The organism is Frigoribacterium sp. RIT-PI-h, from assembly GCF_001297205.1.
GTDB lineage: Bacteria > Actinomycetota > Actinomycetes > Actinomycetales > Microbacteriaceae > Frigoribacterium.
The window spans coordinates 53968-109468 of record NZ_LHOZ01000072.1; the positions used below are offsets into that span (position 1 = coordinate 53968).

Here is a 55501-nt window from a genome sequence, read left to right on the forward strand (position 1 = left end):
CGATCTGCTTGGGCGTTGTCTTCATCGGCATCGGCCTCTTCATGAGGTTCACGAGTCACGACCTCGGTGAGCCGATGGGCCGGGTAGGACTTCCGGGCTGGGCTCTTGTCGGACTGCTGTGGATCAGCGGTGCCGGTGCAATTGGGGTGGGCACCATCCGGCTCCTCAGAGGCGCTCGTCCCTGAATCAGGCGCCCGGTAGGGGATCGTCCACCGAGACCTCAGAGGGCACGCGTGGGGGCTCAGATCGAGGATGCTGCGCGCTGCAGGTCGATCTGCCGTGTCTAGAGCGAGCCAGGCCCGAACCAGAGGGCCGGCAGGGATGCAGTGAGCAATAGCGCCGCCACGGCCAGGCTCACGACTGCCAGAGACCGCCGTGCTTCGTGTCGCACCCAACCGGCGATCGCAAGGCCGAGGGACGTGGCGGACATGATCCCGACGGGCACCCAGGCCGCGAGAAAAACCGGGTAGAGGAACAACCAGCCTTCGTTGTCCCAAAGAACGACCGGGGCCCACATCGTGGCGTACAGAGTGACGTAGGAGACAAGGGCCACAAGGGCCACGATGCGTGACGCCACGGCGAAGGGACTGGCCGCAACTACGGAAGCGGTGCTGTTGCGCGGTTCATTCGTTTGGCCAGGCCGCGCCGGGATGGTCGTCACGTTCGAAAGCTAGCAGTCCCCGATGCGGCGTCAACCGCCCGTGCGACACCTCGAGCGTAGTTTCCTCATGCCCGGTAGGGAATCCCTTTGTGGGTCTCAGGTCGTGGGTCGGTTGATGGTGTCGCCGTCCCAGGAGAGGTCAGAGTCCTAGTCGACGGGGAAGGCCTCGAAACGGTCGTCGTCGAGGATCGCGTCGACGAGCGCTTTCGAGCCGGCAACGATCGTGGAGTCCCAGTCGATCTCGGTGGCGAGCACCCAGGCATGGTCCTCGGGCCAGAGCAGCTGCAGCGGCTCATCGAAGCGATGACCGATGCTCCGGCCCCAGCCTGGTTCGGCGAGCTCTGCCGTGCTCGTCTGGGCGAGGACGTAGTCGTATCGGTCGATGAACGCCGTCGCACCGGCCCTGAGGCCCTGACCTGAGCCGCCGACCCAGTACGCCGCAACGGCGTCGTCGGGCGTGGTGGTCGCGGCGCCGAGTAGCGGCGCGAGGGCGGCGAGGACCTGCGGGTCGAGATAACCGACATCACTCGTCCCACCGCGTGGCTCGTCGTGGCCGAGTAGTCGTTCCCACTGAACGAGGGGGTGCATGACCTTGCCGGCGGTGGCCGCGATATCCGCCCACCGGCGTCGTTCCCAAGCGCCGTTCCCTGTTAGTCGGGGGTGACGGATGCGCGTAGTCGGGGGTGAAGGATGCGTGCGTAGGCCTCAAAGTCGTACCCAGCGACCCCGCCGACCCGTGCCCAGCTGTGCTCCCGCCGCATTCGTCGTCCCAGCCACACGGCCCGCTCGACATCGTCGATGATCTTCATAATCGCGACCATGTCACGTCGGGGGAGCCCTGCCAAAGAGTAGAACCGGCTACCTGTATCGCCGAGCCGTCTCACTAGGGGATCGTTCAACGGCAGCCTTGGAGGTCATGAACGCGGGAGCTACGGTCGCTCCATGAAAGCTGTCCCGATTGATCCGCGAGATCAGACCTCGCAACTGGATGACCCGACTTATCGCGTGTACTTCTGGTCGGCAGATGGCTCGGCGAAAGAGGAGTGGGAGCTTGCGGAGGCTGACCTGGGAGAGGTGTTGGCCTGGGTCACAACAAGCTCAGATGGCCGCCGACACAGCCTGTGGGCCGTGGTAAGCGACCTCGACGGCGTCACTCTTATTCGCCTCGAAGGTATCGACCTAGATGCGGACGCTGCTGCCTGGCCAGCATGGGCGCAGGAGGTGCGCCGCTAGTGCCCGCTAGGGGATCGGCCACCGGACGACCTCGGCTTCGTTCACACGTCGGACGTGCTCGTAGTGGGTCAGGTGTTGGCGGTCAGATATGACGTGAGGGAGGCATCGATCATCTCGAAGCGAGTGGCGCGCCTCCGTACGTCGTCTCGCAAGGTGGCGACCTGGCGTAGGAGATCGGGGCACGCCGCTTCGGATCGTTCTCCGACCGTGCAGGGCAAGACGTCTTTGATCAAGGAAGAAGGCATGCCCATGTCGAGGAGGGAGCGGATCGTCTCAACCATCGCGACCGCGTTCGGGGCGTATTCGCGGTAGCCGTTTGACTGACGCTCCGCGCCGAGGAGGCCCTGCTCCTCGTAGTACCGCAGAGCGCGCGGAGTCGCACCTGTCTTCCTGCTCAGCTCACCGATCCGCATGGTGCCCTTCCTGGGTCTTGACCTTCACGCCGACGTCAGACTCTACGCTCCGAGCATGACCCCTTTGACGCACCCGACTCGCATCCGACTGTCCGATCCTCTCGCCTCCGCTCCCGATCTGACCGGGCGGCGGGCAGTCGTCACGGGTGGGTCCAGCGGGCTGGGGCTGATCACCACCCGCGCGCTCGTCCAGCGCGGTGCACAGGTCGTCATCGGAGCCCGCGACACGACGCGGGCTGAGCGCACACGGGACCACTTGATCGCTGAGTTGATCCTGCCGGCCGACCGCCTGATCGTCGCGCCTCTCGATCTCATCGACCCGTACTCGGTCCGCGAATTCGCCAAGACCGTGAGCGACGCGCCCCTCGACCTGCTGGTGCTCAATGCCGGGATCAGTAGCGTCCCCCTCCGCCACGACCACGCCGGCATCGAGAGCCAGTTCGCAACGAACCACCTCGGTCACTTCGCCCTCACAGGGCATCTACTCCCGGCCCTCGAACCTGGAGTCGACCCCCGGATCGTCACCGTGTCCTCGGCTCTCTACACCGGGGCCACGCTCGACCTCGACGACCTGTCGAGCCGCACCACGTACTCACCAGGGCGCGCCTACAGCCGATCCAAGCTGGCGAACGTGATCTTCGCCATCGAGCTGCAACGACGCCTCACCGCCCGGGGCAGCACGATCCGGAGCTTCGCGGCACACCCCGGAATGGCGCGCACGCCCCTCCATGCGACATACGCCTCCGCGGCCACGAGGGTCTTGACCAAGGCTGTTTCAAGAGTCATCGGACGCGACCCAGAACCCGCCGATATCGGAGTTCTCACCGCCGCCCTGAACCACGAAGCCACGCCCACGCTGTTCTGGGGCCCTACCGGCTCCAAGACCGCCCCCGACGCACTCGGGCAGCCCTTTGCCGCCGTGGCCTCCGACCCGGCTGCAGCCGCCGCCCTCTGGTCGAAGTCGGAGCAACTATCTGGTGTTGGAATCCTGAGCTGACAACACAGACGGTGGCCTTCGACCATTGAGTGTCGGGCGTCCCGATAGACGATTGTCTAACGGACGCTTTGACGGTCGCCCGCAAACTGGTCAGATGAACCGACTTCGACTCATAGCGCCAGCCGACAGCGTCGTCCTCTCTGAGCTGCAGGTCCAGAACCGCACCTACCTGTCGCCGTGGGAGCCAACTCGTTCCAAGGAGTTCTTCACGGACGCCGGACAACGAGCCGATATCGGCGCGGCGCTCGAACGACACGACCGTGGCGACGCAGCACCCTTCGTCATCCTTGATGACGACGGGGCAGTGGTGGGCCGCCTGACGCTTAGTGGTATCGTCCGCGGGCCCTTCCAGTCATGCGCCATGGGTTACTGGGTTGCCCAGGAGCGCACAGGGAGAGGGCTCGCGACGGACGCCGTGGCGACGGCCCTGACATACGCGTTCACAACGCTCGGCCTACACCGAGTTCAAGCCGAAACGCTGCTGGACAACAAGCCGTCGCAGCGAGTTCTTTAACGCAACGGTTTCCAGCAGTTCGGGCTCGCACCGAGGTACTTAAGAATCGCTGGCACTTGGCAGGACCACCTCATGTTCCAACAATTGACCGACGAGGCTTAGTTCCGCCCGGACAACGATCGGCGGCCGGACGGTCACACTCGCGACTGCCGTCGAACGAGCAAGCCCATGAGGAGGGCGAACAATCCTCAGGTTGCTCAATATCGATTGCTAGAGCGCGTCCGGTAGGGGATAGCTCAAAGGAGTTCGCGTCAGCCTCCCACCCCACGGGTGATGCTCGGCGCCGGAGGCCTTTCAGTGGTTCACCTGACCGAGTTCGAGAAGATGCCGTTCGAGAAGCACCAGGAGCGCTTCAGCTGATCGAGCGGTGGGGTCCCAGGTGTGCTCGATCGCGAGGCCGTCGATCAGCGCGTGGAGTCTGTCGGTTTCGAAGGCCAGGTCACGATCGGTGTCGAGGTCTCCGGCTCCGGCCAGGATGTCCAGGGCGTGGGCGCAGACTCGGCCGACCCCGGCGTTGAGGCGGCGTGCGCTGGGAGTGAGGTTCTCGTCGGTGCGTGCGAGCATTCCGAGCTGCACCTGTGCTGAGATCTCGGTCGTGCGTTCCGGGTCGAGGGGAAGCATCTGGGCCAGGACATCGAGGGCGAGCGTGCGGCCGGTCGAGCTCAGGGCCATGAGTCGTGCAGCGACCCGCTCCTCGATAATCACCAGGCAGTGTTCGCGTAGGTCATGCTGACTCGGGAAGAGTCGCCGGAGCGATGCTGCGGCGATGCCGGCCTCGTCTGCCACGTTGCGCACCGAAAGGGCAGTCAGACCATCGCGCTCGAGGATGCGCAGGCATGCCGCGGTGACGAGCGCGCCCCGTTCCTTGAGGTCGACACGGCGGGGCACTCGGTCAGCCCCCGGCCGGCCCAGTGGGCGACATGGCAGGCTTTCGCGGCCACACGGTGTAGCTGATCGCCCAGAGGACCTCGATGGCGAGGACCACCCCGAGCACAGGGAACGCCCCCCGCAACTCGGCGGTACGCGCCGGGTCGTCCACAAGGGCCACAAGACCCCCGAGAATCCCGCCGGCGATCAGGACCGCGACCCCCGTCCGCAGCACGTCGCCCCAGCAGCGTGCTGTGTGACGCCGTCCCGAGAGTCGCTCCGGTGCAGGGCCACCGGCGAACCGGTGGTCGAAACGCTTGTCAGCCCACGCGATCATCCTGTGCCCGTAGACGACGGATGCCCCGATGTAGATCGCCGCGAGCCCGTGATGCCAGGACGCAGCCCCGCCACCGAGCAGGTCGAGTGCGACCAGGATGAGCAGGACAAGGTCGATGAGCGGTGCAGCGACCAGCATCGCGGCGCCGAATCGCGGACGACGCAGAACGTAGCGTGCGGTGAGCCCGCCAAGGATCGCGACCCAGAACGCGACCTCGCAGACGACGATCGCGAGAAGCGTCACGAGGCCCCCCTTTCGTTTGAGTACAGGTGTACTCAATAGTCTGACACCAGTTCCGCGTGGTGTCGATGGGCGGTTCCTCGGTGCTTCGCTGGCTCATGCAGCCAGGCGAGCGAACCTGGACACGAGGCAGCCAAAGCCTCATTGGGGGCAGAAGCGGTCTCGGTTCTTCAATACGTGGAGTAGTCCCGATAGCCGATCGGTGGCCGGCCGCTTGAGCGCGAGTGAAAGACCGGATCGAATGGATTCCCGCCTGTCAGGATGACGCATGGGAAAAATCGTCGTCTTGCCCCTGGACGATCCGCGTCGTGCCGTCCTCGAGGCGGAAGGCTGGAGCATCGCGGCCCGGTCGTTCGGGGCGCAGCTGGATGCGCCGCGTGTCGACCGGCAGCGATTGCAGCAACTGGTGGCCGAGGTGGAGCGCTCCGATTCCCTTCGCGAGCTGACGGTGGCTGACGTCAATGCCGTACTGAGTCTGGACGCGGCGACCTTCGACGACTATCCCGGGAGCGTTGCGACACGTCATGAACGACTCGGCAGGCTCCGAGCGACTCCTTCCGTCTTTCGACGCGCCTATGGGGTGTTCCTGCCGGCCGGGGAGCTGGTCGCCATGACCTTCGTCGATGTCGAGGGGGTCACCGCCGAGACCGATTTCACAGTCGTCCGTCGCGATCAGCGCGGGCGGAGGCTCGGTTTCGCAGTGAAGGCGTGCTCAGTCCTCGCGCTCCTCTCGTACGGCGTGACCCGGTTCCGAACGGGAGGGTCGGCCGACAACGCGGCCATCCTGCGAGCGAACGATGCCATGGGCTACATCCGCGACGAGGAGTGGGTCACCCTCGAACAGGACGCCCGATAGGGGATCGGTCACCGGTCGAGACGGCCCCAGGCATTATTGGGGCATGAGAGCGTGGACAGTCACGTACAGGAAGACCCTTGCTGGTGTCTTGGCTGTTCTCAGCGATGTGGACCCGTACAGTCTCGAGCCTGGTTCGCCGGACGGTGCCCCGTCGGATGAGTATGAGATGGAGGCAATCGACCTGGTTCGCATTCTTCTCAAGGCCGGCGCCGTCACTACCCATGATGTCGAGGCGGTCTGGATGCGCTGGTTCTCTGAGTCGCTCGTCCTTCGACTCGGGCCGCCTCGAATGGCACAGCTCGTTGATCGCTTGAACGGGCTCGTAGACGGCGTCCGATAAGGGATCATCCATCGAACACAACAGCGCTAGGCCGGTCAGGGTGTCAGAACACTTTGATGCGGAACCGTTCGCTTGCCCGGGCGAGATGTTCGTTGGTGACAAGGATTGGTTCCCCGCTCGTGGCGATGAAATCGGCCGTCCAAGAGTCGTCTGGGCCCGGCAGCCACGCCGCGCGGCACCACCCGCCACCGTGTTTGCTTCCGAACTGCAAACCGCGCGCCGGTGATCCACCGAGGACCGGAAGGTGTCGAAGGTGCGCACCGATGGCTGTGGTCACAATTCGGTTCTCACCTCGCAGGACAGCGGTAGTCAGGCTCTTGATGCCTTGCCGAATGAGGACGGGTTCGAGCTGCTCCTCGAGAACTGCGAGCGAATCGGGGTGCTCTACGTCGATCCACCAGCCGTCTCCCTCGCCGTTGACCTGGTAGATGCACCGATCGACGCGCCACTGCTGGGGGACGGCGCCCATGCCCATGAACTGTTCTTCGTTCCATTCTGCGGATACGATCTCGAGGAAATCGCTCCGAGTGAGACCGAGCTCGGCAGCATCCTTTTCCAGTGGATCTGTTGATGCAAGCTGGCGCTTGAACGGCGACAGGACCTCGGCAAAGGCCGTCTCTGCTTCCCGAGCCAAGTACAGAGTTTTTCCTCCAGAGTCGTATCGCCCCCAGCGCTTTCGCGCTGTTCGGATGGTCCGTTCTGGTGCGGACAGGGGCCCGAACTTAGGTTTGCGATGCGGAAGGTTGTTTCCCCTAGCTCGGGCACCAAGTGCAATCCAGTTACCGAACATGTCGTTCCCCCGCCCACGCTTAAGCGTCCGGCTCATCACTTAAGAACGCCGCGACAGCCTCAATGACTTCTCTTCCTCTGTCCTCGCGGATCGCAGTGAGGGGGGTGTCCTCGCCAAGAAGAGGGTTGCCGCCAATGAACCATTGGCGAGCGATATGCGCGCTTTCATCTGTGACAAGGGTGGCCCAAGCTCGATGCCCTAGCTGCAGGCGCTGAGTGAATGCCACCGTCGGGGTGGGGCCATCGGGCTTTGCCCACTTCGCTGGCAGTTTGCGATCTCTGGAGCCTGTCAGTGCGGCAACGAGAGTGGGACCCAGCCCGCGGACAAGTTCATCGGCCACTTGATGGATATCCATTCGAGCGGTTCTCGTGTGCTGACCAGTGACTGTGCTTGTAGGCATGGCCCGATCATAGACACATCACCTCCGAGATTGCCCTCGGATTACCCCCGGATTACCCCGCCGGCTCAGAAGGGGCGGGCTTGCCGTCCAGTCTGGCCAGACCGCCGGGCAATGTGCCTCGTCGGGTGAATACACGTTCATAGTCCTCGAGCCAGGCTGCGGCACGGGCCCTTTCCGGTCGGCCTTGAGAGAGTCCTAGATGGTGAGGAGAGTAACGGTCAGGAACGAAGAGCCACCGGCTACTGCGCGTGGCCGGCTAATTCAAGCGTGCGCTCCGGGGAGAAGCGAACCTCGCCCGATTCGAGCTCGCCCGAGAGCGGTGGAGTGCCCGATAGCCGATTGGAGAGCGGGCAGTCAGGCGAAGGAACGAACGCTGACCCCCGCGATAGACACAGGCATACTCATGAGATGAGGCCTCGCCCGCACCCGAACCAAGTCCGCATGCGACTGCGCTTGGGGTTAATCGGTGTCGCAATCGGCGTCCTCGAGGTGGTCTCTTTCGCGGTCGTTAGTGCCACGCCAGACCTCGGTGGTTTCGCCGGCATCGGAATTGGGACCGTGACGATCATCGTTTTTGGTGGCCAAGCAATCTGGGCTTTGGCGCAGCGGCGACATATGGACAAGTCCTAAAGCTGCGCCGTCGTCCTGTCCTGAGGTTGGACAACCGTCCCCATAGACGATCGGTCACCGGCCGCGACGGGACGCAATGATGCCGTAGATGAGGCAGCCGAGCCCACCCAGGGAACACGCTCCGACGACAAGCCATCCGGCGTAGCCCCTGCTTACGACGGTGAGATCGGCTGACATGAAAAAGAGGGTGGCGGCGACGGCGAGAGCTCCAAGGCCCAGGACGATCATGATGGGGGCTTCGCTGCGCTTCATGAGGTCATCCAACCTGTATGCGCGAAGGCGCGGCGACGGGATGCGTCTCTGCCCCGTCTCATTAGCCGATCGGTCAGCGGTCACGCAGGAGGTCCCATCCTACGGGCGGTCCGTCGGTTCAACTGCTAACAGAGAGAGGGGCAGGGGAGGCTGGCTGTGAGCAGGAACATGCTTACGTGGAAGGCCACAGCAGCAGCCCCAATCAGTGAGAGAGCCGGAACGAGTGCGCGGCGGCCGCGCAGCATGCGACGACAGGAGAGGGCGATCGCCAAGAGCCACAGTGACAATTGCATGCTCACCAGCGCGGGCCTGGCCCACAGGAAGTTGCCGCCCATGATGTCGCGCCAGAGAACTGCGACGAGGATGACGACCAGGGTCGCAGCAAAGCCGACGATCAGCACCACGATCGCGCCCGCGTCGACCCTGGTCGAGGGGTGCGAAGGCACCAGCGCCTCGGCGGTGATCATGACCGGAGCATAAACGGGTTTACAGCGTCGCCGATAGGCCCGCGTAGCTTGAGGAGAAAATGCCCGATTGCCGATCGCTGACCGGTGCTGGCTACGTCCCCTCTAGGTTCGCACCAGCGCGTAGGCCGGTCCTTGCGGGCGCCCCGCGGTTCTTGTCTCATTCCTTGCTCATACCCGTCGCCGGCGGTCTAGTGCCGGCGACGTCTGCGAGCCCGCGGAGGTACTGCCCGTTTCGCTCGATGACTGCGATGCGTCGTAGCCGGTAACCAAGTGGCTGGTCCTTCCAGTCGCCGGTGGGGCGGACTTCCTGCAAGTACACCCAGTGGCGGCGGATCTCGTCGACGACGCCGACCCACATCAGGTCGGGGCGGCGGTCTTTCTGCACCGCGATGATGGAGCCGTCGGCGCCGAACGCTTTGAGCACGTTCCGAGTCCGATCAAGGTCGACGTTGAGAAGCCCTGTAGGAATCCGCGGTGGCCATTCTGGACGGAGCTGCGCCGCCCGCGACTCGAACGACGTGTCGTTCCGCACGTCGTGCAGGTCGGTGAGCCGGAACGCAATGTGACCGTCGAAGAATCCACCATCGGCAGTCCTCGCCAGCAGGACCCACTTCGAGCCGACGGCTAGGACGTAACCGCTGTACCGTGCGCCGAGCTCCGAACGGCGTCTAAGCACCAGCAGTTGATCTGTGGCCGTGGATCGGAGACGGGCGCGAAGACGAGACTGACGCATGCAAGAAGGGTGCCACACCGCCGTGTTGGGAAAGCTCGCGAGGCAGCTCTCACGGCCGGGTTGCACGTTATCGACTTACAACCACGCCCACGTTTGGACTCAACGTCCCAATAGGCGATCGGTGATCAGCCGACCGCAAGGGGAAACGCTGGCCAACTTTGGCAGGTAGTGCCCTTGGGCAGCCCGGCGCAACTGTCCATGACAATATTCGTCCATGCGGCTCTGGCCTAAGCGCTCTCGACTCACACCTCCGCGAGAAGAGGTCGATCCCAGGGTTCCCAAGCTGGTGGACTGGGATCAGCACGGCATTGTCGGCACAATTGGCTCCGGACCTGCTGCGGGAACGACCGTGGTCGCCCACAGCTATAGGACAGAGACCGGCGGCCTCGACTTCTACGAGCTGGAGTTCTGGGACGGCCCCGACCAGGTCTTCGACGCGGCCGGCCGGTTCGTCATGAGCGATTGGGTCACCGACAATCGAGTGCCCGGCGAAGAGGGTGGCCTTATCGACGCGCTGACCCGTGATGTCGATGTCACATGGTGGACCGACCGGGAACGGATCGACGCGTTTTGGTCGACGCACTGGGACCCACGTTAGGGACCCGCCTGACCAGCTTCAGCGTCTCACTTGCCGATGGAGTAGCGGGCGCGAGTCGACTAGGTCAGTGGGTCCGGAGCTGATCTGACTAGTTTCGAGTCATGCCCGATCGCCCGCTACCGCCCGCCCCAAGTGAGCAGCATCAACTGCGGCGGTACCTGGAGGCTGCCGTCCAGGAGTGGGGCGTGACGTACTGGCACGAAGACCGAAACTGGACCTCGGCTAATGGTCGCGAAGTCGTCTGCGGATGGGGGACCTACATCGACCGGGGGTCCCAGCGGGTGCCGATCAAGGTCTGGTTTGACGGACTCGACCATGACATCGCGATCTACGGTGAGCATCGGCGCAAGGACGAGTACGCCGAGTGGCAAGACCTCGCGGTCATGTCCACCGTGCTTGACGAAGTGATCAATGTCCTCGCTCGGATGCGCCAGCCCGTCCGATAGGGGATCGCTTTCTTAGTCGACCGCGGATTCGTCGAGGAGTTATGCGCCGTGCGTGACAATGGCGTCATGAGCAAATCGGGCCCCGGCTTTTTCGTTGTCGGCAGCATCATCCTCGCGCTCTCCGGGCTCGTGAGTGGCGGCGGCGTTGCCTTCAACTTCTTGTCCGGTACTGATGGGGGAGCGAACATCGGCGCGGGCCTTCTCATCTTCGCCGGCATACCCGTCGCCCTCGTGGGCTTGGTCCTGCTGCTCGTCGACCTAGCCCTCTACGTCGGATCGAAGAACAGCGAGAGAAGACTGTCCCGATAGCCCATCGGGAAATGAGACGCTTGGCCAAGGCGCGGGGCAAGGGCACACTGAGGCGGTGATCTACTACATCGCACCTCTAGTGCTCGGGGCATCGTTCGTGGGGCTATGTTTCGTTCTCCGAGCAGAGCAGCGGGCTCGCCGACGCAAGTAGCCCCGTGGCATAGCGTCCGATAGACGACCGTCTTCTGGCCCTCTTGATGGCTTGACCGTGGTCCCATCTCGTGAGCGTGTGTGCTGGATGATTGACGCATGACGGGCCCCGAGGAATTGCTCCCGCTGCGGAGATCGACATCCCGTAGCAGGGACGAGATGGCGGCGGCTGTCGAACGGAGCGTGCTTTCGGAGCACCCGGTTCTGTTCCAGCGTGTTGTCGGGGTCATCGACGAGTACAGGACAACGACGTCGAGGATCATCGAGCAGCGGCTCCAACGAGGGGATGCGGACAAAGTCAGAGACGTTCGCTCGGTCCGCTGGTTGAACGTGCGAGGTATTCCCGGTGCCGTCACTTTCATCGCAACGTTCTTGGTGTTCGAAAATCTGAGTGGTGGCAGGTATCAGCCGCGGGCTGTCCCGTTCTCGAACATCACGGCCGCCGTCCCGGACCGTCTCGATGTCCTGGCTGCTGTGTGGGCTGGGGTGGCCCTGCTCGGTGCTGTCGTCGGGGTCATGTCGGCGGATCGGTCGTGGCCGCCGTACCTGGTCGGAGGGGCCGCGGCGCTGTCGCTGCCGTCTGCGGTCCTCGCTGTGTTCGACGAAGGAACGGCCGTCAACGAGCACATCGCGCCGTGGCTCGGCACGTGGTCATTGATGCTTCTCGTGCTGGCCGGATTGGCCTTGGCTGTCTGGTCACGGGGTCACCGGCGTCGCCTCGAGGTGTCAGGGGGAGCCACAGCCCGGGTTGCCGCCGCGCGGGCGGGCATAGAGGTGGAGCATGAACGTGCCCTCTACCGCCTCGCGGAACTGATGCCACCCCGCTCGCCAGAGGGGCGTGAGCTGCTCGGGGACCGTGACCGGGCGGTGGTCGCATCCCGTCGTGCGGTCGGCGCCTCTGCGTGGGACTTGGCGAAGTCCGAGGGGCCCGCGCCCGTTGGCTGCTTCATATTGGCAGCAGAACACTCGGTCAGATGTGCCCAGCTCGGACCGGCAGGATGACGGTGTCCCATCAGCTGATGGGCCACAGGGCGCGGCTCGCCTCGGGGGCGTCGTGACGGCTGAAGCGGGCCGGCCAGTTCGATAGTCACGACCATCCCGTCGACGAGGCACTTCCGCGGCTCGGCTTCGGTAGATGATTACGCGTGGCGCTATGGGCGCAGGGTCAGCTCCGCTCGGATGCTTGAGACCTGCTTGTTGAACGGGTGCGGAGAGAGGTGCTGGGGGCATGTGGAAGTGGCGCGTATCGGGTGGCTGCGTCGTCGTTCTGGGGATCGCCACGCTGGTGATGGGCCTTTGGCTTACGGATACTTGGCTCTCAGGTGATCTCGTATCCACTGGCCGAGGTCACCCACTCTTAGTCGTCACGACTGGTGGGCTGTTCGCGTGGTTAGGTGTTGGTCTTTTCACTCACCCGACGCGGGCTGCAGCACGGCTGACTCGTGGCGATGAAATCATGGCTCGAGCTCGACGAGCTCATGCAACGGCACAGCAGGACGCGGCTCGACGCGCGCGGCGGAGGGCTCGCTCAGCTCGGTGGCCATTCAGGTGGTTCGTTCGCCATTGAGGCGCGCTGCCCGGCAAGGGATCGTTGGCCGGGCCCTCGCAGTGGGGCGTCGCGACGAAGTGCGCTTCAGGGCCGCGGCGTCTCACTAGGGGATTCTTCACCGAGATGCGTTTCGGACTGACCCATCAAGACGGTCAGGTCAGCGCAGCTCGAGAAAACGGTCGACGTGCGGCAGCGCCCGATGGTTGATCGGCTACTGCAGTTCAGGATCTTGCCGGACCGCTTTCCTGTAGCTAACGACGCCCAACACCGTATTGACCAGGCCTGTAGCAACGAGAAGCCAACCGTAGGCCTGGCCAGCGGCCACGACCCCCAAGCCTGCGAAGAGGGTGACTAAGGCGCTCACCGCCACGATGAACGACCAGCGTCTACTCATGCACTGATTATGAGCCCTGCCCCGTGTCTCGCTAGGCGATCGGTCACCGAAGCAGGGCAGTCAGGGGTGGATCGGTGCCAGAAGTCACGATGTCTCTAGTTGCGTGCATCAGCTCGACGAAAGTCGTCTTGACCGCTAAACAGGCTGCATGTGGGCAAACATGCGTAAGAGCGACGTGGCTCGCATATTCCTGTCGAAAGCCGACCTGATCATCCTCTCGAACAGTCTTTCGGAGGTGTGTTACCCCTCGCCACGATGGCCGCCTCGACCTATCACCCCCGTCCAACTCGAACATGCCGCCGGCCTTCGCATCCGAGTGAGACGTCATTTGCATCCCCAAGGCTGGAACTTTTGGCGACGGCGATTTTCCGGAACGGAGGAGCTTTTTCCTGTTCGGGTCAGCGAGGTAGACCTTGCCGTCCTCATCCTCTGCGTCCGCGCCACCCTCGATGAATTCGGCGAGGACTTCGACTTCGAGAGTCGCATTGGTTACAGATCGGGTCAGACCAGAAAACTCCGCAACAGGTTGCAGAAGCACTACGACGCTCTTGTCCTGGAACGACGGCGTCTTAGGTCCTCGCGATGGGACTCATTCGGTAAGAAGTTCTTCAATGAGCGCCTCCGTGGACGTGTCCGATAGACGATCGCTTTTCGGGAACAGAAAGCCTCAGCTAGGGGCCTATCAAAGATCGTGGAGCCGCCCCCGTCGAGTGCTTTCACGTCGATGCAGAGATGGATGACGCACCCTTACCCTGCGACATCCACAACGCCCAGCTCGCGCCCAACGCTCCCGCGGCCGCGCCTACGGCAACACAGGTCGCCCACAGGGCTCCGACCGATGGATCGAGATCGAACGCCACCAGCACGGCCGCAGCCGAGGCGGCTCCGAGGAGGCTGGCAGCCACGATGACGACGACCGCCCGGGTCCACGACTCTGACCGTCGTGGGGATACGCAGCGGGCGACACCCCACGCCAGAAGCGACGAGACAAGGCCCACCACGCTCCCGGCCACAGCGAAGCAGGCCATGAAGAAGGCTGCCGACCACAGGGTGTACGAGTAGTAGCTGGCACTGCCCGGGTCTCCCGGGGGAAGAAGAGCAGCGGGCCCACCCATGAGGACGACAGCGATGACGACGGCGGAACCGCATCCCGCCAGGACCCCGCCCCAGATCGCGTGTCTCATCAATAGCGGTCGCAGTGCCCGGCCCACGTCTTCCTCCAGCTCGGTCCTCAGCAACACATCATGCCGTCTTGATGTCTAGTCGCAGACGATGTGACCCATATCGAGGGTGCAGATATTGGGGCGGTCGCTCATCGCGTGCTCCTTGGCGTGGCGCCAGCTATCTCCCAAAAGTGCCCGATAGACCATCCGTGTCCGTACGCGCGTGGCGGTCCGGCTTCGAGGCGGTCACGAGGAGTCGATCTAGGGAAGGGTATGAGCTAACCCGAAGGAGTACCCATGATGGCGCGTTTCCGCTCTCTACCGCTTCGAGCACTCCTGCCCTTGCTCTTCATCTTTCTGGCTGCCATGTGGCTGGGCATCGGTGTCCTCGTCATGCCGGGCGAACAGTCAGTAATTGCGCGTCTGCTTGGAACGATCTTCTACGCGGGTGCGATGACGGCTTTCTTCGGTGTGGTCATTAGCCGTGCCCGGCGTGGTGCCGGCGGCATCGATGAGTTGTCTCGGATGCAAGCGGCGGTGAAGGCAGGCGCAGTTCCTCCGGACGTCGACTCATCGACATGGATTCCGATGCTGGAGAAGTGGCATGACCAGAACCGCAGGTGGAGGTGGCTGGCGCCTGTCCTGTTTACGGGCTTTCTTACGCTCAGCCTCTGGATCGCCTCGACATCGGGTCCGGTCTGGTTCGTCCTTGCTCTCGTTTTCCTCGTGTTGCTCATTGTGTCGACGGTCAGCGCCTCGCGGGGCCACGACAGGCTCGCCCGCATGCTCGACGAGCTACGAGGCAGTGAGCTGCACGCACGGTAGGGGATGGCCTAGCGAACTCACCCTGGCATGCTTGTTCCATGAAGACGCATTCGGTGGTGTTTTGGTTCAGATGCTGCCGGCGCTCTGCTTCGGAGGCGCTTGCATCATGGTCGGAGCATTCAAGGGCGTCCGAGATGGCCTAGCGGGCGAACCTTTTCTCTTCACGCCGCTCTACAGGAAGTGGGGCCTGGCCGGCATGTTCCTCATGGTTCTTGATTCCATGGCAATCGTCGTCTGGCTAGTGACGCTGCCGGGCTGACTAGCCGGTAGATCGCGGGTGTCCGGAAGGGGATCGGTCGTAGGGCGACGTCTTGTGTTTTCTCCGCGCGCGTCCTGCCGCCCTCGGAGTACGAGCGGAGACGGGGGCGAGCTGCTGGTGCGGCCCGTCCTTCCGCCTTCCCACTCAGCCCTGGTCGGCGGCCCGCTGCTCGGCGGCGATCACGTCGACTTGGTCGGTGGGCACCGTGGTCGTGCCGGCGGGGGTGTCGACTTGCAGGGTGGCCGGGCCGTACTCGTCGGTTGAGTCGTCGGCCGTCCAGACCGCTCCCCAGATGCCGTTGGCGAGGGTCGCCGGCGTCGTGATACCGGATGCGCTCACGATGCGGACCGCGGTGACGTCGGCCCCGGCCTGTCCGCTGAGCTGCGCGTGCTGCGCCCCGGTGTCGGGGTCGCCGAAGCCGGCCACGTACCCGAACGAGACGACCTCGTCGGCCGCCAGGCCGTTCCGCAGGCTCGTCGTGCCGGTGGAGACGACGACACCGTCCTGTTCGAACGACTCCTCGAGGGTGTCGCCCTCGATGGCCCACTTCCCTTGGTAGCCGTCGGCCTGCTGCGACAGGAGGGGCGTGGCGACGGCGGTGAGCTGGTCCTCGGCCGAGGCGGTGGAGCCCGACGAGACGGTGGACGGGGCGGCCGCAGCGGTCGTGACGGCGGCAAGGCCCGTCGCGACCAGCAGGGCTGAGACGGCGACGGCGGTGCGGGGCTTGTTCATGGGGTTGCTCCTCGAGTCGGGGTGTCGGACGGGAACGGTCGTCCCGTCGCGTTCTCAGCCTCGCTGTTGTGCCGGGCCCTGACGTGGGCCTTGGGTCGCCAGGCGCTACGCCTGAGGGACCATGTTGGGTCCTCTTCTAGACGCCCGGCCGTGTGGGTTGGGGTGGGTTGGGTCTTCTTGGTGTGGGCACTGCTTTTGGTGGGACTGGCGTTGCTGCGCTAGCGCGGGTCTCGTGGTGGGTGGTGGTGCCAGGGAAGAGACGAGTCGTCTGGCACCACCACGGGTCCGTCCATGCGAGAAGACGAACCGCTACTCAGGAGGCATGCTCAACTGAATAAGAACGAACCTAAGCCAAAAGAGCGTTTGAGGCGAGTAGCTGTGCGTAACGGTGCTGCGCAGCTGAGGTGGCCTGCTCATCGATGAGCTCATTCATCAGTAGGAAACACCCGACGCACCTCAGGCCAGCTCGTAAATACAAGGGCTGGCTGGCCTTCGCGGCTTCTAAATCGGCCGATGAAGATTGGCTTTGCAGCTCTGGCGCGAGTGCCCACCGGCGGATGCGGTCAAAAGTCCGCGAATTGCGTGCGCCCAGTAATTGATTGTCCGCAGGGCGCCCGATGGTCGATGGAGAGTGAATATGAGGAGCGTCGAAATGACATGCCGGGCATTGTCTTGCCCGGTCGCTTGCGTTTGGAGGAGCGGCGTACCTGTCGAATTGCGCCCCTAGGGCGCTGTTTCTGTGATCTCGTACGTGCAGGTGAATGCAGGGCCGTAGATACGGTAGATGTCTTGAGGGTCAGCTTGATTTTGGACTAAGGCATCGCCAGGTCGGACCACCATCGCCTCTCCCCAGGGGGCCTCGATCGAGAAAGCGCCATCGTCGTTGGTAACGACGACATAGTTCATTGGCTCGCCTGAAGGAAGGTAGCGCTGGTATCCCTCTGCATCGGGAGAGTCCTGCGGGGCCCCGTAGCGAGTAGGGAACTTCTCGGAAGAAACTAGAATCTCAGTCTCGGTGTTCTCCCCGCAGTCACTTCGAACCACCATGTCACCGTCCTCCGCCGCGGAAGAGACAGTCTCAATGCCGTCACCTTCTAGGCGCGACACGACAACCTCACCAACCGTTGCCGGCCGAGCAGTAACCGGGGCAGTCTTCTTAGCGGTCCCTCCTCGTCCCGCAGCCATAGCATCCGCAAAAAAATCGACGCGATCTTTCTTTGGAAGATCCTCGATCTCATTCGCAAGCTCTCCTGCGGCTGATGCCGACGAAGCCGGGGTGAAGGTCGGGGAGGACACTTCTTCCGGAGCGGAAGTAGTGGAACACCCAACGAGGTTCACGGCGAAGGCAACGAGGACAGCTCCGCTAAGGGAGGCACGCATATGCCTGCGATTAATCAACATGTATTTCTAATCCTAAGGGTTTAGATTTGTCGTGAGGGGATAGCGGAGTCCGAGGCCTCGCAATTGTTGTTCGCCTCCACAGTGGGTTCGACGACCTCTGTCTTGGGCTGTGTCGGCGCTTATCCCGACTGCACCGCGAGTCCACCTCCGTGCCCTTCTGGACAGGTACTCATAAACCTACGGACATGCGATGCGGAAACTTGGCGAAGACACATAGTGTTTACCTGGATGCAACGTAGGAGTGGGTGCGGCCTCAGGGGCCGATTCCGTTGCAGGGACCGGGGGTTAGAGGGGTCTCGGTAAACGATCGGTGGCCGGAGGCCTGTGGTTCAGGGGCCTGGTGCCCGCCGGTCAGAGCCCCAGCTCGGGCAACGGGGCTAGGTTCCTAGGCTGGCGGACGGCGGAGTGACGTGAGGTCGGGGCCTTGAGGTGTCGTGCCTCGAGGGACGCCGCCATGAGGCTCCGGCTCCAAAGGGCATGGGTGCGTGCTCCCACTTCGGGCAATTCTGCATAGTCACTTAGGGAAGTTACGGCGGGCACGTTGTGCGAGCAGGCTGAGTGCCGGCGGTTGGCATTGTCCGGGGTGGCTACTGAGGTGTAGGAGAGCTGGCCCGAATGAGAGTCTGTTGCCCGATAGCGATGGGTGCGTCGGTATCACCGTCGACGGCTCGGACCTCGATCTGGCACATAGTGAGCGTGCAACCTGCTCGGACCACAGTGCCGACAGGGCAGAGGTACTCGCCGCGGGCTGGGGCGATGAGGTTGAGCTTGTACCCCACGGTCAACACCTCGGACCCTTCCTCCATGCGGGTAAGAGCTGCATAGCCGTCGGCGCTGACACCGATTGCACTAGTTGCGCCGGCGTGAACGTAACCGTGCTGCTGAGACACTTCCGGCCTTCTTGGAAGGATGACCGACACCATGCCGTCGTCGACGCGATCGAGTGTCGCGCCGAGGTGCGTCAGAAGGCCTTGACGGTCAAAGCTTGCTTTCACTCGGGCGCGGATCGAGGCGATGGCTAAGCCTGGGACGTGCGCCATGAAAACCTCCGTCAGCGGATGATCTTCTCGACAACCAGGATGACTCCGATCACGATCATGGCGATGCCTGACAGGCGGGTCACCACCCGTGCCGCCGCGGGCCGCGACGACAGCACTCGCCGGGCACCGAAGCCGACGACCAGGTAGACCACGGCGCAGTTGGCGACGTGCAGCAGGCCCAGCGTGCCCATCTGCACACCCACAGGCCAGGGGGCGGTGGTGTCGGTGAACTGAGGGAGGAGGGCCAGGAACAGCAGGAACACCTTTGGGTTCAGCCCGCTGATACCGAGGCCCTTGGCCGCCTGCCGCAGCGGGGAGGAGGCGGCCGTTACTGCCTCAGCTCCCGGCACGGTCGCGGGGTGTCGGAGCAGGCCTACTCCGAGCCAAATCAGGTAAAGGGCGCCGAGAACCGTCATCACGGTCAGGACGACAGGAACGCGGCTGACGAGCGCTCCGACTCCCGCCGCGACGATCAGGGTCGCTAGGAGGTGGCCGGCGAGCATGCCGAGGACAGCGGGGACGGGCGATCGGTGCCGGAGGCCGGCCGTGATGGCGTAGGCCCAGTCTGCCCCGGGGGTGATGACGAACAGCACCGACACCGCCCAGAACGCCGCGAGCGAGCCCCACGTCATGTCAGTTCCTTCCGTCGTGTCACGAGTTACCGGAAGACTATGAGGCATTAAGTGGCAGGTGGTTCGAACTTATGGCGGTTTAGACCTCCAGGGTGGGAGGATCGATCCCATGGATGCGATTGACCGGAAGATTCTCTGGGAGCTGCAACGAGACGCCCGTCTTACGGTCACGGCCTTGGCTGACCGTGTTCAGGTCAGCCTCTCGGCCGGGCACCGCCGATTGCGTGAACTTGAGCACTCCGGGGTCATCGTCGACTACAGGGCAAAGATCGACCCCGCCATGGTTGGGCTTGGCTTCCAGGCGGTCTTGTTCGTCACGATGCGTGACGGGGGCAGCCAGGTGCTCGACGAGTTCGAGAGTGCGGTCGCTGCGGTGCCCGATGTCATCGACGCCCAACGCCTTTTCGGGGAGCCGGACTACGTGCTCCGCGTCGTCACCCGCGATCTGACGTCGTATCAGCGGCTTTACGACACGCGCCTATCGGCCCTGCCCGGTGTCCTCCGCCTGAGTAGCACTCTCGTCATGAAGGAAGTCATCCGAGATCGGCCCCTACCTCTCGGATGATGATGCGACAAGGCGGTCTTTCGGTGACCAACGCCTGGGCGGTCATAGCTGACTGAGTCAGGATCGAAGGGGGCTTTTGGGCGTAGGGCAACGACCGAGACCCGGCCGGGCCGGGCCCGGCCGGTGCGAGGCCTCTACAGCCTCGCCCGGGGTGGGGAGTGTTGCTGTTGTCCCAGTTGTGGAGATGCAATGGGTGACGACCCTGCTCGACGGCGTGAGCGTCGGAATGAGGACCTGCTCGGGGGCCGTGTGGTCCAAATGTCGACCTCTCGCCAGGCGCCGTCGAGGAGCGTGTGACCGGCCGTGATTGCCATGTTTGGGCGAAGGCAACGTTGATCGACAGTCGACATGGCCTCGCCCTCTCGTGGCTCTCTGCGACATGAACGAGACAACGCGGTTAAGTGGTCAACCACTCTGGTCCGTTCTAGGATCGAGGAAATGACCGGAGGAACCATGAAGCCCACTGCTGATCTCTACGACGACCGCGGCGAGGACTTTCAGTCGCTGCCCCTGCAGATGTTGAACCTGGGGGGCGTGGCGCACTTCAGTGGCCCGATCCGCACGGTCAAATGCTTCGAGGACAATGCTGTCCTCAAGGCGACCGTCTCCGAGGCGGGCGGTGGCGCCGTTCTCGTCGTCGACGGTGGCGGGTCCGTTCGGCGGGCACTCATGGGGGACATGATCGCCGAGATCGCGGCATCGAACGGCTGGGCGGGAGTCGTCATCCACGGGGCGGTGCGGGACCGAATCGCTCTTGCCGGCATCGAGCTCGGAGTCAAGGCCATCGGGTCCAACCCCAGGAAGAGCACCAAGCTGGGTCACGGTGTCGTCGACGAGATCGTCGAGTTTGGCGGCGTGACATTCCGCCCTGGCGCGACCTTGTTCAGCGACGAGGACGGCATCCTTGTCGAACGCTAAAGCCTCCACGGAGCCGCGACCTCGTGCCGGACGGCCGCCCCGCGCACACGGCAGCACCATTCAAGGCCTCGGTCCGGTTCAGATTGCCAGCCATGAGCCCGCCTCCAACGAAATCGCGCGCGCTCTCCTCGACTACATCCTCTCCGGCCAAGTCGGGCCGGGGGAGAAGCTGCCCTCAGAGCGCCAGCTCAGTGAATCGTTCGGCGTTGGACGATCAGTGATCCGCGAAGCACTTAAGTCCCTGGGACTCCTTGGTCTTGTCGAGTTCCGCCACGGTGGCGGGACGTACTTCCGAGGCGCCGAATCCGACTTGCTGCCCAGGGTCATCGAGTGGGGGCTGCTTCTGGGAGAGCGGCACACCACGGACCTCGTCGAGGCACGCCAGCATCTGGAGAAAATCACCACGACCCTGGCTGCTGCTCGTCGTTCAGACGACGACCTCGCCGCGATCGAGGTCGCTCTCGAGTCGATGCGGGCTGCCCGAACCACCGAGGAGTTCGTCACGGCCGACGTGGCCTTCCATCTCGCCGTCGCCGACGCCTCCGGTAACACGGTTCTGGCGAACATGCTCAAGAGCATCTCGTCGCTTCTTCGCGTGTGGATTCACCGGGTCATGGAGGCCGAGCCCACCTTCGACGTCTCGTTCCACGAGCATGAACCCGTCTTCGACGCGATCAGACGACGAGACCCGGACGCGGCCGGAGGGCACATGGAAAAGCACATGGCCAAGGCCAGCGCCAGACTCATCGCCACTCTGGGCGACTCGACCTCGATCGACGCCAACACGTGACAAGGGCCCCCACGGGGGCCCTTTTTTCGTCTTCCGGAAGCGCCCTGGAAAAGTCCATCCGAACTGGTTGACTGGTCGACCACTTATTGTGTAGCGTCGTCCACGTTCCTCGCGGAGGAACATCTGGCTCCCACTTGGGGAGTACGTCAACGTCGCCGTCTGGGAGAGATCCCTAACCCTTAAGAGGAGCAACGATGCTCGCAATCTTCGGATTCGCAACGCTCGCCACATTTATGGTCGCGGTCATGCGCAAGTACGCGACAGCGTTCGTCGCGATTATCGCAGCCCCGGTCATCTTCGCCGTCATCGCCGGCTTCGGTCCGCAGCTGGGCGACATGGTCCTCTCGGGCCTTGAGACCGTCGCACCGACCGCCGTCCTGCTGCTGTTCGCAATCCTGTACTTCGGGATCATGATGGACGCCAAGCTATTCGACCCGGTCACCAACTTGATCCTGCGAATCTCCAAGGGTGACCCGGTCAAGATCGTCGTCGGCACCGCCGTCCTCGCGCTCCTCGTCGCCCTCGACGGCGACGGCACGACCAGCTACATGATCATCTGCTCGGCGTTCATCCCCATCTACCGCCGCCTGGGCCTAAACCCGCTGATCATCGCCGTCATCGCGACGATGTCCCTCGGACTCATCTCCGGCTCCACCCCCTGGGGCGGCGCCGCCACCCGCGCCATCAGCGTCCTCAACCTCGACGCTGGTGAGTACTTCGTCAGCCTCATCCCGTCCCTGGCCCTAACGTCCCTTTTCATCATCGGCATGGCATTCGTCCTCGGCATCCGGGCACGCCGCACGGTCACGCCGGAATCGATTGCCGAGCTCTCCGCTGAGATCAAGGCCCGCAAGGCTGAGGGCGGCGAGAAGCCGACCTGGCGCACCTTCGTCAACGCCGGCCTGACTGTTCTGCTGCTGGTGCTCCTCGTCGCCGACATCGCGCCCCTGGTTGTGCTGTTCATCGGCGGCTTCGTGATCGCACTGCTGGTCAACTACCCCAAGCTGTCCACCCAGGGCGAGCTCATCCAGCGCCACGCCGCCAGCGCCGTCCCCGTCGTCATGCTCGTCCTCGCTGCTGGCGTCTTCACCGGCATCCTGTCCGAGTCCGGCATGATCGAAGCGATGGCCGACACGCTCCTGAGCGTCGTGCCTGACTCCCTCGGGAATTTGATCCCGCTCTTTACTGCGATCATTGCGATCCCGCTCGGGTTCTTCATGTCCAACGATGCGTTCTTCTTCGGCATCCTCCCTGTCCTGGCAGAGTCCGCTGGGCAGTACGGAGTCCACGCCAACGAGATCGCCCGCGCCGGCGTCGTCGGCCAGATCAGCCACATGATCGGCCCGGCCTCGGCTCCGCTGTGGGTCCTCCTGGGCCTGCTGAAGAAGGAACTCGGCGAGTTCCAGCGCTTCTCCATCCTTTGGGTCGTTGCCGGTTGCTTCGCGTTCCTGGGCTTCCAGCTCCTCACCGGCGCCATCTCCCTCGCTTAGCCTCTCCCCTCCAGACCCCGGTCCGTCAATGAGACCGAGAGAAGAAAGAAGGACACACCATGACCACCGACAAGACCTACCGCCTCGCAGTCCTGAACGGCGACGGAATCGGCCCGGAGATCGTCCCGGCCTCCGTCAAGATCCTCGATGCCGCCGTCGCCGCAGCAGGCGCCCCCGCCATCGCCTGGCAGGAGCTGCCCCTCGGCCGTGCCGCGATCGACACCCACGGCACCGCCGTCCCCGACGAGACCCTCGAGGCGCTCGACAACGTCGACGGCTGGCTCCTCGGCCCCCACGACAGCGCCGCCTACCCCGAACCCCACAAGTCCCTCCTGAACCCTTCAGGGACCATCCGCAAGCACTTCGGCCTTTTCGCCAACATTCGCCCCGCAAAGGCATTCCGCGGAGGCAACGCGATCGTCGAGGGCACGGACCTGGTCATCGTCCGGGAAAACACCGAAGGCTTCTACGCCGACCGCAACACCTTCGCCGGCACCGGCGAAATGATGCCCACCCCTGACGTTGCGATCATGCACGGCATCATCACCCGCGCCGCCACCACACGCATCGCCCACGAAGCCTTCAAGCTCGCCATGACCCGCGACAAGCGCGTCACGATCGTCCACAAGGCCAACGTCCTCAAGATGACCACGGGCCTGTTCCGTGACGTCTGCCGCGACGTCGCCAAGGAGTACCCCGAAGTCAGCGTCAACGACTTCCACATCGACGCCGCCACCGTGCACCTGGTCCGCCGTGCCAACAAGTTCGACGTCATCGTCACCGAGAACATGTTCGGCGACATCCTGTCCGACCTCGCCGGAGAAGTTGCCGGATCGCTCGGTATCGCCCCGTCGATCAACTCCTCCGACACCCACGCCATGGCCCAGGCATCCCACGGCAGTGCCCCGGACATCGCCGGCAAGAACATCGCCAATCCCATCGCAATGATCCTGTCCTCGGCCATGCTCCTCCGCTGGCTCGGTGCCAAGTTCGACGACGCCCAGATTCTGGCTGCCGCCGACAAGGTCGAGGCTGCCGTGGACCTCGCCGTCCTCGAGGGCACCGTCACCCCCGACATGGGCGGCACCACCGGCACGAGCGAATTTGCGGACGCCGTCGTCGCCGCAGTCGCCCGCGTCTAGTTCTCCCTCGGAGCGCGCGATGTACACCGTCTTCGTCACCCTCGACATCAGGACAGGACACGACCAGGAGTTCCTAAAAGCCATCACGGAGAACGCTGCAGACTCACTGCGGCTCGAACCGGGATGTCAGGTGTTCGAGGTCCTTCGCTCCACCGAGACTCCAGGTCGGATACACCTTTACGAGGTCTACGCCGACGAGGAAGCGTTTTTGATCGGGCACAAAAGCTCTGATCACTTCCGCAAGTACACCGCGCGCTCCACCCACCTCATCGTCCCAGGCTCCAAATTCGAGCTACACGCCGTGCCCGCCACGGCAGGAACATCGGAACCAGCCCATGACCACTGACCAGCCCCTGATTGCCCTCATTAGCGCCGTCACCGCAGCGATCCGCCCCGCTGCCACGGCCATGATCGACGCCCTCCCTGAGGCCCGCATCTGGAATATTCTTGATGACCAACTGCTACAGGATGCTGACAACGCTGGAGGGGTCACCCCCGAGCTTGCCGACCGCATGACACGACTGATCGAGCACGCCCGTTGTGAAGGCGTCGACGGAATTCTTTTGACCTGCTCCATGTATGGTCCCGTCGCGGAACGCCTCGCGGCGGAGGCCACCGTGCCCCTTTTCGCCCCGGACCAGGCAGCCTTCGCGGCAGTCTTCACCGGTGAGTACACCAACGTTCTCGTCCTTTCTTCCGGGGCTGGCCCATTGATCGACTCAGTCGATCGCCTTCGCGCAGTGCTTGCTGACGCAGGCTCTGACACGACGGTCAGTGGTGCCGTGGTCCAGGACGCTGCTGCTGCCGCTCGAGCCGGTGACATCGCAGTCCTTGCCGCAGCCCTTCGACAGGCAGTAGAGGGCGCTGAGTCCACACCAGACGCCATCCTCCTAGGGCAATATTCCCTCTCGCCCGCCGCAACCGCGCTCGAGGAGGCCCTGCACATCCCCGTCATCGCCGGACCCCAACGAGCAGCCGCCGCCATGCGTCAGGCGCTTGAGAGTGGTGGCCCCGCATGATCGGCGCCATCGCTGACGACTTCACAGGCGGCACCGACGTCGCCGTGGCGTTCCGTCGCGCCGGCCTCCGCACCGTCATCCTCTTCGGGGGAACTGCCGATGCCCACGAGCTTCCCGACCACGATGCCGTCGTCGTCGCTCTGAAGACCAGGACGATTCCGGTCCAGGACGCCGTCGCCCAGTCGATCGCGGCCGTGGCATGGCTACGCCAACACGGCGCTGACCAAATCTTCTTTAAGTACTGCTCCACCTTCGACTCACGTCCCGATGGCAACATCGGGCCCGTCGCAGATGCCCTCGCGTTGATGCTCGACGCTCCCCGCGCAGTCGTCGTTCCCAGTTCGCCCGAGCACGGGCGCACCCAGTACATGGGACACCTCTTCGTCGGGGACCAGCTGCTGTCGGACTCGCCCATGCGGCACCATCCGCTGACTCCCATGACGGACTCGTTCATCCCCCGCGTCCTCGAACCTCAGACCAGCCGCACCGTCACCCTCGTCGACCACGCGACTGTGTGCGATGGCCGAGGCGCAGTCACACGAGCCCTCGACGCCGCCCAGGCCGATGGTGCCGGCTACATCGTCGTCGACGCCATCACACCGGCCGACCTGGTGGAGATCGGTCATGCATGCCTCGACGACGTCCTCGTCACCGGCGCAGCGGGCCTGGCCGGTGGCCTCGGCGCCGCCCGCGTGGCACGAACCGCCGGCAGCGACAGCGACCTCCGCAGCGTCCAGCAGAGCGACCCGGTCGGGCATGTCCCCGCTGCCGTCCTCGCGGGGAGCTGCTCTGCCCGAACGCTCGAGCAGGTCGCGGACATGCGCCAAACCCACGATGCCTTCCAGCTCGACGCTGTCGCGACACCTGATGCACAGGCCCTGGCCGCGAAAGCCCTGACCTGGTACGACGCCCTCGCGCCAGCGAAGGCACCGCTCATCTACTCGTCGCTGCCGCCGGACGAACTTCGCAGGTCGCAAGAGACCCTCGGCATCGACCGCGCCTCAGAGATCAATGAAACCGCTATGGGCCTCATCGCCCGAGGCCTCATCGACCGGGGTGTGCGGCGAGTCGTCGTCGCTGGGGGCGAGACCTCCGGCGCCGTCGTCACCGCACTCAAGGTCGACGGCGGACTCATCGGCGACGAAGCAGCACCCGGGGTTCCCTGGATCTACACCAACACGCACGAACCAGTGGCGCTGCTGCTGAAGTCGGGTAACTTCGGCGACCGCACCCTCCTTACCCGCTCCGTCGACAACTACGCGCACCAGGAGGCCCACGCATGAGTCGCTCCCTAGAAGAACAGACCGCCCGAGCTGCCCTCGTCACCGCCGCCCGATCGCTCTTCATGAGATCTCTCACCCACGGCAGCACCGGCAACCTCAGCGTCCGAGTCGGCGACCGAATCCTGGTCACTCCCACCGGGAGCAGCCTCGGTACGGTGACAGCCGAGGACATGTCCGTCATCGACGACGAGGGCGCACACGTCGACGGGGCGAAACCTTCTAAGGAAGCGTTCCTCCACGCGGCGGTCTACCGGGCCCGGCCTCAGGCGCAGGCTGTGGTGCACACCCACTCGACCTACTCCGCCGCAGTGTCTTGCCTTGCCGGACTCGACCCGGCCAACGCTTTGCCGCCCCTGACGGCGTACTTCGCCATGCGCATCGGGACGTTGCCGCTCCTGCCCTACCACGCACCCGGCGACGACACTCTCGAAGGCCTGGCTGAAGCAACCGCGCGCGAGAACCTGGCGATGCTCCTCAGTAATCACGGTCCCGTCGTGAGCGGAACGAACCTGGGTGCTGCGATGGATGCCCTAGAAGAACTCGAGGAGACAGCGAAACTGTTCCTTCTGCTCGACGGTCACCCCACTCGTCCCCTCACGCCGGAACAGGCATCAGCGCTACGTCCCCGGTGACACGTTCGGCTAGGGGCCCATGGCAGTGACAGGAGTTCTGACCGGCTTCGCCGTCATCGGCTTCGTCATCGTCGTCGGCTACGTCGTGGCTCGCTTCGGGGTCGTCGGCGAGAACGCACGGCCGGTATATTCGCGGACGGCGTTGATGGTCACGAACCCCGCGCTACTGTTCACCATCCTGTCCGGCTCCGACGTCACTGAGATTTTCACCGGTTCTGTCGCCGTCGCCGCTACCAGCGCCCTCGTCGTAGCTGCACTCTTCGTCGGACTCAGCGTGGTCCTGTTCCGCCGAGACGCGGCGACAATGACAATCGGAGCGATGTCCAGCGGCTACGTCAACGCCAACAACATCGGAATTCCGGTCGCTGTCTACGTCGTTGGCGACTCAGCACTCGTTGCCCCGGTCATCCTGCTGCAACTGGTCGTCCTGACCCCCCTCGTGCTCGTCATCCTTGATGCGGCGTCCGGGCGAGAAGGATCATGGCTGCGTATCCTCATCCGAACCGTCACGAACCCCGTCACTTTGGCCTCCTTGCTCGGTGTGCTCGTCGCCGCCTCCGGAATGACGGTGCCGGACGCCGTCCTCGCACCGCTCACGTTGCTCGGTGGCGCGGCCGTCCCGCTGGTGCTCATGGCGTTCGGCATGTCCCTACACGGCATGCGACCTCTGCAGCCAGGACCGGAACGGGTCGACGTCATCGTGTCTGCCACCCTAAAGTCACTCGTCATGCCCGTAGTCGCGTGGGGCTTGGCTCGCTTCGCTTTCCACCTCGACGACGAAGCCGTGTTCGGGGCCGTGGTCATGGCCGCACTGCCCACGGCGCAGAACGTTTTCCTCTACGCCAGCAGGTATGACCGAGGGGTCATGCTCTCCCGAGACACAATCTTGGTCACATCTGCCGCTTCAGTGCCGGTGTTGGTGGCCGTCTCAGTGCTTCTGCATCCTTAGTGGTTGACTGGTCGACCACTAATTACCCATACTGACTACAGGCCCTGCGCCTCTCAACGACGAGGAGTGACATGCACGACACGATCGACCGTTTAACCGACGGATCTCGACCCTCCGAGAGCTTTGTCTACGTCGGCTCACGGACAAGCCGTCACCGCGAAGGGAAGGGCGCAGGCATTGAGGTGTTCCGTGTCAGCGGTGACCTCGAGGATTGGAGCCGCGTCCAGTCTTTCTCTCTAAGCAACCCGAGCTGGCTCGTTGCGAGTCCAACCGGCTCGGTCATCTACGCCGTCCATGGCGACGGCAACACCGTTCGAGTCCTTCGGCGGGATCGTCGCACGGGTCTCCTCGGCTTTATCGACGAGGTCGACTCCGGTGGCACCAATCCCGTACACGCCGCACTCACCCCGGACGGACGTTTTCTGGTGGTGGCGAACCACAATTCTGGAACGGTGGCTGTGCTCCCCCTCCGCGGGGACGAGACCCTCGGCGACCCTGTCAGCGTCCTCGAGCTGGTCGGTGAGCTCGGTCCGCACCGGAGAGACCAGAACGGCGCCAAGCCTCACCAGGTCGTGTTCGACCCGTCGGGCGCGTTCCTGCTCGTTCCCGACAAGGGAATGGACTCGGTCTTCATCTTGGAGATCGACGACGACGGGACGCTCACAATGGATCCAGGGCGCACGGTGCGCCTGCGTGAGATGTCTGGTCCGCGGCACATCATCTTCAGCCCCAACGGCAGGCACGCCTGGTCTGTCGAAGAGTTCCGCTCAACCGTGACGTCCTACGATTGGGACCCGGAGCGCGGCAGGCTCGCTGTCCGCCAGGTCTTGTCCGCCCTCCCGGAGACGATGACCGGCGACAGCCGAGGCGCCGAGATCGCGTGCCACCCAGATGGACGGCACGTCTACGTCTCCAACCGGGGCGGTCCGGGGGACGCGTCACCCGGCGGTTTCTACCCCGACACGATCGCGACGTTCGACGTCGAGGACGGTCTCCTCCTTCGCCCTCGATGGGTCACGACTGCAGGAATCAGGCCCCGTTTCTTCAAGATCGACCCCAGCGGACGCGCTTTGGTCGTCGCCCACGAACGCGGGCACTCCATCGGTGTCCATCCGCTCACGCCGAGCACAGGCTCTCCTGGCGACCCGGTCACAGCCGCCACGACCGGCAGCCCGGTCGCCCTGCTGTTCATTCCAGTTGGCACGGCGCGACAGCTGATCTGACCTCTCGCGGTCACCGACGATCACGAGTCACCAATTCTGAGAAATGAGGTCCGGCATGGGCATCAGTGTGTGGGCGCTCATCGTCTACCTAGCGGTAATCGTCGTGTGGGCGGTCCTGCTTAAACGAGGCATCGGCGAGGCAATGATCATCGGGTTTATTGCCCTCTGCGGTTTCGGGGGGCCGCGGTTCTTCGAGCTATTCGCGACCGGCCTCGGCGAGGCGTTCGCCCAACCTGTCGTGTTCGCTGCGCTCTCGTTCACGTTCATCGGATTCGTCCTCACGCAGACCGGCATCATCGAGCAGCAAGTGGCGATCTTGAATTCGATGCTCGGTCGGCTCCGAGGAGGAGCGGGGTACGTCTCGACGATCGCCTCCGCGGGATTCGGCGCCCTCACTCACTCCGCGTCGGCCAACGCTGCGACGATCGGTAGCGTGACCATCCCGTGGATGGCCCGGTCGAACTGGAAGAAAGACACTGCAGCGGCCGTCGTCGCAGGCAACAGCGGCAACGGAACCGTCATCCCGCCGAGTGCCGCCTTCCTCATCATCATCGGCCTCGCCACCGTGTCGCCAAATATCGACCAAGACACGACCCTCGTGGCGATGTTCGCCGTGGCCGGCTATTGCATCCTCTGGCGACTCCTCGTGGTCTTCTACTTTGTTCGTCGATACCGCATCGCTCGTGTCGCGGGGGAGGACCTGCTGCCGCTTCGACGCAGCCTGCGCGCAGGCTGGCTATCGCTGGTGGTCTACGTCGGGATTGCAGCCCCGGTCGTCATTACCGTCGGTGTCGGTGGCGAGCTACTGGCTTCTTGGCTCGGTTCCCTCGGTGAGGACGCTGTATCAGCCATCAATATCCTGCTGTGGATTCCCGTCTTGCTCGGTCTGATTGCCATTGTCATCGGGCACAAGAAGCTGCCCAAGACGTTTAGCGACTGGTACTCGTTCATCGCCAGCACGGGACCGCGATACAAAGACATCGGCGCCACGCTCGTTTTTTCGTTCGCCGGGAGTGCCGTGCTACTCGGCCTGGGGCTGAACGAACAGCTGCAGACCGCACTCAATAGCCTCGAGGCGCCCGCGGTCGTAACTGTCTTCCTCGTCGTTCTCATCATCGCCGTCGTCGGGGGTCCCCTGTCGGCCACTGCAACGGCTGCCACCCTCGGAGGCGTCGCCTTCACCGTTCTGACTGCCGCCGGCATCGACCCGACCCTGGCTGTATGTGCTGTCCTCGTCGCCATCTCTACCGAAGGAGCGTCTCCTCCCGGCGGCCCGTCAATCTTCATCGCGGCCGGCATCGCCGAGGTCAACCCGGCCAAGACGTTCGCGCCCCTGGTGATCTGGTATGTCGTCCCCTTCCTCGTGATCGCGGTCGTGGTCGCCTTCGGCCTGATCCCCATTCCCCACTGAGCGAGAGAACTTGATCATGACCACAAATTCACCTGACTCCCCGACGCGGTTCGGTCCCGCACGCACGCGGCTCGTTGGCATTGTGACTGCTTTGTTTGTGACCGGACTCGTCGCGATGCTTCTGTTGGGCGCGGTCATCGTGTTCTTGCAAATCGCAGGCCTCATCGTCAATGACGCCCAGTTCGTCATCGACGCCGAGCGCGTCCTCGGGCCAGCAACTTACGCCGTCGCCGCGGCATTCGGCATCACCACGCTCGCCTTGGCACTGGCCCAGGGCTGGAAATCGCACGACTGAGCACGAAGGCCTCAAAAAGATGAATCCTGAGAACTACACCCACCCCGACCGCAACCTGGGCATGGAGCTGGTGAGGGCGACCGAGGCCGCGGCGATCCGCAGCGCCCCGTTCATCGGCAAGGGCGACAAGAACGCTGCCGACGGCGCCGCGGTCGACGCCATGCGCAAGTTCCTCGGCACCGTCGCCTTCGACGGCGTGGTCGTGATCGGCGAGGGCGAGAAGGACGAAGCCCCGATGCTCTTTAACGGCGAGCACGTCGGCAACGGCTTCGGCCCGGCCTGCGACATCGCCGTCGACCCGATCGACGGCACCAGCCTCACCGCGGCGGGACGCATGAACGCCCTCTCGGTCATCGCCGTCAGCGACCGGGGCAGTATGTTCGACCCCAGCGCCGTGTTTTACATGGACAAGATCGTCACCGGCCCCGAGGGCCGCGGCATCATCGACCTCGACCGTCCGATCGGCGAGAACATCACCGCCCTGGCGGCGGCCAAGGGCATCGCCGTCGAGGACATGCAGATCGCCGTCCTCGACCGTCCCCGTCACGCGGACCTGATCGCCGAGATCCGTGCCGTGGGCGCCTCGACCCGGCTGCTGCTCGACGGTGACGTCGCCGGCGGCATCAACGCAGCCCGTCCCGACTCGCGCATCGACATGTGCGTCGGTGTCGGAGGCACCCCCGAGGGCATCATCACGGCCTGCGCGGTGAAGGCCCTGGACGGCCTGATCCTCGCCCGTCTCGCTCCGAAGGACGACGCCGAGCGCCAGAAGGCGATCGACGCCGGTCACGACCTCGACCGCGTGCTCGACCAGGACGACCTCGTCACGGGCGACAACGCGTACTTCGTCGCCACCGGCGTCACCGACGGCGCCCTCGTCGCGGGCGTCACGCGCAAGCAGGGCATGATCCGCACGTCGAGCATCGTGTTGCGCTCGCACTCGGGCACCATCCGTCGCGTCGAAGCCGACCACCTCGTCTCGAAGTGGTACGGCGAATCAGTCTGACTCACTAGAGGACGACGGACCAGGGAGCTTGGCTCGCCCGGCCAGCCGCGAAACTGACCCGCGCTTCGCAGACCACGACAATGAGCCATGGCTAAAAAGGAAAACAGAGCCCTCCCCGTAGAGCGTCAGGAACACATCACCTCGAGGCTACGCGACCATGCCTCAGTTGCTTTTCGAGAGCTAGCGGACGAACTTTCTGTCTCCATCATGACCATCCGACGGGACGCTGCGACGCTCGAGCGCAAGGGTGTTTTGACCCTCACGGCGGGCGGGGTGGCGCGTCGACAGAGGCTCGCCGTGGCAAGGCCTACACCTCCACACGATGGTGTCGGGGTTGCCTCGGCAACGCTGAGGGCGCTGCGCCAAGGGGCCCTGATCTATCTCGATAGTGGTGCCCAAGCAGTGAGCTTCATGCAGATCACCGCCAGTCGGACCGACCTCTCTGTCGTGACTCCAAGTCTTGACGCCGCAGAGGTTTTGCAGCACCACACGTGCGAAGTGATCATCACCGGCGGGCGGCTCGACAGGAGAACGAAAAAGTTCGGGGGACCTGTGGCGACGGCAGTCGTTGCTCAGCTCGCGATTGACTTCGCCATCCTGACTGATCCGTCGGCGACGGAGGGAGACGCTGGACACGAGCTAGGCGGTGTGATCAACAATGCAGCCGCGGAGGTCCTGATCGTGGGACCTCCTAGCCATGGGCGGCCGTAGGCGAGGGGTACTACGCGCGGAAATGCGCAGCTCAGCGACGATGAGCGCACCCACCAAAGCACATAGTCGCCGAGACCCGGGCGTCGACCGCATTTGAGGGCGGTCGAGCCTTGGACCGCACCCATGCGGCGCAGAACCAGCGGGTCCGCCGCGAGCTGAACCGCGACGAGTTGTGGCGGAGATCCGCCGTGCCCACCCAGCGACCGTTGACTGTGAAGGCCACAGGCCACCTCCTCAAGCTGTCGTGAGTGTCGAATGAAGGTCCCCTCATCGAGACGCGTTCCGGACGCATCTATCGAGACGATCAAATGGCTGCGTCGGCGGGGAAGTGCTCGGCGGCGACGACTGTCCGGTGTCCGATCGTCTAACGAGACACCAATGAGCGCGCGTGCGGGCTCGGATTGTGGACCGCTCGAAAGCTGGCAGCCCCGGAAGCGACGTCAATTGCCCCCGTTGCTGCGATGAGGGCGCCTATGCCCGTGTGAAGCGATTCCATGTCACACGTTCCGAACAGGGTCGCTTTTGAAACGCGCAAGTTCGGCTAGCCACGGTTGAACCGTCTCTGCGGTCGGCTCTTGCTCGTAAGTCGCGAGACGATCCTGCGTCTGGGCCACCCAAGCGTTGAATCGCTGCACGATCGTGGCGCGCATGCGGGTATCCGCAGCGGTTCCCTTGCCCTGCTGCTCGTGGTTCCAGTTGACCTTGCCTGCCGCGTAGAGCACGCCGGCCTTGTAGTGCTCAGCGTCCAACCATTCCGCTAGCCACGGCTCCGAGGACGTGTCGAGAGAGCGGGCCGCGGTGGCGAGGCTTCCGATCTGGGTAACCACGGCGTCGCCGGCAGGGAAGTCATTCTCCGCAAGGGTGAGCCCGGAGAGGAACCTGCGGATAGTGCTGAGGTCGGGTGAAGTCATGGGGTTACCTGTCTGTCGGTGGGTAGTGGTCGGACAATACAGGTCACAAGCGACATTTCCTCGGGTCAGCCACCAAACCCAGCTCGATGCTTCCCCAGCCATGCCTACTAGTTGAGACGCCGGGATCGGCCTAGCTCCAGGGGGTGATCGAGGCCGGCGGCCGTCTGGTGATAGATCGATCAATGAGACGGGATATTTTGCGGCCGTGCCGGGTGCGCTGGCGTAGCTCGGCCCATACCGTAAGAGCGTGATGGTCATCTTTCTTGACGCCAATGTCCTCGTGGACGATCCCCAGTTGTCTAACCCGATCTGGGCCCGAATGCAGACGGCTATCTCCGCGCGCAGGCTGCGAGTGGTTGTGCCGCGCCTAGCCGTTGAGGAGGCAGAAGGTGCGTACAGGCGCAACAGGCACTCCGTCGCCTCGAACATTTTGCGGCAAGGGGGCACAGTCCCAGAGGTTCGGGAAGAAGTGCGGGCTTTGGCGGAAGCCATACGAGCCAGCGGCGACGCGTACGCATTGGCTCCGCAGCTCGAAGCCGGCGGCGTGATCATCAAGCCCACCCCCGACGTATCTCATGACGTCGTTTCAAGGCGAGCGATCGCGCGCCTGAGGCCCTTCAACGAGCACGGGAACGGTTATAGAGACACCCTTCACTGGTTGTCGTTTCTTGACGAGCTCGTTGAAGGGCCAGCGCACACATACACATTTGTGACGAATGACGGCGCATTCTTCGTCGGCGCCAAAGGGGAGCAGAAGGAGGAACCACACAGCGCGCTCGTTGCGGAAGTAAGCCAGCGCCTCGGGTTGACCGGCGATGAGGCACCAAACTTTCAACTGCGGAGACAGATCAACGGCTTGACTGTGCCAGGCCAATACGTCGGAGAGCCGTTCTCTCCTGGCTACGGCGATGATTTTGCTCTCCTGGTTCTACAGCGAGAGCTAAGCCTTGGTGGGGCACTGGGGCTTCCAGTCTCCGCATTCGGTTGGTTGAGCTATGACTGGATGGAACCAAGCTCGGTCACGAATGCACAGCTTCTCCGGGCCACCGCGCAGCGCCTCGATGGGTCAACTGACATCGAAGTCGAGTTCGAAGTACGCGGTGACGTGACATTCGACATGACCACCATCGTTCCCAACGACGGCAACGACTTTCCCGACCTGAGGAGTTCGCAGGAGAGGAAAGGCGTTCGGCTTACGGGCCGAGCTCTGGTGCCGACGGCTGGTGCGCAGCACCTCACACTCGCCGACGCCGAGGCGCGGCCCGAAGACCTCTTTCACACCGTGGTGTCGCGAATCTTGAACCGAGAGTCTGATCCGATTCGCCACCTGCGAACCTCAACCGCTCGTAACGCCCTGTTTCACCAAATTCTTAAAGACGTACGCGGCGGGACCGCGGGGGATTTCTTCCTCCGGTACATCCAAGCGAACACAGGTCTGCTTGCAGAAGCGATGGAGGACGTGGACTCCGAGACGCGCCTAAAAGCTCTTAGTGACGCTGGTGTCCTCAATCTTGACGAACTTGGGTGGGACAGCTTCACTGGCCGCGCCACTGAGTAGTAGCCCGCCCGCCCTAATATCCGAGCTATGCACAATGTTTTGGTTCACGGAGAAACCCGGACGGGACTCTTGGGTGACAGACAGAACCCAGGCGCAGTTGGAGCGTCCTTGACGCTTGAAGACCGCGGTCCCATCGTGTCAGTTGCACACGATGGGACATCCGCCTCCTCGGCTCTCGTGAATCGCTGGCTGAGCGCAAGTGGCGGCTATACCGATCTCCTATTCCAAGACGACCGCGGCCCCGTGATGCTCCTCAACGTGAGGTGGGTGGGGCAGTCAGGCTCAGGCCCGCTCGTGACCCGAGGCGTGGCGGCTTCGGCCATCTGCCAGGCCCCCAAAACCTCAGGGCGACCTGTGGGTACTCGAGACGGGGACGAAGAGGAGCAGGACCGAGAGGAACACACCGTCGAACGTCTCGCGTCGTCTCTTGACGGTCTTCTTCGTTTCATCGGCGCACCTCATATCGACGTCGACGACAGCCGCCCGGATCAGATCACAATCCATCGGGGACACCATGAGCCCTTGTCGTGGACGGTCGCATTCGACGACCTCGAAGCAGACCTTAGCTTTGAGCTTCGCCGTACGACCCCGTGGCACGCATCGTATGGGCAAGCCTCAGTCGAACAGCGGGCCGAGATGATCGTCGGGTATGCCCTCAGCGAGGGGGAGCCTGACGCGCTTTTCATCTACGCGCAGCCTCTCCGAGCGCTGCTGGTGCTCGTTTACGGCAAGGACGCCAAGTGGCGCACGCATCAGGTCAACGGGCCGAACTACGTGAAGTGGGTGCAGCGAGGGGACCTTGCAAAGCGCTGGCGGGAACCGGTCCAGCAATGGGAACCGGCCTACCTAGAAGTGACCGCGCGGTCATCCACAGTCCTACCGCAGGACTTAGGTGTGCCAATGCTAGGCGCGTCTGATTTCGGTGAAGAAGGGCTACAAAAGTGGTTCGACAGATGGACCGCCGACGAGGACTTCCGCACACCCATGCAACCGGCCATCGAGGCACTTGCAGGCATGACCCGGTTCCTGGAACCGCGTCTGCTCTCATACGTCTCAGCGCTGGAAGGCCTTGGGGGATGGGTTCAGGCCACGCCCCGCCAGTACATGGGTACCGAAAAAGCTGTGCAGGCATGCCTCGACGCTGTTGATGCCGATTGGAGCAATTTCGCCGACACCACGCTCATTGCTGGCTACCTAGCGACCATCTACAACGACTTGAAACACCCGCAGCGGGGCCGTAGGCCAGACCACCGGAACCTCAGGCTGGCTACGCGCCTCGCCAAGACTCTTGTTCAGCTAGTAGCCCTCTGGGGCATTCCCGTCAACGCCGATGCTCACCACCACTTTCGAGCCGGGCTGGTCGATGAGCTGGAAAGCGAACTCGGTCAGTGGGAACTTAGAGCATTCACCGTGCCGAACCCTGACCCCAACAAGACCGGCGAAAAGGGGCGCAGAGGGGTTGAGCTCGTGCTCTCGGATGCCAGCAGGGACGCCATTCTGGCTCAAATCATCAAGTCCGCTGAATAGCCAAGACTCAGCACCCGTAGGTGCAGGCTTGCGTGGTGTCAATAGCCTCGCATACCCCCAGTGCGGGGGTAATGCTGCCATTTCAACACTCGATATGTTGCACACGCTGCCCGCATGGCGTATACTGATATTTGCAGTTGTGAAAAAACCCCCTGAACTCATGAGGTAGGACTCATGAAGGGGGCTCATTCACTTCTGCGATACGCAAATATGCAGAAAGGAAGCTGATGCTTCGAATCACTAGAAAGACTACACGGCGTAGTCGAAAAACGCGATTTACTATTTCGGATGGGCTCATCGTGGCTGTACTTATCTGGTTCAGTACCGGAGTGGCACAGACAGACGATGCCCCAACACCAACAGAGCACGCACCCGCAGCGGTCGTAGTTCAAGAGGCTACGGAATAGGACGTTGTCTCAGCGGGGCACGCAAGCAATCAGCTCGCGTGACCCCGCGAGGCGTCGTCCCGGTTGCTGTCGGAGGCTGCTTCCACGCTGCGGTCATGGGAGTCCAAGGGTCCGGTGAAGCTGCGGCAAAGATCTTGCGACGCCCGATGCCGGAGCATCCGCTCGCCGTTCCGCCCGTAGCCGGCGCTAGCGGGGTCTGGCAGGTTCGCCGTGCACGCGAAGCTCCTATCGGCTACATCCTCGCTCAAAGCGAGAACGGCTCACAGGCGTACCACTGCTACGCGCACGGCCGTGACAATGCTGGCGGCCGACCCTGGCTTGCCCGACACCGCTCTCTCAACAGTGCCGTGGCCTGGCTAGTGCAAAGAGAAGGCGAAATGGCGGCCCTAAGCGCTTCGCTACGGCCTGAACCTGACGCATGGCCCCGATAAGGAACCAGTTCGCCTCCCGCGCAAAAGGCTTGGCCCGGGGAGTGGCCGGCGTGATCCCGCCGCACACTGGCGGGCACCCAGGGGCGCCCGCGTAGCGTTCACTCGGTCGGCTTCCCCCCAAGCCGGCGAGAGTCGCCCAGTGGTCCCTAACTGCTGAGCGTCACCAGCCCCCGCATGTCGGTTACCCCCAACCGCGCGGGGGTTTCTCTCTGCCCGAGACGTGCTCGAGCTTGCGTGCCGGCATCGCCCGCACGCGGCAACCGGGGGAGTCGCTGCGCTCCCTATTGGTGCCGCTCCGCGGCGCTGTCTGGCCCTGCGGGCCTGCCGTGAAGCCTGCGGCATCGTACGTCGGTTCAGGGGGTGTTCAAGCGGCTGCGCCGCCGGCTCCTCCCGACAAGTGCGGCCGCGGTCGCTGCGCTCCCTTATTTCGGCCGAACTTCTCTCCTCCTGCCGCCCTACCGGGTTGCACACCCCCTGCCCCTCCTGCTCGACACTTCGTGCCTTCACGGCAAAAACAACGAGAGGAAGAGAAGAACATGACAACCACTACCGCAGGCACCATCGAGCACGTCGACCCCGCCATGATCGAGGTCGAGGAGAACGTGCGTCTGGACGTGACGATCGATAAGGAGTTCGTCGCGTCGATCAAGGCGAACGGCGTTCTCGTGCCGATCCTCGCCCGTCGCGATGACCAGGGCCGCGTGAGCGTCCGGGCCGGTCAGCGCCGCACCCTCGCCGCCCGCGAGGCAGGCGTCGCCACGATCCCCGCGTACATCGTCGACGGGGACGACGACACCGCAACGCGCATCATCGAGCAGCTGGTCGAGAACGACCAGCGCCAGGGTGTGAAGCAGTCCGAGCGGGTCGCCGCGTTCAAGCAGCTGAGCTTCGACGGGATGAGCGCCGCCACCATCGGACGCCGCACCGGCACCAAGGCGGCCGAGGTGAAGAAGGGCCTCGCCGTGGCCGAGAGCGCCACCGTCACGGAGTCGGCGGACTTGTACGACCTCACCCTCGATCAGGCCGCTGTGCTGATCGAGTTCGAGGACGACGCCGAGGTCCTGGCCGAACTGTCCACCGACGCGCGCGAGCGCCCCGCACAGTTCGACCACGCCGTGCAGCGCGCCCGCGACAATCGCGCCCGCGCCGCAGCGGTCGCCGCCCGCACCGCCGAGCTCGTCGAGCAGGGGTGGACGATCCTTGACCGCAGCCCCGGCTACTACGAGGCCGAGCACGTCCGTGCCTCGTACCTCAACGATGCCGACGGCAACCAGGTGACGGCTGAGGCCCTGGCCGCCGTCGAGGGCCGGGCCGCGTTCGTCGGGTCCAGCTACGGGTCGACCGACGCTCACGCCGAGTTCTTCGTGACGAGGGCCCAGATGAAGGCCCTCGGGTGGCGCGACCGCAGCAGCGGCGCGGGCGCGTCGGGACCTATGACCGACGAGGAAAGGCCGAGCGAAAGACCCTCATCGCCAACAACAAGGCGTGGGCGTCGGCTGAGGTCGTCCGCCGCGAGTGGCTGGCCGAGTTCCTGTCGCGCAAGACCATGCCGAAGGACGCCCAGCAGTGGGTCGCCGTGGCGCTCACCCGTCACCGTCAGCCCATCGGGCATGCACTGGGTGAGAGCAACAGCCTGGCCGCGACCCTCCTCGGCGTCGACGCCACCCCCTCGTATTGGAAGCAGACCGCCATCGAGGAGTACGCCGCGGCGCACCCCGCGAAGGCGCTGCACGTCGCCGTCGCGGTCACCCTCGGCGGCATCGAGGCCAGCACCAGCAAGGGCACCTGGCGCAGCCCGAGCGAGCGTGACGGGCTCTACTTCGAGCAGCTGGCCGCATGGGGCTACGGCCTGTCCGAGGTCGAGCAGATCGTCGTCGACGGCGGCAAGGCCGACGCCGCCCAGAGCGCGGCCCGGGCCGAAAGCATCCGGGGGACCGCTGCTGATGACACCGAACACGTGAGCGACTTCGACCCGTTCGACGCCGAGAGCGACGACTACGACAAGACCGCAGCGTTCGAGAGCTAGAACCGGGGGAGGGGAAGGGGCCTGCACGAATCAGGCTCCTTCCCCGCTCCACCACCCCGGCGCCGGCGTCCCACCTCCGGCGGGACACGAAGGGGCTCCGCCCCCTCATCCCTCCCCGATGCGCCTCGACGGAGCTCGACGCATGTCACACGTCCCGCCAGAGCTTCATGATGTGCAGCTGCTCGCGCCAGTAGTCCGGATCGTCGTCGCACTCACCGTTAGCCATCGCCATCTCGATGCACGTCATGCTCTCCGCAGCGAGGGTCCGATTACGAGCGCCCGGGTCGTCCGACAACGGGTCCTGTAGTGCGTTCATGGAGATCTCCCTGAGTTCGATTGCGGCGGAAGATCCGCCGTGAGAGTGACTATCGACCGAACCCAGACGGAGGCTCGGCTGGGTCCCGTCCCTACTATCGGCCCGCCGCGGCGAGACTGACGAGACTGCCGAGGGTCTACCCCACTCGCTGCGCTCGAGGTCGCTGCGCTTCCAGTGGAGCCGCCGCTGCGCGTCGGCCTGTGTGGCCCTGGCGGGCCGTTGTTTTGCCGTGAAGCCTTCGGCGGCTCGGTCGCTCACGCTCCCTCGTAGCCACCTCCGGGTCTCCGTTCAAGTGGCTACGCCACCGGCTCCTCCGAGATTTTCGGCACGCGGTCGCGGGGCTCCCTTATTTCGCGCCGAAATTCTCTCCCCTGCCGCCCTACGGGTTGCACTGCGCCCTGCGGTCGCTAAGGCGGAGAACCGCCTTCACGGCAAAAAAACGAGGAGAGAGCGAGAAGCACATGGCACAGCAGCAGCAGCAGGTCACGACCGTCACCACCGTGGTCCCCGTCGTCACGTTCGGGGGGGCTTCCACGACAGATGGAGAAGTTGGCGGAGCGGGACAGCGACCTCGGCGCATTCGCGGCCAACGGGTGGGTTCTGACCCACACGCACGCGATCACACCATGTTTGTCGACACCCTCGCCCGCAGCGAGTAGCGGGCACAACGAAGCGGGACGGACCCACACGAATTGGGTCCGTCCCGCTCCCTCCAGCAAAGCAGACCCCCCGACAGGAGACAAGACCCCATGAGCACTCTTATCAGCACCAAAGACGTCGCCAAACTGGTCCGCGCGGAGCTTCGAGCAGCATTCCCCGGCGTGAAGTTCAGCGTCCGGTGCAGCACCGGCACCGCATCGGCGTGGATGAACGTCGCCTGGGCCGACGGCCCCACGACCCGCCAGGTGGGCGACATCACGGGCCGGTTCGAGGGCCGGAAGTTCAACGGCATCACCGACAGCTACGACCACCAGGGCAGCGTCCTGGTCGCCGGTGAGGGCGAAGCCATGCCGGAGGAAGTCGTCTACGGCTGCGACGGCATCAACACGGCACGCACCTACTCGACCGCGGGCCACCTCGAAGCCCAGCGCGTCATCGAGACCGACAGCAGCATCCCCCACGTCCGCGTGTGCGACGAGGACGGAAACCTCCTCAGGGGGGCCGGAAACCTCATCCGCCCAGGCGACGAGGTGCGGGTCGCCGGGCACGGCTACAGCGACTGGATGGACGCTCACCAGGCCGTGCACCTCGCCCTCTACGAGCGCGACCTGACCCCCACCAGGACGAAGTGAGGACCGCCGTGCACGTCACCTACCGGCGCCCCGACACGTTCGACTACCGCCAGCTCGACCCCGAAGCCCCCGACGCCGATCTCGACGTCAGCCAGATGGAATGTGAAGCGGTGCCGCACGGCATCCCGGGCTGGCAATGCACCCGCCCCACCGGTCACCCCGACGACGAGCACCGTGCCGTGTTTGGTCAGCTCGGAGACGGACCTCCCGAGGCCGTCGCGATCGCGTGGACGGACGAGCGCACGAGGCCCTGACCCAGCGATGCCCGGCCGCCCGCGAGCGGTCGGGCGAGGGGCATCGCCCCTCGCGCTCCCCGTCGGTCGCTGCGCTCGTGATGGAGCCGCTGTGCGGCCCTGCTGGCCCTGGCGGGCTTGTTGTTTTACCGGGAAGCCTTCGGCGATGGTACGAACGCTCACCCGCACCGCAAGCGGCAAGCCGCCGGCTCCTCCGAGACTTTCGGCACGCGGGAGCTAGCGCTCCCTTATTTCGCGCCGAAACTCTCTCCCCTGCCGCCCTACGGGTTGCACCACGGGCGCCCGTTCTAGCGGCGATCAATCGCCTTCCCGGCAAAAAAACGAGGAGAGAGCGAGAAGCACATGGAGACCACGACCGTCCCGCACGTCACTGCCCGGTGCATGTTCTGCCAGCAAACGAGCATCGTCGAGCTGAGCCGCCTCGAGGCCGAGCTCTGGAAGCAGGGAACGCCGATCCAGGACGCCATGCCGGACCGCCCCGCTGACGAACGCGAACTGATCCGATCCGGTATCCACCCCCAGTGCTGGACGGAAGCGTTCGGGGCCGCTGACTGATCCCAAGAAAGATCGAGAAAATACTAGTCCCCCCTTGTGTTACATCACTAGGGGGGACTAGACTATTACTATCAAAACAAGCAGCCGAGGGGGCCCGATCGCCGTGATTACCGTCTACAAGAAGCCGCAGTGCTTCCAGTGCGACAAGACCATCGAGAAGTTCCAGGACGCGGGGCTGGCCGTGAACATCGTCGACGTCACCGAGAACCCTGATGCCCTCGTGTACATCAAGGAGGACCTGGGTTATCTCAGCGCTCCCGTCGTTGTGGTGTCCGAGCATGACCACTGGTCAGGGCTCCGGCTCGACAACATCATGCGAGTGATCGCCGGCGGTGGCGGCGACGACGAAACGGTGGGGGAGTAGGTCGTGGACTCCTACGGGTGGGCCGAGGAGGAGGTGCCTCCTCCGACCGATCAGGACGCGCCGGCACTCTTCGACGACCCGACCGACGACGTGCACCCCTGGGAGCTGACGCCGGCGGAACAGCGGATCTACGACGCGGGGTTCATGACCGGGTACGACCTGCAGCGCGCCGAGAACGAGCGCCAGGTCGCGGACCTCAATCACGAGGCCGACCGCCTCTACCAAGCAGCCTTTGACCGTCGACAGAAACCCGGCAGAAAATACTAGCCCGGGGTTGCTATGACACACTAGGGGGGACTAGGATATAGTTATGACGAAGGCGCAGAAGTACCGGGACGTCACTCGCTTCCTGGCGAAGCGCGGATGGGTGTTCAAGCGCCAGCGCGGCAGTCACGAGATGTGGGGGGCCGGAGGACACTAACCAGACGTTTCCACTCGTCCAGCATCGCGGCGAGGTCTCACCTGGTGTCGTCCGGCAGCTGCAACAGATCTTCCCCGACACCCCGAAGGAATGGAACTGACATGGCGAACACGACCCCCCGAGTCCTCCACGCCCGCGCCTACCGCGACACGGGGAAGTGGTGGACCATCGAGATCCCCGAACTCACCCAGCCAGGCCCCAACGGCTCGACCATCGTCGCCGTCGGCGGCGCTGTCACCGTTAAGAGCATTGCGAGCGAGGCACGCGACCTCGCCGCCGTCTGGCTCGACGTCGACCCCGACGAGATCGACGTCCAGGTCACCGTGGAGGTGCCCGACGAAGTGCGCCAGATGTGGGACGACGGGGTGGTCGCCGAGGCCGAAGCCCGCGCCGCCGTGCAGCGCGCCGCCGCGCTTCGCCGCCGCGCCGTGCACCAACTCCGCGAGCAGGGCTACACCCAAGATGCCGTCGCCGCGGCGTTCAAAATCAGCCACCAACGCGCACAGCAACTCGCCGCCAAAGACCTCACCCCCGGCGTGCAGGCTGAGCTGTCAGCTCTTGATAGTGTCCGCTAGCTCATCCGCCACAGCCACCAAGGCATCCCAGTCATAAGAGTCGGCCTCTCGCGGGCGGAGGAAGTTCACCCGGATCCGCAACGGCTCCTCCGTCTCCACGAACAAAGCATTCCCCGAGGCCTTCGCAAGCTCGCCCTGGACGTCGAGCAACGTGCCCGGGCCTTCGAGGTCGTGGGCCTTGAGCTGCTTTCGCGCTGTGGCGATCGACTTCGACAGGGTCTTCCGGGTGGCGGCGTCGAGGTTGCTGGTGCCCCATTCCCGGGCGAGGGTGTGAAGGCCGGCGAGGAACTGCGCGGCCTCGGCGTAGACGACGTCATCTCGGACAGAGACGCGAGTGAAGCGGTTCGCTTCGATCTCGACCAGGCCGTAAGTGTGGAGCTGCGCGATCGCTTCCCGCACCGGGGTGCGAGACACCCCCAACCACTTCACCAACTGCTCATCGTTCAACCGCTCGCCCGGCTCGAGGGTGCCGTCGACGATCGCGGCAAGCATTTTCTCGAAGACGACATCGCGTAGGAGACGGCGGGGGCCTGCTTCAGTCGTGGCTGTAGGAATCGGCATACACCTATCCTTGCACATAGTGCGTCTGGTATACCAGAGCATTCAGTTGTTGTTTCGAGGTGGGGGGACGAGGCCGTGATTTGGCCAGCAGCTCGTCGGCCAATGACCAAGAGAGACTGAGGGTGCGCAATGGAGGGCGTCAGGTCGTCGGGATTCTGTGATTTGGGGTGGGATTGCGGGTGTCCTCGGACTAGGGTTGGGGCATGGCAACGATCGAACTCAAGGCGTACACCGCATCCGTTCGGACGGACATGCCCGAACTCGTGGGGGCGCTGCGCGACGTGCTCGGGGCGCAGCTCGTGGCCTACATTGCCGGCGTCAAAGAGACCCGCGCGGTCCGCCAGTGGGCAGAGGATGATGGTCGGCGCCCGCAGCCCAAGCAGGAGCAACGGCTCCGCCTCGCTTACAGGGTGGCAGCTTTGCTGCTCGATCAGGACGCTCCTCGGGTGGTGCAGGCCTGGTTCCAGGGCATGAACCCGCAACTCGACGACGTCGCACCTGCACGCTTCATTCGCGAGACCGACGGCGATGACGCGAAAGTCCTGGCCGCTGCGCAGAGCTTCGCCGCGAACGGATGATCGACCCGAATCACCTGCACCACACGTCCACGCCGTCGCCGGTGTGGCGTGTGGGGCGCCGGCCGGACCCCTGGGACTGGGCGCCCTGGCGATACGCCTCAGCGGACACTGGTACCTTCCCCGGTCGCTGGGACTCACCCGACCCGCACACCTACCGAACGACCTACGCCGCCACCGAACCCCAAGGCGCCCTCCTCGAGGTCCTCGCCCGTTTCCGACCGGACCCCTCTCTCGTGGCCGCCATGACGGAGATCGACACGGACGAAGCTGACCAGGCTCTTTATCCCACGCAGCAGGCCGGCACGGTTCCGGCTGAGTGGTTCGCCGCGCGGTTGCTCACGCGGGCGTCTCTAGCCGGGAGCTACCTCGACATCGCCCACACCGAGACCGTCGCCGGCCTCTGGGGCGAATTCGCCCACGTCGCCATCACGGAGCACGGTCTGGCGGACTTCGACGGATCCGCGCTCCAAAATGCCCATGTGCGCCCACTGACTCAAGCCATCAGCGCCCGGGTGTACCGAATGACCACCGACGACGACGTTCCCTTCTTCGGCGGCATCCGATTCCTCTCGCGTTTCGGCGCCGACCAGGAGCTCTGGACCGTCTTTGAGCAACCCGATGACACCTCCACCAGCAAGCTACTGAGCGAGATCCAGACGACGAACGTCTCCGAGAGCGATCAAGCCGTGGCACATGCCATGCGGACGCTCGGGCTCACGCCCGACGGAGACTGAGCCCGAACTCCGCCGGGTCGAACCTGCACGGTGATCTCCAGCCCAGCTGCCTAGCTGGGCTGGCGTGAGGTCTGACTGATCACGGGGGATTGAGGGCAAAAGGCAAGTTGACCGCCCGTCATGGCTTAGACACCAGCCCGCCTGCAGTCACTTCGGCGGCGCCGCCATATTGGATTCATGTTCAGGAGCCTGTCCCACATCTCGCCCGGACCCAGAAATGGCACTGTGCGGGCCCCAGGGGGGCATCTGGCTCCCAAACATGTCCTTGGCGCACATTCCAGGTGGTGGCCTGTGGATAACTCGTTAGAAGGCCGAAAATGACGGTCGTCGGCGCTAGGATGTTCCCAACAGCAAAACGACCCCTGATCGGAACGTCCGACCATGGGTCAGCGCTCGAACAGGGGTCATGGATTCCCTAGAGAAGAATCGCCCATGATCCTAAGCCGGGATGGGTAGTCGTGGTCAAGATTGACAGCAGCTCCTTCCTTGGCGTTAAGCGTTTGCGGAACTGGACTGTCCACCGTGAGCCCACGCATCACTGTCCGACGTCGCGTCACCGTTCGTGTGACCCAGCCGTCCTTCACCATCACCTGCCCGCACTGCCGGCACCAGCACCGGGTCACCGCCTATAGGAGCGGGCTCGTAAGTTGCTCCGGCTGTGGCCGAGGCTTCAACCTCGGCTAAAGATTTCCCAGAGAAGCCCCCGAATGGAGAATTCGGGGGCTTCTCCTTCCTGGTTCGAACTTTGGGTCTAAAAAATGAAGGACGTCTCGTGGCTAGCTCGAGCGAAGTAAAGCGACATCAAGATGAGATCACCCGTCTTAGGGGTTTGGCGGCCCGAGAATCAACCAAGATCGGCGCCGCCCGCGGGAAAGCGGGCAAGGCGCGCGCTGCTGCTGACAAATCACAAAACGCTTCGACTGTTCGCTCGAAGGGTGCTGAAGCGGTTCGTGAGGAGAAGAAGGCTACGGACGCTGAAACGGCCCGTGGTGTTTTGGAAAAGAAGGTCGCAGCCGCGGAGGTCAAGCTGTTCGCGGCTCAACGCAAGTACACGACGGCCGTCGAGAGAGAGCAATCTCAGGCCCTGAGTCGTCTGACGTCTGTGGTTGACAAGAGGGAGAACCAGTTCACACCAGGCTCGCCATCCTCTGTCGCCTCTCTCCGTCCGCCGACAACTATCGGAGCCAATAACTCCCGCCACGTTTTCATCTCGCACGCCTCTGAGGACAAGGAGGAGTTCGTACGACCTTTACAAGCGCTGCTCAGCGAGCGGGGGGTGTCGACGTGGCTTGACGAGTTGGACATTGGCTGGGGAAAGTCGATTCGTCAGTCGATCGATGCCGGCATCGCCGGTGCTCAGTTTGGTCTCGTGGTCATCTCGCCACACTTCATCGCGAAGAAGTGGACAAAGGCGGAATTGGATGCACTCTACGGACGACAACTGGGTGAGACCGAAATGGGCGGCTTCCTCTTGCCTGTTTGGCACAAGGTCACCAGAGACGACGTCCAACAGAGTCTCCCCACCGTCGCCGGCCTAAAGGCCCTCAGCACCGCCCTTTTTACAGTCGCCGAAATTGCGGATGAGATTGCCAAGCTGGTGCATCCTGCAGAACTGCCTGTGGGCGAAATCGACGGAGAGTGAGTGTCAGGTTGGTCTCACTCGAGCAGTACTTGACATAATCAACATTATCGGTCATGTGCTAGGTGTGAGATCTGACTCCAGGATCAGATGGTCAAGACAAGGCTGATCGGCTCGCCGCCTTCGACGATCTCGAATTCGCTCGTGGCGCTGCCGGCCGCACAGCGAATAGTGACTGAGTAGGAGCCAGGGTTAGCGCTCAGGTGCACCTGGCCAGACGAGTTCGTGAGTCGGCCCTGCTCAGTGACCGGACTTTGCCCAGAGAGTTGGGCATCGCACCCTTCGAGAGGGCTGCCGTCCTGGAGTTGAGCAGTAAGGGTGGCTGAGCCTTGTTTTTGCGGCGCGGGGCCGCAGCCAGCTGTGAATAAAGCAGCGAGGACAGCAAGCCCTACGGCTGCTGCCCTCGCTACTTGAGACGTCACAATGTAACGCTACTGAGCTTTGTGCTGGTAGCTTTGTGCTGGTCTACAGCTGACTTGAATGCCCCGTCATCCGGGTGCCGAAGTTTAGCTCTGTGCTGTCGGCGGTGTGCACGCCCAGGGCGCATCCCCCGCTCGGCAGCTCCGAGACAAAGACCTTGACATGGCTGGTCCGCAAGTGTTGGCCGCGGCCTGTTCCTTCGCGGCTGGCGGCTGGCGGCTAAAAGAGTTGCATCATGCTTGGTGACCATTCCTGTTCTGGGGCGGTGGGCGGGCGGGTTGCCCCCTGCAAATGAATCCGAAGTGCTGATCCAACCCTGAGCGCGGCGCCCCTTTGATGCGTAGCCCAGGAGAAACCACTAGTAGCAACATCTAAGCGCCGATTGACAATTCCTAATCGTCACCTATCGTTGACAATATGTTGCCCGAGCAAAACCCCTACAGTCCCGGCTCTGGCCGGAGGCCACCGGAACTTGTGGGTCGCCAAAAGGAACTCGAAGCTTTCGACACGTTGAGTGCCCGCGTCGGCTACGGCCTTGGTGATCGCGGCATCGTCCTCACGGGCCTTCGAGGAGTCGGCAAGACCGTTCTCCTCAACGAAATGCATCGCCGAGCTGAAGCCGATGGCTGGCTCACTGTTCGCCTTGAGGCACGGCGGGATGAAGAGGGCGCCAAGACAGTTCGGCGTGCCCTCGCGCGCGAGCTAGTGGTGGCCGCACGAAAGCTCACCCGGACCTCGCTCACGGGTCGAATGAAAGATGCACTCGGCACCATCTCGTCATTTAACGCCAAAATTGGGGCGACCAGTATTGAGCTCGGCGTCGACATCAGCACGGGACGTGCCGACTCTGGGGACGTCGAGGTCGACCTGCTCGAGCTTGTTGAGGACGTCGCCACTGCCCTTGGCGAAAAGCGCCGCGGTTTCGCCCTCTTCGTTGACGAGATGCAAGACCTCGACGCGGAGACCATGGGCGCCCTGATCGCTGCCCAACACGCCGCCAACCAGCGCGACTGGCCCTTCTACATTGTTGCTGCCGGCTTACCCAACCTGCCTCGCGTGCTGACCGAGACCCGTTCCTACGCGGAGCGACTCTTCAACTACCGACCCATCGGCAAGCTCGCCCGCGACGATGCCGCCTACGCCCTCCGCGAGCCTGCAGAACGCCTTGGCGCCGAATACGAGCCAGACGCGCTCGAGCAGCTTCTCGATGCAACGGGCGGCTACCCCTACTTCATTCAAGAGTTCGGGCAAACAGCGTGGGACCTCGCGCCCGAGCGGACAATCACTGCGGCTGATGCGGCAGCCGCCGTCTCCTATGGGACCGATCGTCTCGACGCCGGCTTTTTTCGCTCCCGATGGGAGCGAGCCACGAAATCTGAGCGACGAATGCTCTTTGCGATGGCAGTCGATGGGGAGGGCCCCTCTCCCACCGCAGAAGTGGCCCACCGCATGACCCTCCAGCCCAGCAGCCTCGGTCCGTACCGAGCTGCACTCATTAGCAAGGGCCTCGTTTACGCACCCGAACATGGACAGATCGCCTACACGGTGCCTGGCATGGCTGCCTACATCGATCGCCACCACGACGATCTCGACGTCAGCGGAGCAGCCGACTAGGCCCAGTCCTTCCTCAATCTCGTTTTTCCGGTGGAGTCATTCGTGTTCCCTCGGTGAATCGCCAGTCTCCTCGCCACGCTCGTCGCCGACGGGGAGGGCGTGCGGCGCATCAGCCGGGACTGGTGCCGGTGTGCCCTTCGTGGCCTTCTTCACCTCACGCGAGCTGATGCCAAGGCGCGCCGCGACCTCAGCTGGACTCGCGCCAGTGGCGACCATGCGGACAATAACCTGGTCGGCCACGTCGCGCGCCTTCTGCGTCTGCTGCTCTGCTCGTTTACGGATCTTCGCGATCTCAAGCTCGGTTTCCTCGTTCGTCTCGTCGACCGAGTCGACTGCAACAAAGTAGTCCGTCGCGAGCTGCTCGAGCGTGTCTTGCAGCTCACGGAACTGCGCCGCCTTTTCGCGTGCCCGACGACGGGCGTCGGTCTGCTTGGCAGACTTTCGCGGTTCAGCCATGTGGTGCCTTCCAGTAGAACGATGAGTCCATTATGCATGCGCGCCCATCGGGCGATGAGGCGAGGCGGGGTGAGTGCTGGTCATGCCACTCCCCCGGGCTGGAGCCCCGGGGCCGGCTCGGCTGTTGCTTTTCGACCGCGCACGCTTCCGGTCCTCGTTCCTCGTCCCTCTCGCGTGCTTCTCCGGTCTCAAACCACAGCCGCACTCGCTGCGCTCCTGGCCAACCTTCTTTCCCTACGTCCAGCGTCGCTCATCGCTCGTTCCTCACTCGATCTCCTCAGTCCTGCGGTCATTAGATCGTCACACCTCTGGCATTCCAAATCATCGAGGTAGAGTGACCCCTGTGATGACCATGCATATGCTCTCCGCGGGAGACGGTTATGCGTACTACACGTCGGAGACGGCCACCGGTGACGCTAAGCGTGACTCGGGCCGTGAGCTGGGCGATTACTACACCGCAGACGGCAACCCTCCTGGTGTCTGGGTGGGGTCCGGGCTCACCGCCCTTGGGGTCAGTGGCACCGTCTCCGAGCATCAGATGCGAGCCCTCTTCGGTGAAGGCCTGCACCCCGACGCGGACGCCCGGGTCGCCGCAGCGCAGGACGCCGGCGAGAGCGCCGAGGACGCCCTGGCGGCGTCGAAGCTCGGTCGCCGGTACAGCTCCTACGACCAGGGCGGGCAGGGGCTTCGGGGTGCCATCGACGAGGGCTATGCCCGGTTCGAGCGCACGGAGCACCGCGAGCCGAACGCCAACGAGCGCCGCGCGATTCGGGTCCGCGAGGGCGCGCAGGCGTTCCGCACCGCCAAGGGCCGTGCCCCCGCCGACAAGGAAGAGTTGGGCCGGTTCATTACCGCTGCGTTCCGTCCGACGCAGCAGGCCGTCGCCGGTTTTGACCTCGTGTTCTCCCCGGCCAAGACCGTCTCGACGCTCTGGGGGCTCGGCGATAACGACACCCGGAAGACCATCGAGCAGGCCCACGAGGCGGCAATCGAAGACACCGTGAAGTACCTCGAAGCCGAGGCCATCGCCACCCGCGCAGGGACCAACGGCGTCGCGCAGCTCGACGTCGAAGGCGGCCTCATCGCGACTCGGTTCCGGCACTACGACTCCCGCTCCGGCGACCCGCAGCTCCACGATCACCTGGTCGTGGCGAACAAGGTCAAAGGCTCCGACGGCAAGTGGCGCACCATCGACTCGAAGCTCCTGCACCGCCAGGGTGTGGCCGCGTCCGAGTTCTACAACTCCCGTGTCATGGACCTCGTCACCGACGCTCTCGGCCTGACTACGGAGCTGCGCGAGGTCACCCCCGGGAAGCGTCCCGTGGTCGAGATCGCGGGCGTCGATGACCGCCTGACAGCGGGGTTCTCGTCCCGTTCGGCGGACATCAAAGCGTCGATGAAGCAGCTCGAACGCGAGTACCGCCAGGACCACGGGCGCGCCCCCGACATGAAGGCCCGCGTCCGCCTCGCCCAGCAGGCGACCCTTGACACCCGTCCTGCCAAGGCTCACGCACGGTCCCTGAAGGAACTGCGTGCGGGATGGCAGGCGCAGGCGAGCGCTGTCGTTGGCGACCGTGTCGTCGCGGACGTCCTCAGCAACGCCAGAGAGGCGGCACAGCCGGTTGCTGCCCCCACCGCGACACCTTTGACCGTGGGTGTTTCTGAGGCTGCACAGGCCGTCGTGGAGACCGTGTCCGAGCACCACGCGGTCTGGGGTCCGCACACCATCGAGGCAGAGGCGCGTCGGTACGTCCAGGCACAGCGGGCCGCCGGTGTCAGCGTCGACGGCAGCGTCGACGAGATCACCCGGCACGCCCTCGATACCGACTCGGTGACCGTTACGCCCCCGTCTCCGCATGGGGCGTTCCAGCCCCTCACGAGAGCGGACGGCAGCAGCATCTATGAACACAAGGGCCGCCAGCTCCTCACCTCCCGCAGCGTCCTCGTCGCCGAAGACACACTGCTGGACGCTGCCCGTGACCGCACCGTTCGTCCCGTCGGCCGGGAGACATTCGACCGGATCGCGGCCGAGGAAAACGCCACCAGCACCCACCCTCTCGACCAGGGCCAGCACGCCCTCGCGGGCGAGTTCGCAACGTCCAGCGCACGCCTGGTCGTTGGCACCGGGCCCGCGGGTGCCGGCAAGACCACCGCCCTCCGTGTCGCCGCACGCGCCGTCGAGGCCGAGGGCGGCAAACTCATTGGCCTTGCCCCGTCCGCTACCGCAGCGGCCGTCATGGCCGACGCCCTCGACGTCGACGCCAAGACCATCCACTCCTTCACGCACGGCACCGGCACCCTCACTGAGCTGCTCGCACACGAGGGCCCCGTCGACGGCATCGACCTCTCTCCCGGCGACGTGATCGTGGTCGACGAGGCAGGCATGGCCGGGACGATGAATCTTGCCAAGGTGACCCGCATCGCTGAGCTTCACGGAGCGCACGTCCGCCTCATCGGAGACGACAGGCAGCTCTCCGCCGTCGAGGCCGGCGGCGCCCTCCGCCTCCTCGAGCACGAAGTCGGCAGCGTCAAGCTCGACCAGCTCCACCGGTTCGTGGACCGTTCCGAAGCCGACGCCACCAAGCTCCTCCGCGACCCGGCCCAGACAGGTGACCCGTTCGCCTGGTACATGGACCACGGCCGCGTCAGGGGCGGCGACGTCGACCGGATGACCGGCGACGTCTTCACCGCCTGGCAGGCCGACACCGAAGCCGGCAAACACTCCGTGATGCTCGCCCAGACGAACACCACCGTCACCGAGCTCAACACCCGCGCGCAGGCGCTCCGCATGTCTGAGGGCGTCGTGAAGGGCCGCGAGACCGTCGCCGTCAGGGGCGGCCTCTCGGCCTACCGAGGCGACGTCGTGGTGACCCGGTCGAACAACTCAGAGCTGAAAATCAGCGGTGGAAGAGACCGCGTGAAGAACGGCGACCTGTGGACCGTCCGCGAGGCGCACCAGGACGGTTCCCTCTCGGTCGAGCACACCATCAGCGGCGGCCGCATCACGCTCCCGGCAAGCTACGTCAAACGGCATGTCGAACTGGGCTACGCCTCGACCATCCACCGCGCACAGGGCATGACAGCCGACACCGCGCACGTCCTCGCAGACGCGGCGACCTCGCGGGAGCTGGCCTACGTCGGTCTCACCCGCGGCCGCGAGGCGAACCACCTCTACGTCGAAACGGCCGAGGCGCAGCCTGTCCGTGACGTCCTCGAGCAGATCGCCGGCAACGCCGACGGGATGCTGTCCGCCACCGAGACAATCCGCGCCGAGCAGGCCCGCGTCGATGACCTCGTAACCCTCGTCGACCAGTACGCCGACGTCGCCGATCGCGCCGACACCCTCCGGTTCGAGAAGGTCGCCGACCAGGCCCTCGGGCACGACACCGCCGAGGCCCTCCGTGAACACGAGAGCTGGGGCGCAGTTGAAGGCGCCCTCCGGCACGCCGAGGCGCAGGGCCTCGACCCAGCCGACATGCTCTACCAGTCCTGGACGGAGCGCGACATGGAGGGCGCCGAGGACCGCCCCGCAGTGCTCTCGGCTCGCCTCATGAAGAACACCACCGAGCACGTCGACGCGCTGCCGTACGACCGACAGACCGAGCAGCCGGCGGTGCCGTCCTGGATTGCCGACCGGCGCGCGATCGACAGCCCCCACACCGACCCTGCGTGGAGAAAGCACATGGCCGAGCGCTACGACTACCTCCACACCCGCCTCGAGGAACGCGGCGCGGCCCTCGCCGCCGAGCAACCCGAGTGGACGGGCCAGCTCGGCCAGGTGCCGGCAGAGCCGGTCAAGCGGGAGCAGTGGACCCGGCTCGCGGCCGAGATCGACGTGTTCCGGCAGCGGTACGGTGTCCACACCGCCGAGCCCACCGCCATCCCGAAACAGTATCGGGAGCAGGCAATTGGTGCGGATCTCGCCCAGCGGGTGACGGCGCTGCACAAGTCGACCCAGCTCAGCACCCAACCGGGCGCGACCGACGCCGATCGTCAGCGTGCCGCCGCCGCCGCGGCCGCGACAGCGCAGAAGGCGCGCGACGCCGTCACGGCGACCACTGCCACGACGACGCAGGACGCACGGAAGGCTGCCGCGCGGGAACAGCTTCGCCAGGCCGGGCTGATCGGTACCAAGCGCACCCAGCCCGGTAGCGAGGACCGCAGCGACGTCGCGGTGAAGCAACGCCAGCAGCAGGAGGCCCAACGTCGCACCGCCCAACAGCGTGAACGGGACAGGGACCGAGGTCGAGAGCGCTGACCCTAGGTTCGTTGATTTCGTGCGCGCCATAGGGCTTTAGCCCTATGCGAACGGACAGCTAAGGTCGCGGGGTGACTCACAAAGAAAGCCCAGGCTGGTTGAGGGGCCTCGCCGTCCTCGCTGTACTGGTGCTTGCGTTTGGCCTGTTCTACGCGAGCGCCGTCATCTGGGGTGCATGGTGGCGCTGGGAAAGCATGCCGCGGCCCGAGGAGTGGTCGGCCTTTTTCGGCGCATTCGCTGTCGGAGCCGTTGCCTTCGCCTGGTACCAAATCAGGCAGGTCGATAGATCTAACAGAGAGTTAGCAAAATCCAACGATCTTGCCCGGCTCGTCAACCTCGAAGCCATCCGACCTCGCGTGCAGGTGTCGTTGGAAATCGTGCGACAGGCATCCCGCATCCGTGGTTCCGCAGCGCACGGCGCCGCATTCGTTTCGCTTCGGAATGCTGGAGCAGGCCCCGCGAACGACGTACGTCTCAGCGTGACTCCCGCCTTCACGTCCCTAGAAAAATTCTTCAGGGCTGGAATGATGCCGAGCCACTTTGCTGAGCTCAATGGATTCTTTGATGGAAACGTGCGCTTTCCGATCTTGGCAGCGGGGAAAGATTACGTCTGGTACCTCGGTCAGGTCCCCGACCTGTTCGACGACGAAACCGGGGTACTAAGGCAATGGACCGTCACCGCCGAGTACCTGGGGACCGCCTCGACCGAGCCATTCCGGGAAACCTTCGTTCTCGACCTCGATATCGAGAAGCGAAGGGAAGTACCCATCGATCCTCTCGACCGCATTGGCAGAGACATTGAGGTCGTGGGTCGGGAGATGAAGGGTATCGGCAAAGAATTGGGCAACATCAACACCGCGGTACGGAAGAGGTAGAAGTAACGTCTGTGCGCCCCCAACCGAGGGGACAGGCACACGTATTCGTGGGCTTCTTCCTCTGCTCTGCTACCCCTGCCAGCTCTCCGGTGGAATCTCCGGCACCGGCGACACGCGCTTGTCGCTAGCAGTCCAGAGGTGGCCGTGCTCAACGTCGCAGTTACGGAACGGCCCCTTGTCGTGGAACAAGATTGCCCGGTGCGCGTCCCAGTGGTGCAGCCACCAGTTCGACGTCGCGGCGGCGTCCTCTTCGTACTCAAGCACGACGTAGGACGCCCACAGAGCCTTGAGTCGAGCGACTGCCTCGGGGTGCTCCCACCAGGTCGGGCACCACTTAATTTTCGCGTCGGCGGTGAAGAACTCCACGATCGCGAAATGTTCCCGCACCCACTCGGCGAACGTCACCTGCCACGGGGCAATCGGGCACTGCTCCTCTTCGACGTCCGCTGCGGCGAGAGCGTCGTAGTCGCTGTCTGCCTGATCCTCAGTCACAACCATCTCCCGACTCTCGTCGTCGGTCACTTGACCACCTGCGCCTTCAGCGCTTTGTCTTTAAACCAGGGCTTGGCCTTCATCATCACGGGACGACCGTTCGCGGGGAAGAGCACCATGTGCCACTTCGGCAACGCTGCGAGCTGCGCGGCCGTGAGGCTCGACTGCCGGCGGGTGTTGGTCGACATGGAGAGCTGGCCATCGCGGCCAGTCGATGACCCGTGAGTGACCTCGTCGTGCTCACCGGCCAGGTTCGACAGCGACTTGAGGAAGTCGTCGTCTTTCACCCCGGGCCCGAGGACGGCGATGCGGGCGTTTGACCACATCGTGTCCCACCCGTTCTTGCCGAACGCCTCGAGCGCCTGCGACCGGTTCTGGAAGTAGGAGCTGATGATGATCCCCCGAGATCCCGCGACCGAGTACAGCGACGGCAACTCGGGCCAGCGGACGATGTTCGCGCACTCGTCCAGCTCCATCACCAGCGGCACGCTCAGACGGCCGCCGTTGCGGTTCGCCTCTTTCTCGGCCGCCTTGAACACCGCCCGCACCAGCGCAGTCAGGATCGCGCCCGCGGA

61 protein-coding genes and 1 pseudogene (2 of these 62 running past the window's edge) are annotated in these 55501 nt (G+C 64.3%); 43 read left to right on the forward strand and 19 right to left on the reverse strand.

Annotated features, from left to right (window positions below; genetic code table 11):
- Positions 1–185, forward strand: partial view of a hypothetical protein gene (locus AEQ27_RS09545; protein WP_054146428.1) — the 3' portion only. It extends 46 nt beyond the left edge of the window; 185 of the gene's 231 nt are visible here — the last part of the coding sequence; its start codon lies beyond the left edge, outside the window; it ends in the stop codon at positions 183–185.
- A 98-nt stretch (positions 186–283) separates the two neighbouring features.
- Here the strand turns inward: AEQ27_RS09545 and AEQ27_RS09550 are convergent, their stop codons facing one another.
- Both AEQ27_RS09550 and AEQ27_RS09555 read right to left on the reverse strand, forming a co-directional pair.
- Entirely contained in the window at positions 284–661 is a 378-nt protein-coding gene (locus AEQ27_RS09550) for a hypothetical protein (protein ID WP_152970282.1), read from the reverse strand.
- 147 nt (positions 662–808) lie between these two features.
- A complete protein-coding gene (locus tag AEQ27_RS09555) occupies positions 809–1249 on the reverse strand; it encodes a hypothetical protein (RefSeq protein ID WP_054146430.1) in 441 nt (146 codons plus the stop codon).
- 354 nt (positions 1250–1603) lie between these two features.
- Between AEQ27_RS09555 and AEQ27_RS17245 the strand changes: the two genes are divergently transcribed.
- Entirely contained in the window at positions 1604–1894 is a 291-nt protein-coding gene (locus AEQ27_RS17245) for a hypothetical protein (RefSeq protein ID WP_152970283.1), read from the forward strand.
- Positions 1895–1962: 68 nt separating this feature from the next.
- Here AEQ27_RS17245 and AEQ27_RS09560 read toward each other — a convergent pair whose 3' ends face one another.
- Positions 1963–2307: a MerR family transcriptional regulator gene (locus AEQ27_RS09560; protein WP_054146431.1), complete on the reverse strand. Its 345-nt coding sequence runs from the start codon at positions 2305–2307 to the stop codon at positions 1963–1965.
- Here AEQ27_RS09560 and AEQ27_RS09565 point away from each other — a divergent pair.
- Positions 2306–3304, forward strand: a complete 999-nt coding sequence (locus tag AEQ27_RS09565; RefSeq protein WP_054146432.1) for an SDR family NAD(P)-dependent oxidoreductase — start codon at positions 2306–2308, stop codon at positions 3302–3304. The two genes, AEQ27_RS09560 and AEQ27_RS09565, sit on opposite strands and share 2 nt — an antisense overlap.
- Positions 3305–3398: 94 nt before the next feature.
- Entirely contained in the window at positions 3399–3818 is a 420-nt protein-coding gene (locus AEQ27_RS09570; protein ID WP_235451048.1) for a GNAT family N-acetyltransferase, read from the forward strand.
- Between the two features lie 294 nt (positions 3819–4112).
- Here the strand turns inward: AEQ27_RS09570 and AEQ27_RS09575 are convergent, their stop codons facing one another.
- Positions 4113–4706, reverse strand: a complete 594-nt coding sequence (locus AEQ27_RS09575; protein WP_054146433.1) for a TetR/AcrR family transcriptional regulator — start codon at positions 4704–4706, stop codon at positions 4113–4115.
- A 4-nt stretch (positions 4707–4710) separates the two neighbouring features.
- Positions 4711–5265 (reverse strand): hypothetical protein, encoded by a 555-nt coding sequence (locus AEQ27_RS09580; RefSeq protein ID WP_054146434.1) that lies wholly within the window; start codon positions 5263–5265, stop codon positions 4711–4713.
- Positions 5266–5530: 265 nt separating this feature from the next.
- Here AEQ27_RS09580 and AEQ27_RS09585 point away from each other — a divergent pair, with 265 nt between their 5' ends.
- The gene (locus AEQ27_RS09585; RefSeq protein WP_054146435.1) at positions 5531–6118 is read left to right on the forward strand and encodes a hypothetical protein; all 588 of its coding nucleotides are present in this window, start codon (positions 5531–5533) and stop codon (positions 6116–6118) included.
- Positions 6119–6501: 383 nt separating this feature from the next.
- Here the strand turns inward: AEQ27_RS09585 and AEQ27_RS16595 are convergent, their stop codons facing one another.
- From AEQ27_RS16595 to AEQ27_RS09615, 4 genes are all read right to left on the reverse strand, one after another.
- Positions 6502–7092, reverse strand: a complete 591-nt coding sequence (locus tag AEQ27_RS16595) for a hypothetical protein (protein ID WP_369813621.1) — start codon at positions 7090–7092, stop codon at positions 6502–6504.
- Between the two features lie 1240 nt (positions 7093–8332).
- The gene (locus AEQ27_RS09605; protein WP_152970285.1) at positions 8333–8530 is read right to left on the reverse strand and encodes a hypothetical protein; all 198 of its coding nucleotides are present in this window, start codon (positions 8528–8530) and stop codon (positions 8333–8335) included.
- A gap of 125 nt (positions 8531–8655) precedes the next feature.
- A complete protein-coding gene (locus AEQ27_RS09610) occupies positions 8656–8997 on the reverse strand; it encodes a hypothetical protein (RefSeq protein ID WP_054146440.1) in 342 nt (113 codons plus the stop codon).
- Between the two features lie 157 nt (positions 8998–9154).
- Positions 9155–9673, reverse strand: a complete 519-nt coding sequence (locus tag AEQ27_RS09615; protein ID WP_054146441.1) for a hypothetical protein — start codon at positions 9671–9673, stop codon at positions 9155–9157.
- A 343-nt stretch (positions 9674–10016) separates the two neighbouring features.
- On the opposite strand from AEQ27_RS09615, the gene AEQ27_RS09620 reads away from it, so the two are divergent.
- The 6 genes from AEQ27_RS09620 (at position 10017) to AEQ27_RS09645 (ending at position 15423) form a co-directional block, all read left to right on the forward strand.
- A complete protein-coding gene (locus AEQ27_RS09620) occupies positions 10017–10328 on the forward strand; it encodes a hypothetical protein (RefSeq protein WP_152970286.1) in 312 nt (103 codons plus the stop codon).
- A gap of 101 nt (positions 10329–10429) precedes the next feature.
- Complete coding sequence (locus AEQ27_RS17250; RefSeq protein WP_161805523.1) at positions 10430–10774, forward strand: hypothetical protein; 345 nt, start codon at positions 10430–10432, stop codon at positions 10772–10774.
- Between the two features lie 66 nt (positions 10775–10840).
- A complete protein-coding gene (locus AEQ27_RS09625; protein WP_054146443.1) occupies positions 10841–11083 on the forward strand; it encodes a hypothetical protein in 243 nt (80 codons plus the stop codon).
- Positions 11084–11332: 249 nt separating this feature from the next.
- Positions 11333–12235 (forward strand): hypothetical protein, encoded by a 903-nt coding sequence (locus AEQ27_RS09630; protein WP_054146444.1) that lies wholly within the window; start codon positions 11333–11335, stop codon positions 12233–12235.
- 2401 nt (positions 12236–14636) lie between these two features.
- Positions 14637–15164 carry a hypothetical protein gene (locus AEQ27_RS09640; protein ID WP_054146446.1) on the forward strand — a complete coding sequence of 176 codons (528 nt, stop codon included), beginning with the start codon at positions 14637–14639 and terminating at the stop codon, positions 15162–15164.
- Positions 15165–15195: 31 nt separating this feature from the next.
- Complete coding sequence (locus AEQ27_RS09645; RefSeq protein WP_152970288.1) at positions 15196–15423, forward strand: hypothetical protein; 228 nt, start codon at positions 15196–15198, stop codon at positions 15421–15423.
- Between the two features lie 144 nt (positions 15424–15567).
- On the opposite strand, the gene AEQ27_RS09650 is transcribed toward AEQ27_RS09645, so the two are convergent.
- The 4 genes from AEQ27_RS09650 to AEQ27_RS09660 form a co-directional block, all read right to left on the reverse strand.
- Complete coding sequence (locus tag AEQ27_RS09650; RefSeq protein WP_054146448.1) at positions 15568–16155, reverse strand: hypothetical protein; 588 nt, start codon at positions 16153–16155, stop codon at positions 15568–15570.
- 723 nt (positions 16156–16878) lie between these two features.
- A complete protein-coding gene (locus AEQ27_RS17255) occupies positions 16879–17451 on the reverse strand; it encodes a hypothetical protein (RefSeq protein ID WP_152970289.1) in 573 nt (190 codons plus the stop codon).
- A gap of 692 nt (positions 17452–18143) precedes the next feature.
- On the reverse strand, positions 18144–18596 hold the full coding sequence (locus tag AEQ27_RS09655) for a PaaI family thioesterase (RefSeq protein WP_054146449.1): 453 nt from the start codon (positions 18594–18596) through the stop codon (positions 18144–18146).
- An 11-nt stretch (positions 18597–18607) separates the two neighbouring features.
- Positions 18608–19228 (reverse strand): LysE family translocator, encoded by a 621-nt coding sequence (locus AEQ27_RS09660; RefSeq protein ID WP_054146450.1) that lies wholly within the window; start codon positions 19226–19228, stop codon positions 18608–18610.
- A 109-nt stretch (positions 19229–19337) separates the two neighbouring features.
- Between AEQ27_RS09660 and AEQ27_RS09665 the strand changes: the two genes are divergently transcribed.
- The 15 genes from AEQ27_RS09665 to AEQ27_RS16605 all read left to right on the forward strand — a co-directional run bounded on the left by AEQ27_RS09665 (position 19338) and on the right by AEQ27_RS16605 (position 32662).
- Positions 19338–19793 carry an Lrp/AsnC family transcriptional regulator gene (locus AEQ27_RS09665; RefSeq protein WP_054146451.1) on the forward strand — a complete coding sequence of 152 codons (456 nt, stop codon included), beginning with the start codon at positions 19338–19340 and terminating at the stop codon, positions 19791–19793.
- Between the two features lie 438 nt (positions 19794–20231).
- Positions 20232–20711, forward strand: a complete 480-nt coding sequence (gene rraA, locus AEQ27_RS09670) for a ribonuclease E activity regulator RraA (RefSeq protein WP_054146452.1) — start codon at positions 20232–20234, stop codon at positions 20709–20711.
- On the forward strand, positions 20698–21501 hold the full coding sequence (locus AEQ27_RS09675; RefSeq protein ID WP_152970290.1) for a FadR/GntR family transcriptional regulator: 804 nt from the start codon (positions 20698–20700) through the stop codon (positions 21499–21501). Before rraA ends, AEQ27_RS09675 begins: the two co-directional genes overlap by 14 nt.
- Positions 21502–21695: 194 nt before the next feature.
- Complete coding sequence (locus AEQ27_RS09680; protein WP_054146453.1) at positions 21696–22991, forward strand: CitMHS family transporter; 1296 nt, start codon at positions 21696–21698, stop codon at positions 22989–22991.
- 59 nt (positions 22992–23050) lie between these two features.
- Entirely contained in the window at positions 23051–24133 is a 1083-nt protein-coding gene (locus AEQ27_RS09685; protein WP_054146454.1) for an isocitrate/isopropylmalate dehydrogenase family protein, read from the forward strand.
- A 19-nt stretch (positions 24134–24152) separates the two neighbouring features.
- Complete coding sequence (locus tag AEQ27_RS09690) at positions 24153–24479, forward strand: putative quinol monooxygenase (protein ID WP_054146455.1); 327 nt, start codon at positions 24153–24155, stop codon at positions 24477–24479.
- Positions 24469–25152, forward strand: a complete 684-nt coding sequence (locus AEQ27_RS09695) for an aspartate/glutamate racemase family protein (protein ID WP_054146456.1) — start codon at positions 24469–24471, stop codon at positions 25150–25152. Before AEQ27_RS09690 ends, AEQ27_RS09695 begins: the two co-directional genes overlap by 11 nt.
- Positions 25149–26435, forward strand: a complete 1287-nt coding sequence (otnK, locus tag AEQ27_RS09700) for a 3-oxo-tetronate kinase (RefSeq protein ID WP_054146457.1) — start codon at positions 25149–25151, stop codon at positions 26433–26435. Before AEQ27_RS09695 ends, otnK begins: the two co-directional genes overlap by 4 nt.
- The gene (otnC, locus tag AEQ27_RS09705; RefSeq protein WP_054146458.1) at positions 26432–27067 is read left to right on the forward strand and encodes a 3-oxo-tetronate 4-phosphate decarboxylase; all 636 of its coding nucleotides are present in this window, start codon (positions 26432–26434) and stop codon (positions 27065–27067) included. Before otnK ends, otnC begins: the two co-directional genes overlap by 4 nt.
- 19 nt (positions 27068–27086) lie before the next feature.
- On the forward strand, positions 27087–28016 hold the full coding sequence (locus AEQ27_RS09710) for an AEC family transporter (RefSeq protein WP_369813622.1): 930 nt from the start codon (positions 27087–27089) through the stop codon (positions 28014–28016).
- 71 nt (positions 28017–28087) lie between these two features.
- Entirely contained in the window at positions 28088–29239 is a 1152-nt protein-coding gene (locus AEQ27_RS09715; RefSeq protein WP_082383409.1) for a lactonase family protein, read from the forward strand.
- Positions 29240–29294: 55 nt separating this feature from the next.
- Positions 29295–30650, forward strand: coding sequence for a TRAP transporter large permease subunit (locus AEQ27_RS09720; RefSeq protein WP_161805524.1), 1356 nt, complete (start codon positions 29295–29297; stop codon positions 30648–30650).
- Between the two features lie 16 nt (positions 30651–30666).
- Positions 30667–30945: a hypothetical protein gene (locus AEQ27_RS17260; protein ID WP_152970291.1), complete on the forward strand. Its 279-nt coding sequence runs from the start codon at positions 30667–30669 to the stop codon at positions 30943–30945.
- A 19-nt stretch (positions 30946–30964) separates the two neighbouring features.
- Positions 30965–31951 (forward strand): class II fructose-bisphosphatase, encoded by a 987-nt coding sequence (gene glpX / locus AEQ27_RS09730; protein ID WP_054146462.1) that lies wholly within the window; start codon positions 30965–30967, stop codon positions 31949–31951.
- 87 nt (positions 31952–32038) lie between these two features.
- Positions 32039–32662: a DeoR family transcriptional regulator gene (locus AEQ27_RS16605; RefSeq protein ID WP_082383410.1), complete on the forward strand. Its 624-nt coding sequence runs from the start codon at positions 32039–32041 to the stop codon at positions 32660–32662.
- 497 nt (positions 32663–33159) lie between these two features.
- Here AEQ27_RS16605 and AEQ27_RS09740 read toward each other — a convergent pair whose 3' ends face one another.
- Positions 33160–33573 (reverse strand): hypothetical protein, encoded by a 414-nt coding sequence (locus tag AEQ27_RS09740; protein ID WP_054146464.1) that lies wholly within the window; start codon positions 33571–33573, stop codon positions 33160–33162.
- A 250-nt stretch (positions 33574–33823) separates the two neighbouring features.
- Between AEQ27_RS09740 and AEQ27_RS09745 the strand changes: the two genes are divergently transcribed.
- From AEQ27_RS09745 to AEQ27_RS18345, 4 genes and pseudogenes are all read left to right on the forward strand, one after another.
- Positions 33824–35131, forward strand: a complete 1308-nt coding sequence (locus AEQ27_RS09745) for a PIN domain-containing protein (RefSeq protein ID WP_054146465.1) — start codon at positions 33824–33826, stop codon at positions 35129–35131.
- A 243-nt stretch (positions 35132–35374) separates the two neighbouring features.
- Positions 35375–36658, forward strand: a complete 1284-nt coding sequence (locus AEQ27_RS17265; protein ID WP_161805525.1) for a hypothetical protein — start codon at positions 35375–35377, stop codon at positions 36656–36658.
- Between the two features lie 1419 nt (positions 36659–38077).
- Positions 38078–38242 (forward strand): annotated as a pseudogene (locus tag AEQ27_RS18760) (ParB/Srx family N-terminal domain-containing protein); the annotation flags it as partial.
- A gap of 647 nt (positions 38243–38889) precedes the next feature.
- Positions 38890–39522 (forward strand): hypothetical protein, encoded by a 633-nt coding sequence (locus AEQ27_RS18345; protein ID WP_054146468.1) that lies wholly within the window; start codon positions 38890–38892, stop codon positions 39520–39522.
- 145 nt (positions 39523–39667) lie between these two features.
- Here AEQ27_RS18345 and AEQ27_RS17785 read toward each other — a convergent pair whose 3' ends face one another.
- Positions 39668–39838 carry a hypothetical protein gene (locus tag AEQ27_RS17785; protein ID WP_161805526.1) on the reverse strand — a complete coding sequence of 57 codons (171 nt, stop codon included), beginning with the start codon at positions 39836–39838 and terminating at the stop codon, positions 39668–39670.
- A gap of 749 nt (positions 39839–40587) precedes the next feature.
- On the opposite strand from AEQ27_RS17785, the gene AEQ27_RS09765 reads away from it, so the two are divergent.
- The 7 genes from AEQ27_RS09765 to AEQ27_RS09790 all read left to right on the forward strand — a co-directional run bounded on the left by AEQ27_RS09765 (position 40588) and on the right by AEQ27_RS09790 (position 43299).
- Positions 40588–41130 (forward strand): LPD29 domain-containing protein, encoded by a 543-nt coding sequence (locus AEQ27_RS09765; RefSeq protein WP_152970295.1) that lies wholly within the window; start codon positions 40588–40590, stop codon positions 41128–41130.
- An 8-nt stretch (positions 41131–41138) separates the two neighbouring features.
- On the forward strand, positions 41139–41384 hold the full coding sequence (locus tag AEQ27_RS09770) for a hypothetical protein (protein ID WP_152970296.1): 246 nt from the start codon (positions 41139–41141) through the stop codon (positions 41382–41384).
- Positions 41385–41726: 342 nt separating this feature from the next.
- The gene (locus AEQ27_RS09775) at positions 41727–41939 is read left to right on the forward strand and encodes a hypothetical protein (protein WP_054146471.1); all 213 of its coding nucleotides are present in this window, start codon (positions 41727–41729) and stop codon (positions 41937–41939) included.
- A gap of 103 nt (positions 41940–42042) precedes the next feature.
- The gene (locus AEQ27_RS09780; protein ID WP_054146472.1) at positions 42043–42303 is read left to right on the forward strand and encodes a glutaredoxin domain-containing protein; all 261 of its coding nucleotides are present in this window, start codon (positions 42043–42045) and stop codon (positions 42301–42303) included.
- A 3-nt stretch (positions 42304–42306) separates the two neighbouring features.
- The gene (locus AEQ27_RS09785) at positions 42307–42570 is read left to right on the forward strand and encodes a hypothetical protein (protein WP_054146473.1); all 264 of its coding nucleotides are present in this window, start codon (positions 42307–42309) and stop codon (positions 42568–42570) included.
- 43 nt (positions 42571–42613) lie between these two features.
- Positions 42614–42724 (forward strand): type II toxin-antitoxin system HicA family toxin, encoded by a 111-nt coding sequence (locus tag AEQ27_RS18765; protein WP_369813623.1) that lies wholly within the window; start codon positions 42614–42616, stop codon positions 42722–42724.
- 101 nt (positions 42725–42825) lie between these two features.
- Positions 42826–43299: a hypothetical protein gene (locus tag AEQ27_RS09790; RefSeq protein ID WP_054146474.1), complete on the forward strand. Its 474-nt coding sequence runs from the start codon at positions 42826–42828 to the stop codon at positions 43297–43299.
- Here the strand turns inward: AEQ27_RS09790 and AEQ27_RS09795 are convergent.
- On the reverse strand, positions 43276–43902 hold the full coding sequence (locus AEQ27_RS09795; RefSeq protein WP_369813625.1) for a GntR family transcriptional regulator: 627 nt from the start codon (positions 43900–43902) through the stop codon (positions 43276–43278). The genes AEQ27_RS09790 and AEQ27_RS09795 overlap by 24 nt on opposite strands.
- A gap of 161 nt (positions 43903–44063) precedes the next feature.
- On the opposite strand from AEQ27_RS09795, the gene AEQ27_RS09800 reads away from it, so the two are divergent.
- The 4 genes from AEQ27_RS09800 (at position 44064) to AEQ27_RS09815 (ending at position 48845) form a co-directional block, all read left to right on the forward strand.
- Positions 44064–44438, forward strand: coding sequence for a hypothetical protein (locus tag AEQ27_RS09800; RefSeq protein WP_054146476.1), 375 nt, complete (start codon positions 44064–44066; stop codon positions 44436–44438).
- On the forward strand, positions 44435–45172 hold the full coding sequence (locus tag AEQ27_RS09805) for an RES family NAD+ phosphorylase (RefSeq protein ID WP_082383412.1): 738 nt from the start codon (positions 44435–44437) through the stop codon (positions 45170–45172). Before AEQ27_RS09800 ends, AEQ27_RS09805 begins: the two co-directional genes overlap by 4 nt.
- Positions 45173–45944: 772 nt before the next feature.
- A complete protein-coding gene (locus AEQ27_RS16615; protein WP_161805527.1) occupies positions 45945–46814 on the forward strand; it encodes a toll/interleukin-1 receptor domain-containing protein in 870 nt (289 codons plus the stop codon).
- An 834-nt stretch (positions 46815–47648) separates the two neighbouring features.
- A complete protein-coding gene (locus tag AEQ27_RS09815; protein WP_054146479.1) occupies positions 47649–48845 on the forward strand; it encodes an ATP-binding protein in 1197 nt (398 codons plus the stop codon).
- 36 nt (positions 48846–48881) lie between these two features.
- On the opposite strand, the gene AEQ27_RS09820 is transcribed toward AEQ27_RS09815, so the two are convergent.
- A complete protein-coding gene (locus tag AEQ27_RS09820) occupies positions 48882–49301 on the reverse strand; it encodes a hypothetical protein (RefSeq protein ID WP_054146480.1) in 420 nt (139 codons plus the stop codon).
- Between the two features lie 124 nt (positions 49302–49425).
- On the opposite strand from AEQ27_RS09820, the gene mobF reads away from it, so the two are divergent.
- Together mobF and AEQ27_RS17270 are read left to right on the forward strand one after the other, a co-directional pair.
- Positions 49426–53559 (forward strand): MobF family relaxase, encoded by a 4134-nt coding sequence (gene mobF, locus AEQ27_RS09825; RefSeq protein ID WP_161805528.1) that lies wholly within the window; start codon positions 49426–49428, stop codon positions 53557–53559.
- Between the two features lie 71 nt (positions 53560–53630).
- The gene (locus tag AEQ27_RS17270; protein WP_152970297.1) at positions 53631–54434 is read left to right on the forward strand and encodes a hypothetical protein; all 804 of its coding nucleotides are present in this window, start codon (positions 53631–53633) and stop codon (positions 54432–54434) included.
- A 69-nt stretch (positions 54435–54503) separates the two neighbouring features.
- On the opposite strand, the gene AEQ27_RS09835 is transcribed toward AEQ27_RS17270, so the two are convergent.
- Both AEQ27_RS09835 and AEQ27_RS09840 read right to left on the reverse strand, forming a co-directional pair.
- Positions 54504–54956 carry a DUF4913 domain-containing protein gene (locus tag AEQ27_RS09835; RefSeq protein WP_054146483.1) on the reverse strand — a complete coding sequence of 151 codons (453 nt, stop codon included), beginning with the start codon at positions 54954–54956 and terminating at the stop codon, positions 54504–54506.
- Positions 54953–55501 carry the end of a type IV secretory system conjugative DNA transfer family protein gene (locus tag AEQ27_RS09840; protein ID WP_054146484.1) on the reverse strand. The gene runs 1119 nt beyond the window's last position, so the window shows 549 of its 1668 coding nt (coding positions 1120–1668); the start codon falls outside the window, past its right edge — the gene reads right to left on this strand; its stop codon occupies positions 54953–54955. The genes AEQ27_RS09835 and AEQ27_RS09840 overlap by 4 nt, the downstream gene beginning before the upstream one ends.

Coding starts and splice junctions, on each gene's coding strand:
- AEQ27_RS09555 (WP_054146430.1), bottom strand. CDS start 1,249: ATGCACCCCCTCGTTCAGTGGGAACGACTACTCGGCCACGACGAGCCA.
- AEQ27_RS17245 (WP_152970283.1), top strand. CDS start 1,604: ATGAAAGCTGTCCCGATTGATCCGCGAGATCAGACCTCGCAACTGGAT.
- AEQ27_RS09565 (WP_054146432.1), top strand. CDS start 2,306: ATGGTGCCCTTCCTGGGTCTTGACCTTCACGCCGACGTCAGACTCTAC.
- AEQ27_RS09560 (WP_054146431.1), bottom strand. CDS start 2,307: ATGCGGATCGGTGAGCTGAGCAGGAAGACAGGTGCGACTCCGCGCGCT.
- AEQ27_RS09570 (WP_235451048.1), top strand. CDS start 3,399: ATGAACCGACTTCGACTCATAGCGCCAGCCGACAGCGTCGTCCTCTCT.
- AEQ27_RS09585 (WP_054146435.1), top strand. CDS start 5,531: ATGGGAAAAATCGTCGTCTTGCCCCTGGACGATCCGCGTCGTGCCGTC.
- AEQ27_RS09605 (WP_152970285.1), bottom strand. CDS start 8,530: ATGAAGCGCAGCGAAGCCCCCATCATGATCGTCCTGGGCCTTGGAGCT.
- AEQ27_RS09610 (WP_054146440.1), bottom strand. CDS start 8,997: ATGATCACCGCCGAGGCGCTGGTGCCTTCGCACCCCTCGACCAGGGTC.
- AEQ27_RS17250 (WP_161805523.1), top strand. CDS start 10,430: ATGCCCGATCGCCCGCTACCGCCCGCCCCAAGTGAGCAGCATCAACTG.
- AEQ27_RS09625 (WP_054146443.1), top strand. CDS start 10,841: ATGAGCAAATCGGGCCCCGGCTTTTTCGTTGTCGGCAGCATCATCCTC.
- AEQ27_RS09630 (WP_054146444.1), top strand. CDS start 11,333: ATGACGGGCCCCGAGGAATTGCTCCCGCTGCGGAGATCGACATCCCGT.
- AEQ27_RS09640 (WP_054146446.1), top strand. CDS start 14,637: ATGATGGCGCGTTTCCGCTCTCTACCGCTTCGAGCACTCCTGCCCTTG.
- AEQ27_RS09650 (WP_054146448.1), bottom strand. CDS start 16,155: ATGAACAAGCCCCGCACCGCCGTCGCCGTCTCAGCCCTGCTGGTCGCG.
- AEQ27_RS09655 (WP_054146449.1), bottom strand. CDS start 18,596: ATGGCGCACGTCCCAGGCTTAGCCATCGCCTCGATCCGCGCCCGAGTG.
- AEQ27_RS09660 (WP_054146450.1), bottom strand. CDS start 19,228: ATGACGTGGGGCTCGCTCGCGGCGTTCTGGGCGGTGTCGGTGCTGTTC.
- AEQ27_RS09665 (WP_054146451.1), top strand. CDS start 19,338: ATGGATGCGATTGACCGGAAGATTCTCTGGGAGCTGCAACGAGACGCC.
- rraA (WP_054146452.1), top strand. CDS start 20,232: ATGACCGGAGGAACCATGAAGCCCACTGCTGATCTCTACGACGACCGC.
- AEQ27_RS09680 (WP_054146453.1), top strand. CDS start 21,696: ATGCTCGCAATCTTCGGATTCGCAACGCTCGCCACATTTATGGTCGCG.
- AEQ27_RS09685 (WP_054146454.1), top strand. CDS start 23,051: ATGACCACCGACAAGACCTACCGCCTCGCAGTCCTGAACGGCGACGGA.
- AEQ27_RS09690 (WP_054146455.1), top strand. CDS start 24,153: ATGTACACCGTCTTCGTCACCCTCGACATCAGGACAGGACACGACCAG.
- AEQ27_RS09695 (WP_054146456.1), top strand. CDS start 24,469: ATGACCACTGACCAGCCCCTGATTGCCCTCATTAGCGCCGTCACCGCA.
- otnK (WP_054146457.1), top strand. CDS start 25,149: ATGATCGGCGCCATCGCTGACGACTTCACAGGCGGCACCGACGTCGCC.
- otnC (WP_054146458.1), top strand. CDS start 26,432: ATGAGTCGCTCCCTAGAAGAACAGACCGCCCGAGCTGCCCTCGTCACC.
- AEQ27_RS09710 (WP_369813622.1), top strand. CDS start 27,087: ATGGCAGTGACAGGAGTTCTGACCGGCTTCGCCGTCATCGGCTTCGTC.
- AEQ27_RS09715 (WP_082383409.1), top strand. CDS start 28,088: ATGCACGACACGATCGACCGTTTAACCGACGGATCTCGACCCTCCGAG.
- AEQ27_RS09720 (WP_161805524.1), top strand. CDS start 29,295: ATGGGCATCAGTGTGTGGGCGCTCATCGTCTACCTAGCGGTAATCGTC.
- AEQ27_RS17260 (WP_152970291.1), top strand. CDS start 30,667: ATGACCACAAATTCACCTGACTCCCCGACGCGGTTCGGTCCCGCACGC.
- glpX (WP_054146462.1), top strand. CDS start 30,965: ATGAATCCTGAGAACTACACCCACCCCGACCGCAACCTGGGCATGGAG.
- AEQ27_RS16605 (WP_082383410.1), top strand. CDS start 32,039: ATGGCTAAAAAGGAAAACAGAGCCCTCCCCGTAGAGCGTCAGGAACAC.
- AEQ27_RS09740 (WP_054146464.1), bottom strand. CDS start 33,573: ATGACTTCACCCGACCTCAGCACTATCCGCAGGTTCCTCTCCGGGCTC.
- AEQ27_RS09745 (WP_054146465.1), top strand. CDS start 33,824: ATGGTCATCTTTCTTGACGCCAATGTCCTCGTGGACGATCCCCAGTTG.
- AEQ27_RS17785 (WP_161805526.1), bottom strand. CDS start 39,838: ATGAACGCACTACAGGACCCGTTGTCGGACGACCCGGGCGCTCGTAAT.
- AEQ27_RS09765 (WP_152970295.1), top strand. CDS start 40,588: ATGAGCACTCTTATCAGCACCAAAGACGTCGCCAAACTGGTCCGCGCG.
- AEQ27_RS09775 (WP_054146471.1), top strand. CDS start 41,727: ATGGAGACCACGACCGTCCCGCACGTCACTGCCCGGTGCATGTTCTGC.
- AEQ27_RS18765 (WP_369813623.1), top strand. CDS start 42,614: ATGACGAAGGCGCAGAAGTACCGGGACGTCACTCGCTTCCTGGCGAAG.
- AEQ27_RS09790 (WP_054146474.1), top strand. CDS start 42,826: ATGGCGAACACGACCCCCCGAGTCCTCCACGCCCGCGCCTACCGCGAC.
- AEQ27_RS09795 (WP_369813625.1), bottom strand. CDS start 43,902: ATGCTCTGGTATACCAGACGCACTATGTGCAAGGATAGGTGTATGCCG.
- AEQ27_RS09800 (WP_054146476.1), top strand. CDS start 44,064: ATGGCAACGATCGAACTCAAGGCGTACACCGCATCCGTTCGGACGGAC.
- AEQ27_RS09805 (WP_082383412.1), top strand. CDS start 44,435: ATGATCGACCCGAATCACCTGCACCACACGTCCACGCCGTCGCCGGTG.
- AEQ27_RS09815 (WP_054146479.1), top strand. CDS start 47,649: ATGTTGCCCGAGCAAAACCCCTACAGTCCCGGCTCTGGCCGGAGGCCA.
- AEQ27_RS09820 (WP_054146480.1), bottom strand. CDS start 49,301: ATGGCTGAACCGCGAAAGTCTGCCAAGCAGACCGACGCCCGTCGTCGG.